The following is a 51,032-nucleotide window of genomic DNA, read 5'->3' as shown; positions in this document are numbered from 1 at the left end:
GGGCTCCGTGATCGATTCCCACGCCCGCCGGATCGGAGTCGAGATCCGGGTCACGTCCACGGGTCAGGCCTCGTCAGGGATCGGCTCGGCGGGCTCGTCGATCTCCTCGTACACCGGATCCGGGTCCACCGCCATAGACGCCGTGAACTTGAGGCCCTGACGGTCCCCGAGATCCCGGAGCATCTTCGTGATCGAGTCGCCCTTGTACGAGCCCTTGATGCGCAACTTGAGCCACTTCCCGAGACCGATCGCCTCGTTCAGCAGCGCCGTGAGACTCTTCCCATTCACCGACCCCTTGATGCGGGCCTTGATCCACTTCGTCGTCGATGCCGACTGCCGAGACGCCTCGTAAGCCGCCTTCGCATACCGCAGAGCGTCATCGAGCTTCTTCTCCTGCGACGCGTTCATAATGTCCTCCTCAGGCGTGGTCGTGGCCCCGCCGCCGCCAGCGGACTGGCCGAGGTGCTTGTCGCGGGCCTTGTCGTACTCGTAATGCCACGGCTCCACGAGAACCCCGTCCCGGTAGACGGTGTGGAACCAGCCGTGCTCGTTGAGCAGCGCCGTCTCGCGCTGATCCGTGTCGATGGCGCTGCCGCGCTGATGGATGCTCGGCGCGTCGGGGTGCAGAGCGATAGCCGCCCACGGGCCACGGCCCGACAGATACGCCTGATAGGCGTCCCAATGCTGCTTCTGGCGATCCCAGGTGCGGCCGGCCTCGGTGATCTGCCACGGCGCGCCCTTCACCGCGTCCAGGCGACGAATGGACGCCGCCGCTTCCGGGGTGAGCCAGCCGCGACCGTGACCAATGTCGGTTTGAGTGACCATCCGGCCATCTCCTCTCGTGCAGAACGCCCCGCACCTGGTGAGGCGCGGGGCGTTCGTAGCGTCGGGTCAGACGGTCTTCCAGTCGCCCTCGTACTCGGTGAACCGCTCACCGTAGTGACGCATCACCGTGATCCCGGCACGCCCATACGAGTCACGCGGCGGGTAGGGGCGGATCAGACGACCCGCACTCGTGGGCTGATCCGCGAGGAGCTCGGGCCGATACGTGCCATTCGCGTCGGGATACCAGCGGCGCACCGTCTCCCGCCCCGTCGTGACTGTGCCCGAGTGGGCCGTGTAGACGGCACGCGACGACGACGGATTCTCGAACCCCATGCCCGCGATGTAGTTCGCCATGTCCGTATAGCCGACCCGCGGGCCGGACGTTCCCAGCTCCGAGGACGTCCACTCCGTCTCCCGCTGCCCACCAGACCCGTCAGAGAAGATCTCGATGCCGTGGCCGCCAGAGGATCCGTAGCGTTCACCCCGCGAGTAGTCCACGCCGATGATCGTGGACGTGCCCTGACGCGGTTTCAGCGCCCACCGGTAGACGCGCAGTGCCCCGAAAGTCGACGGGCCGACGCCCGCGGGCACGTAAAGGTTGTTCCCGCGCGTCGAATCGAACGACGACGGCGACGAGAAGTCCGTCGGCCCTCCAAGTGGCTGCCACGACGCACCCGCGTCCGTAGACACGTACCGGCGCAGCCGCCCGTTGTACAGGTCCAGCGCGACCTTCACGCCCAGAACCGCACCGGGGGTGAGATACCCCGCGAGGGGTTTCGTCGTCGAGTGGAACGGATGCCCGGTCCCGGACGCGTCATAGACGGCGAGTTCCAGATCCCCTGCCGACGTGAACCGGAGGAAGAACCCGGTGCCGCCGCCCGTCGTCGCGTTCGGGGTCGTCGCCATGAGACCCCACGACCCCCGCGAAGACACGTCCGCCGGAACCTGGAAAATCACCTCGGCCTGGAAGCCGTCGTTGAATCGCGGAAGCGATGCGTTCGGGATCCGGTCATACACTCCCGTGTCGAGGTATCCGCCGGTGACCTCATGCACCCGGTAGACAGCCGCATCCGGGTTCGAGCGCGGCCACTCCGCGACCGCGACAGCGAAGGTATCGGGCCCGGGGCGTACGTAGAAAAGCCTCCGCCCGTTGCCCGACGCGACAGCGGGAAGGATCGGCGGCACCGGCGGATCGTTCAGATCTGCCTGCTGGCCCGTCCACGAGTTATGCGCGGGCGAGGAGAGGGAGCCATTGAAGGGCTCGAGGTGGAACCCGTAGATCTCGCTCCGGTTCTGATTCGCCGGGTTGTAGCCCACCGCGAGGCGGTACTTCTGCCGCCCGTCACGCGTGTGTGCGTCCGCGATCGACACGTAGAACTGATCCGGCGCGTACAGCTTCCCGGTGTACGCGTCGGCGGTCACCGCTCCGGTGCGCTGGTCCACACGGATCACGTGGTAGCCCCAGGTGCGGGTAGACCGGCGCCCCCACAGGTGATACGTCTGCGTCACCTCGTCCGACTGGTGATCGATCTTGATGAGCTGCGTGTAGGCGATCGCGCCGCCCGCGTCGAGTTCGATCAGAGGAGCCGACACCAGAGACCTGAGGTCGAGGTTCGGGCCGCCGACCTTGATCTTCGTCAGCCGGTCAGCTCCGTGATCCGTCCACGCGATGATCGGACGATAACCGGGCTCCACATACAGAGCCGGGGCGTTGTGGTCATCGACGACGGCCTGCCCGACCACGTACCGGCGCGTCTCCCGCGTCGCGTGATCGATCTCGCACGCCAGAACCTCACCCGTCGACGAGATGCCCCCGAAGACAGTGCGGGGCGTCGGCGTCGAGATCTCCGTCGCCACGGGCTCGCACCACCACTCCGACACCGAATCGACAGCGACACGCGGCCCGAACGCCGCGGCCGCAGTCAGCGTCCCGTCGTCATCCAGGAGGCGAGACACGGCCTCGTCCTGCAGCTCCTCCACCTGCCCCGAGAACGCTTCGGCGGCGTCGCGTGCGTCCTCCGCCCCGGTCCGGGCCGCCTCCGCCCCCTCGCGCTCCACCTTGGCCGCGTCACGCTCGGCGCGAGCGTCGACGAGGATCTGCCTCGCGGCGGGCGTCACGTCACCCATCGGGCCCCGCAGATTCGCGATATCCACGATCCGGCGATCAGTCATGCGTACACCATCCTCAGCATTCCCGACCCGCTCCGGGTCGGCTCAGTCTCATCACCCGGGGCCGCGTCCAGCCACAGGCCCGTGTAATCCAGCGGCGGGTCGTCGAGCTGCACGAGCACCATCAGCGGGTGCGTCGCGTTCTGCGCGACGAGATCATCGAGAGACCCGCCGATCGGGTAGGGGTCGATCTCGATCGGCCACTCCGTGTACTGGAATCCCCACCGTTCCGGGGAGCGCTCCTCCGGGTTCGTGAGCCAGCGGGCGACCATCCGATACGTCACGCCCGGATGCGCCTCGAGGCGCACCGTGAACGCACCCGTGGCGGCATTCAGGGTCGCTTGCGCTTCGACGCCCGCGAGCGCCGACGCGTCGACGACATTCGACTGCCGAGGCCGGAAGAACAGCTCCGGCCGCGACCCGGCCGGGATCGCCTTCCCGGTGTGGTCGTAGAGATTCCCGGTCACCGTGGTCAGCATGTCGTCTCCTATCCGGGCCCGTAGAGGGCCATGAAGTCGCGCGGGTTCATGTGGGAGCCGTACTCTCGCTCGGACCACGTCTCGAAGTGCAGGTGCGCGCCGAAACTATTGCCCGTGTTGCCGACGCGGCCGATGATCTGGCCCTTCTGGACCGACTGGCCGGACGAGACCGCGGGGGCCTCGATCATGTGGGCGTACAGCGTGGCACAGAGCTTCCCGCTCGGGGTGATGTGGTTCAGGCGCACGTAGTTGCCCCAGCCCGGGTGCCCGGTCACGGACTCGGCGACCGTGCCGTCCGCGGCCGCCGGGATCGACCCGCCAGCCGATGCCGCACCGCCCGCGAAATCGATGCCCTCATGGAACCCGACATACGGATAGGTGCGCGGCCCGTACTCGCTCGTGACGAGGGAGAGGGAGAAGGGCCACTGGAAGAACCCGAGATCCTCACCCGGCTCTCCCGGCCCGCCCGGGTTCTCCCCGCCGCCCGCGTTATCCGACATCGTGATACCGGAGTCGCTGATGCGGATGTAGTGCTGCCCCGCCTGGAGCAGGAGCATCGGGTTTCCGCCGGCGCTGTTCGCCGCGATGCGAACGTTCCCGGACTCGCCGAACTGGATCATCGCCTGATCGACGCCGCCGATCGTGCCGCGATGCAGACGGATCGGGATGGGGCCGTTGATCTGGATCATGCCGTTCTGACCGACCCGGATCTCTCCGTCGTCGTAGACGAGCATGTCGCCCCCACGGACGCGCACCTCGCCGCCGGATTGCACGTCAATGTCTCCGCCATCGAGGACGTTCACGCCACCGCCGGAGCGCACATTCAGCGCACCGCCGGAGAGGATGTCGAGGACGCCCTGCAGCGTGAGACGACCGCCCGAGAGGATCCGGAACAGCCCGTCGAGCGACATCGTCCCGCCGCTGCCGATGTTGAACTCCGCGCCCGAGTACATGTTGTAGACGCCGGCCTGGTTGAACGTGCCCACCAGAGAGAACAGGCCGTCCTCGTCCACGCGAAGCTCACCGTCACCGACACGGAACCGGCCACGATCGAGCGAGGTTGCTTCCTGATTCACGCCCGACTCGAGAGCCTGCACCCGCGCCTGCAGCTGCCGCAGCTCACGCAGAAGATCAGACTGGTCTACCGCCACGGCTGCACCTCCGGCGTGAGAAGCGGGGACGTATCGCCCCGGAGAGAAATGACACGCTGCTCGTGCACCCCGTCAGGGATCACCGGATCGCCGCGCACGTCGATACGGAGGCGACGCCCCGGCTGCACATGCTCAGGCGTCACCACGTCGTCACACATCACCGCGAGAGACCACTGCTCGATCGGCCGCCCGGTCTCGTCAAGCCACGCCTGAGCGATCTCCCCGAGCGCGTCATCGTCGTCCGTCGGCTTCGCGGTCGTCGTCTCCTGCCGGATCGGATAATCCACCTGCTCAGCCGCAGACCGGCCCGCGGTCTTCATGTCCTCCCCGGAGCCCTTACCGACCGCGAGAACACCAACATTGAGCCGGCCGCCGTCCTCGTCAATCGAGAGGGACCGGATCGGGGAGCCCGCGGCGGTGAGGGGCAGATCTGTCGTGCCGCGCGTGATACGGCGATTCACCTGCACCTGCCACCGCAGCGCCCCGTCAGCCCAGTAGGGCCGGAAATCGATCTCCGCACCCGTCGCCTCCCACTCGTCGAGGAGATCCCTGACGGCGCGCATTTCGTTGTAGCGCAGGTCACGAGAATGCGGCCCCGACGCGTCCTCGGGGAGGTCCAAGGGCAGCGCCCACCGATCCGTGATCGTCGTGACCCGCGCGAACACCGCCCGCACGGCACCCGCGATCGACCGCCGCGTCCACTTCATGTCCCACGACCGGCCGTAGTTCACGACCTGCCCCGTGAAGCGGGCACCGATCAGCTCACGGATCGACTGCGTCTGCACCGCCCGCGTCTGCGTCGCCGGATCATACGAGCGCCGCATGATCGGCCCCGCATACGCGACATGATCACCCGCCGACACGACGAACGTCCTGCCCCACGTCGGGGCCGTCAGCCCGTCCTCGAGTTCGAGGGGGATCGTCTCGGGGTCCGAGAGGCGGAGCGTGAACTCGCCCGGCTCCCGACCCGTGATCGAACGCGTCCACGACACCGACGCGGGATTCACGTCGACGAGATGCCGGCCGTTCTTCGTGTCGACAATCGAATACCGCCACATGCGCGACCCCCTCAGATATAGGTGTCGCGCAACGCGACCTCCATCGACGGGCCACCCGTGATCGTCACCGGCCCCGCCACAGCACCCCGCGGCACCGTGAAAACATCCGCCGCCGACACGACCCCCGTCAGGACGCGCCCATCACGCCGCACCCAGCCCGTACGCATATCGATCACGTCCACCGACGACGCCGACTTCGACCCCGACACCCGGAACGCATGCCCCCGGTACGAGATCGTGTAGCCGTTCGACGCAGCGCCCATGACCGTGCAGACCGGATGCGCATCCGTATTGCCCCGATGCCACGGCTCGACCGACCTGCCCGACCAGACCCGCCGCTCCCCGTATCGACGAGGATCCGGCGCCCACAGCTCCAGCGAGTAGTTCGCGACCCGCCCGTACGTGACGACTCGGATCTCCGGCGCGGCATTCAGCTGCACGAGTGCTGACGATGTCCCCTCCGTTGTCGTGACGGCCAGATCGCCGAGCTGACCGTCCGCAAGGATCCCCGTCATCCGGGCCATCGCAGACTCTTGCTCGCCTGGGCTTCTCGTGTTGATCTGACCTTCGACCGTGATGAGTCGGCCGCCGCGATATGCCCGCGAGGCAAACGCTCCATGGGAGAGCGGCCGGTCGGCGTCCTGACGGCGTACGCCGACCGACTCGAACCATCCCCGGATCTGGTCCTGCCAGATCGTGAACAGCGCCCACGGGTCGCCCCCGTCGAACGTCACCCCGTCGAGGGACGCGTACATGAGGCCCACGCGTGTCATGCGTCCCCCTCTCGCGCTCAGAGCCTGAGCGCCTTCTGGATTCCGCGGGCGGCGACCCGCTCGACGTCGGACGCGGTCATGCCCGGCTGCAGGTAGAACGTCTGTTCCACATGAATCGGGCGCGGGTCGGCACTCGAGGTGCCCGCCTCGGCCATGCCCTGCCGAGCGATCTGCCCACCATTGTCGGTCGCTCGTGGGCCGACGTTCGGCGTGCGCACTGAGGTTGGGACGGAGAGCGCCTGCGTGGTGTCGCGCAGGCCCCCTCTGGCGTGCTCGAACACCGCGACCCCGCCGAGCCGCTTGACCGCTTCCTTCGCGATCTCACGGTTGCGCGCTTCCTGGCCGACCTTCCCGGACAGGAACGCCTCCCAACGCGTCTCGGCCTCGGCGAACTTGTAGATCGCCTGCGGCCGTCCCGAGTAGACCCCGGAGGGGAGCGACCCGTGCACGACCTGGCCGCCGTTCGCGAACGGCTGCGCCTTCCCGCCGTCGAACAGGTTCCCGTCCGCGCTCGCGGGCGTCACCACCCGGTTGCCGCCGAGCTTCCCGCTCGTGCCGTCCTCGTTCCACCGAATGGTGACGGTGGACGACCGCGCGCGGGCTACCTCGTTGAGGGCCTTCTCGACCTCCTCGAACGACTTCCCGTCCTTCTTGACCGAGACGCTGCCATCGGGCAGCTCACGGATCTCGAAGCCGAGCGAGCTCAGGGCCTTCATCAGCCCCGGGATGTCGTCCTCGCGGATCTCGAAGTCCCCGTCAGGGGTGTCTCGGATCTGCATCGCGAGCTGGAACAGCCGCATCTCGGCCTCGTCGATCGTGCCGGCGTCCGAGATGAGGAACTTGATCTCCTCAGGGACGTCGAACATTCGGTCGATGAGGCCCTGGATCTGCTCACCTGAGAGGCCCGCTTCTTCCGCGACCTTCCGCAGGCGCCCCGTGTAGTCGTCGTAGATCGACTGGAGCTCTTCGATGCGGGCGCCCTCCTCGCCGCGTGCCTTCGCCGCCTCATCGGCTGCGACGACCGCGTCAAGCATGCGGTTGTTCATGTCCTCGACCTGCTTCGACAGGTTGGAGCCTGCCTCGGTGGTCGAGTCGATTTCGCCCTTCGCGTTCACGAGCGACTTCGCGACGTTCTTGCCGTTCTCGTCGAGCACCTCGAAGGCGTTCGCGACGGCGCGGGTCTGATCGTTCAGCTCGCGCTGCACCTGCTCCGCGGTCTTCGTTCCGCCGTTGAGGAGATCGAGCGCCTGCTTCAGCGCGTTCGTCTTCTCCGCCGCGGTCGACGTCGTGGAGGCGAAGATCTCCATCGCCGTGTTGATATCGGCCGTGGTGCGCTGCGCCTCGGTCATCTCGGCACGACTCTCGCGGACGGCAGCAGCGAACTCGCGCTCCTCTTCGGCCGCCTGCTTCACCGCGCGCTGGGACTCGTCGAGGAAGTCCGTGAGCTCCGCCGCCGCAGTGCCCACGCCCCGTGTCTCTCGACCCAGCTCGCCGTACTCCCGAGCGAGCTCGATGCCCGCCTCGCCCATACGGCCGTAGGCCGACACGACGCGACGGTTCGCCTCCTCGGACCCGTTGAGCGCGTCCGTGACGACATCCTGCGAGATCCCGAGCTTCTCGGCCAGGAGAGCCGACCGCTCCGAGACGTTCGCGGCCTCGGCCTGAGCGTCGACGTACTCCTGCAGCTGACGGTTGACGACCTTGACGGCACCCTCATTGCCGATCATCGCGGCCACGAAGTGGTTGCTCTTGACGCCTACCTCGTCGAGCTTCTCGACCCATCCGTCGTCCACGATCTCCTGGGCGAAGAACTCGCGCGTCGCCGCGGTCATGCGGCCCGTCGCGCCCTCCAGGGTGTCGCGAAGCCCGACGACTCGCTCGTCGAACTTCTTCGACTGCTCCTCGGCCGCGGCCATGGCAGCCGTGACGGCCGTGACAGCGAGCGACATGCCGGTGAGCGCGAGCCCGACCGGGTTCGACACGAACGCTGCCTTGAGCGCGCCGCCGAGCCCGGAGGCGGCCTTGCCCGCGTAACCGAAGGCTCCCGCGAGCTCGCCGGTCTTGCCCTCCATCGCTCCGAGGGCCTGCTGGACGGCCATCTGCTCGCCGACCCGCTTGAAGCCGTCGAGGACCGTCTGCACGGGCCCCTCGAGTCCCTTCATCGCCGACCGGACCCCGATGAACGCGGTCACGGCAGCGAGCACAGGTGTGGGGATCTCACCGATCGCGGTGACGAGCGGAGTGACGACGGTCGTGACGCCCTCGATCACGTTCGCGACCGCCGGGAGACTGGAGGTGAGCATCCCGGCGAAGGACTTCACGACCTCCCCGGCGACGGGCCCGAGCGGGCGGAACGCGTCGAGGAGATCCGCGAGCGCCGCGCGCACCTCGGGAGAGGCGAGCGCGACAGCTGTGAGGGCGCCGGTCACGGGGTTCAGCGCGCCGACGAACTGCCCGATGACGGGGATGCCGCCGAGCATCGACCCGGTCCAGCCGACGAGCGCACCACCGAGTGCGGCGATCGCGGGCGCGTACCGCTCGGCGTGGTTCAGGAACGTCTCGAACTTCGCGGAGTCCCACGTGCGGATCGAGATCTTCGCCTCGTCGAGTCCCTTCGTGATGCCAGCGAACGCCGGGGAGAGCCGGTCGTTCATGACGGTCACGATGGGTTCGACGTGCTTCAGTACGGCGCGGAGCACGTCGGCGACCTGGTTGCCCCAGATGATCGCCATGCCGCCGCCGGCCTGCGAGATGAACGGCTCCGCGAGGGCGGCACCGATCTCGCGCTGGGCGGCACCGATGCGGTCGACCGCTCCGGACCAGGTCTCCTTCACGTTCGAGGCAGCGCCGTCGAACTTCTTCGTCATCTGCTCCGTGAGGACGTCGACGGCCTTGCCGGCGTCGATCGTGCCTTCGGTGATGGACTCGCGGATTTCCGCGGCGGACTGGTTGAATCCGGCTCCGAGGAGAGCGGCTGCGTCGAGGCCGCGCTCGCCCATCATGTTCAGGTCCTCGGCGGTGATCTTCCCGGACGAGGAGATCTTCGCGAGGATCGAGACGATCTCGCTGATCTGCTGGTTCGAGCCGCCGACGGCGGCCGTCGCGTCCTGTACAGCGGAGAGGATCGGGATGACCTTCTCCGCCTCGACGCCGAAGCCGATGAGCTGCTGCTGCGCCTGCAGGAACGTCGCCTTCGAGAACGGGCTGTTGCTCGCGAAGTCGTCCAGCTTCGCCATCTGAGCGTTCACGGCCTCGGTCGACCCGAGGAGCGTCTTCAGCGCCGCGCGCGACGTCTGCTGCATCGTGTTGTACGCCGCGCCGGTCTTGAACAGCGACGTCATCCACGCTCCGGTCGCGACCGAGACGCCAGTGACCGCCGTGGCGGCGGTGCGCATGCCCGCCTTGATGCCCTCGGCGACCTTGTCCCCAGCCTTGCCCGCGCCCTCCAGGGAGGTCCCCGCGGACCGCGCGTCGCGTCGGAACTGGTCGACTCCATCGAGTCGGATCGTCGCGACGAGCTCGCCAGCGTTGAACGCCATGGGGGCCTCCTACGGGTCGACGTACCCCCGAAGTCGGGAGTCAGGGGCGAGCAGGAGATGCATGACGCGCGCAGCGATCGAACGCCAGGGGCGTTCCCAGAAGGCGGGGTCGTCGGCGTCGAGCCCGAACCGCGCGTGCAGCTCGGGCTCGACGACGTCATGCCAGTGGGTGAAAGCGGCGGTCCAGATCGGCTTCAGCTGGAGGTGCTCGCCGTCGTCGGGCGCTGTCCCTCGTCCTTGGAGCTGGTCTCGCCACCACTTCGGGTACTCGTAGCGGGGGAAACGGCCGCGCTCGTCAGGTTCTCCGACGCCGAATCGAGCGATGTCCGCAGTAGTGAGTGCACGTCCGCGAGGCCCGTCGTCTTGAGGAGCCTCTCGTGTGCTTTTCCCATGCCGTCCGAGATGTAGGTCTGGACGAGCTCGATGCCGCCGCCCTGCACGTTCCACATGAACGCGACGTTCACGACGTCGGTCTGTTCCGCGGCGCGCAGGTCGCTGATCTGCTCGAACACCTCGTCGCCGAGCACACGCTGCGCGAGGGTCGTGGCCTTCGCGGGCGCGTCCTCGGGAGGGGTCGCCCCGAACTTGATGCCAACCCAGTCGGCGAGCAGCTCGGCACCCACCCTCGCGGGGACCGGGGGGACGAGGAACGTCAGCGCGTCCTCGCCGCCCCCGATGATCACCTCGAGGCGGCGGCCCTTCTCACGTGCAGTGATCACGTGGTTCTCCTTTCAGGGGCAGGGCGGGCTCAGTCGCCCGACCCGCCTCCAGTGCCGCCGTCGTTGCTGGTCTCGAGCGCAGGGTTCGGAATCTTCCGGCGGTCGCCCTGGCCAGTGAGGTCGAACTGGAAGAACTCGATGCCGTCGTTGCCCGTGTTCACGCGCGACCAGTTCACGGCCGCGGTACCGGCATAGGCGAGTGCCTTCGACGTCGCGTGGTAGTAGCGGTAGCCGATGATGTTGTCCGATGCGATGCCGTCAGCGGCCTCGATGAGCGCGACAAGCTCGGGCTGGAACTCGCCAGTCTCGTCCTTGACGCCCTTCACCTGCACCTGCATGGTGAAGTCCTCGCCGGTCTTCGACTGGCTGGTCTGCCCCTTGTTGGCGTAGGTCGTCGAGTCCTGCAGCTTCGGGGGAGCCGCCGGGGTGAGACCGGTGATGTCGGGGACGTTGAGGTACGTCGGGTCTTCGATGAACGGATCCGCGGTGATGTCCCAGATCCACTCGAAAGTGTTGCCGGTGTCGCCCTGCGTGGGCGCGATGTCGGCGAAGGTGGTCATGCTTTCCTCCTGTGAATGCGAAGAGCCCCCACCGGTCGGTGGAGGCTCGGGTGCCGCGCCTGGCGGACGGGGAAGGGGTCAGAGCGCTTCGAGCGCCGTGAGGGTCCAGTTCGACGTGAATGCGGTCCGGTGGTTCTTGTCCTGCCCGATGGGGGAGAAGGACCGATACCTGCCGCGCGCGATGATCGGCCCGAGGTTGAGGAGCTGCTCGTCGATGAGGTGCGAGAGGGCGTCGAACATGTCGATGCCGTTCAGCGGGTCACCCAGGGTGCGCCACCGGATCTGGATGTGCGAGACGGTGAGGCGTCGCGACGCGGTAGGGGAGAAGGGCGTGTACGCCGGCTGGTAGAGCGCGACGGAGATGACCTCCTCCGGCGTCTCCGGGAACGCGGAGATGACGATTCCGCGCTCGTCGGGCTGGTAGACGCCGTCGGGCCGGTAGATGCCGAGCTCGGCGTCTGCGATGTGCTGCGCGAGGCCGTGCAGCATCTGCGCGTGGTGGCTCACGTGGTCCTCCTCACCCGCCCAGCGCGCGCTTGATCTCCATGCGGACGACGCCGATCAGCTGACTCTCCAGCTCGATCGCGGGGCCTTCGAGGTACTTCGACTGTGCGTTGGGGTTGTACGTCTTCTGGAAGTTCATGTCGACGCCCTCGTGCACGGCCAGCGCGTAGTTGAAGCCCTTCTGCTGGGCGTTGAAGGTGACTGCTGCTTCGAGATCATCCGGCGTCGCGTCGTGCGTAGCGCCAGAGTTGCGGAGGTCGCCCGTGTCGACGGGGACGCGCGACTGCGCCTCGGCGAGGAGCGCTCGGGCGGCCTTGTTCAGCCCCGTGGTAGCGGCGCCCGCGACTGCGGAGGCCGCGTCGTCCCCGTTCCATCGGAAAGTCGACATCGCCTACTCCAATGCGAGTTCGGTGAACCGTGGGAGGCGCGGCCAGTCGCCCGTGCCGACGGCGATGACCGTAGCCTCGCGTTCATTCCCACGGCCCTTCCAGATCGTGACCGTGGATCCGAGCGGCACCTGGTGCTCGGGCAGATCGAGCGCGACTCGAGCAGACGAGGACGCCTCGGCGCTGGTCGCGGTGCGCACCAGCTTGTGGCTGTCGTCGATCGCCGCACGCTTCGGCACCACTTCATCGCCGTAGACCGGGCCGCGTGGGCCTTCGCCGATCTTCGGTCGGTACGAGACGAGGCCGCCGTGCGGCATCATCCGAGCGGGGAGGCGCATCAATAATGCACCTCCCACGTGATCCCCTCGCAGGAGCGGAGGATGTCGTCGACCGCGGGTGCCTCGCGGGCCTCCTGCTTCGAACGTGCGTCCGTCGCGCCGCCGCCACCGGGGAGGGTGACGGAGAGGATCGACCCGCCGCCCGCCTGCGCGGCAGCGCCGGTTTCGTCGCCCGTGTCCGCCCAGAACGCGAGCTGCGCGAGCGTGGCCTCCTTGATCGCATTCTCGACGTCGGGGTCGGTGGGCCTCCCGTCGGCGTCGGTCGCGAAGCGCGCGGTCTTCAGCGCGCCGCGCACGCGACGAGACGCCGCGGCGATCGCGTGATCCACGTCTGCCAGCGCCGCCGCGACCGCCTCGGGGACCTCCTCAGCGGTGATGAACGGATGCCACATCCGTCAGCCCTCCGACGCGCTCGAGATCGCCTCGATGAGGTCCGTCTTCTTCGCCGATTCGGGAAGATCCAGATCGAGATCGGCGGCGGCCGCGCGCAGCTCGGCCAGGGTGCGCTTCGCGAGCGGTCCCGCTTCGCCGTCGCTGGTGATCGTCGCACCGACGTGCTCGAGGTAGCGTCGCGTGCTCGTGCCGATCTTGCGGACCGTGGCGTGCCCGTCGGTGAAGACGATGCCCGCGACGATGCGGGTCTTCGCGAGGCGGGGCGGGAGTTCGATGTTCAGAGCCATGGGGCCTCCTCGGGTGGGGAGCGGGCGGCGGGCGTGCCGCCGCCCGCTCGATTCAGTCGCCCGTGGGGGCGGTGAGGGCCGCCACCTTCACGGCCTTGTTGGTGTTCGCGGGGAACTTCACGTCGCGCTCGGCCGCGTATGCGTCGAGCTGCTCGTGCGTCCACTCCTCGGACGGCTCGAGGTCACCCTCGGATCCGCCCGGGTGCGTGCCATCGCCGGCGGCCTCGGCGGACGACGGGTTCGATCCGGAGCCCGTCTCCCCGCCCGTGGGGTCGTTCTCAGGCGAGCCCACGGGGTCCGCAGGGTCGGCCGGGACGGGGACACCCTTCCAGCGAGCGAGCGCTTCGAGATCCGAGCGGGGCTCGTCGCTGACGACGACCTGCCCGGACGTGGCGTTCTGATATGCGTGTGCCATGGTGCGTCTCCTATTCCTCGATCACGCCGGCAGTTCGGAGAGCTGCCAGGAGCGCGTTGAACTGGGTGACGACGTCGGCCTCGTCGGTCGCGTCCGCGACGGGCGCGCCGCGCTTGACGAGACCGGTCGTGGTTCCCGTCGCCGGTCCGTAGGTGGTGTTCGCGTCTGGTTGCCAGGCGACGCCGTCTCCCGTGCGCTTGAGCACCTGCCCCGCCGCGCCGCCCGACGGGACGCCCTGGAGCGTGTCGGGCGCCGCGCCGAGCGTGGTGCGCGCCGCGGCCGGGGACTCCGCCGTGAGCAGGGCGGTCCCCACGTCGGTCGCGTCGGTGATGTCCGACGACGAGACCGGCGTGGGACCACCGCCCTGGACCACGACGGGCAGCGGCGAGGAGGGAGAGACGCGGAGCACCTCTCCCTCCTCGTTCACGAACCGCGTGACCATCAGGCCGCGTCCGCGCCCTTGATGAGCACCGCGCGGCGAGGGTCGAGCGTCTTGACGCCGTACAGCACGTCGAGGGACACGATGTCCTTCTTCTTCGCGATGTCGTAGTCGAAGACCACGCGGATGCCGAACCCGTTGTAGCCCTCGATGGCCGCGTCCTGCGCGCCCATCGGCAGCTCGAGCTGGCGGGTGACCAGCGCGGCGGCCGTGCGGTGGAACGCGACGGACACCTCGGTCGTCGGCTGGCCGGGCTCGGGGGCCGCGGGCGGCTGGCCGATGTTCTGCGACATGTAGGCCGAGAAGCCGAACACGTCGGAGCCGATCGACCCCTGGCGCAGGCCCGCGGTGGAGCCGGAGCGGTCCGCGCGCTTGATCAGGTCGTTCGACAGCCACTTACCGCGGGTGCGGGGGCCGACGATCGCGCGACGGTTGACCTCGGGCACGCTGTCGACGTCGAGCTCGACACCGGCCTGGACCAGAGCGTCGGGCTCGTCCCAGAGGCTCCCGGCCTCGGTCCCGACCTCCTTGGTGATGTCGTTGCGGAAGCCGAGCACGTCGCGGTCGATCTTCTGCGAGATCGCCTCCATGGCCGGGTTGAGGAGCTGCGCACGGAAGTCCGCGAGCTCGAGGGTGCGCTGACGCGAGGAGACCGCGAAGGACACGTCGGCGTGGTGGTTGAGGCGCACCGGGATGCCGTTCTCCGTGGCGTCCTGGATGTTGATGCCGGTGTCGGCGTCGAACTCCTCGGCCTCGAACACCGCGGGCTCGCGGATCGTGATGGTGTCGCCGACAGCGCCGACGAACTCGCTGTCGTAGTCGCGGTGCACGAGCTGCGCGGCGACGGTGTTCTCGTAGAGCGTCGCGAGCGCGGCGCGGGCGATGACGCTCGGGGTGAGCAGGGTGTTAGCCATGGTGGCCCTTTCTGTCTGGGTTAGTCCGCCACGCCGCGGGTCTTGCGGTATTCGGCGCGGAGGGACTCGATGTCGTCCGCCGGGGCGTTGTTGCCTCCGGCGGGAGGGGGAGCGCCGTTGCTGCTGGAGGGGGCCACCTGGACCTTCCGGTAACGGCTGTTGGAGTCGACCTCCGCCTTGACGAGCGCCTCCACCTGGGTGGCGTAGTCGCTGGCGGTCGAGTCGATGGCCGCGAGCTTCTCGTTGAAGCCGCGGGAGTCGAGGAGGGCGTCGGCGTCGCCCTTGTGCTTGGTCGCGTACCGGAGGACGGCGTTCTCGGCGCGCTGCGCCTGCAACGCAACCTGGGCGCTGGAGAGCGCGGTGTCGCGCTCCTGCAGGCGGGTCGTGAGGGAGTCGACCGTCGGGGTCTCCTCCTCGTCAGCGACGAGCCCGAGGGCCTTGCCGATGGACTGCGCGAGCGACTTCTTCTCGTTCTCCGCGTCCTCGCGGGCCTTCTTCGCTTCCAGGCGCGCAGCGGCGGCCTCACGGTTCGCCTTCTTCAGCGACTTCCGTGCCCAAGAGGGGAGCTCGTCGTCGTCCTCGCCGGGAGCCTCATCCTCGGAGTCGTCCGACACGTCCGTATCGGCGTTGGGCGTCGGATTCTCGTCGTCCGGCTCCTCGTCGGAGCCCTCGTCGCTTGGGGCGCCCGCGGCGTCGCCGTCGACGGGCGCGAAGTAGCGCAGGAACGGCCGGTGCCACGCGGGAGGGTGCAGCGGTCCGAGCGTGAGCGGCATGGTGGGCATGGGTGTCTCCTTCACTCCGGCCTCCTGGGCCGGATCAGTGGTCCCCGGTCGCGGGGGTTCGGGTCAGTTCGCGAATGCGGGCTGGGCGCGCTCGTAGCGGCGGGTCTGCCCGGTCTCGCGGACGTGCTCACGGGTCTCCGCCTGGATGTCGAGGACGCGGCGACGCATACGTCGCGCCTTCGCGTCGTCCCCAGCCGCCTCCGCGATGGCCTGCTTGCGCTTCGCGTCTCGTTCGCGGCGTTCGAGTTCGCGGAGCCGGTCGCGTGCGGCGTGCGCCGCGGGGTCGTACCCAGTCGCCATCGTCGGGACGCGGAATCCGGGTAGGTAGGGCGCCGGTCGGCAGAGGCAGTTCGGGTGGCCCGCGCCGGACGCGCGCCAGTCCGCGAGGGTCCCGGCGACGTTCACCGTGATCTCGCGGTCCTCGAACGCGTGCGGTACCGTGCGCGGGCCGGTGGATCCGCTTGCGGCGACGATCTGCCCGAACCAGGGCGCGCAGTGGCCGCACGCGTTGCGGCCACCGAGGACCGTGAACAGGTCGATGCCCGCGGATGCCGAGGTCGCGACGGTCGCGTCCGTGTACGCCCTGCCGACGGCAGAGCGGGTCGCCATCTCGGCGTAGGTTCCGATCCTCCATCGGCGGCCGGCGACGTCGGTGAACCCGGTGACGCCCCGCTCGAGAAACTCCTGCATCGCCGCGCGGCGTGCTTCCTCGGTCGAGGCACCGAGAGGGACCTGCCCGGCGTGGTTCGCGATGACCTGCTGGTAGACGTCGCCGCCACGCAGGAACTCGCCCATCGCGTCGCGCGGGTAGCGGAGGATCCGCACCCGCATGTCCTCGAACGCGTTGCCGAGGTCGTAGGCCACGAGGGTCGCGGCGAGGATGTGCTGGTCGGCGATCGAAGCGACCTGCGAGATGCGCGGGAGATTCACGACGGCCGCGGCACCCTCACGGGCGGCGCGCGCGACGACCTCCTCCGCCCACTCGCGCGTGATCCCTGACGTCGCCTGGACAGCGTGGGCTTCGAGCTCACGGACGATCGCGAGGATGTCCGAGAGATTCGCGTGCTCGGGCAGGTCGCGGATGAGGCGGCGAGCCGTTGCTTCGAGGAGTCGCGTCTCCGCGGTCTGGAAGGTGCCGGCGACCTGCATCCCGATCCGGTACAGCAGCGCCTCGACGTCGTCGTGCTCGGGGACGAAGCCAGCCATCGCTCCTCCATCCCCGAGCGTCGACTACTCGTCGGGCTCGTCTTCGGTCTCGTCGCCGCGTTCCATGCGCTCGCGCATCCGGTCGATGTCGTCCTGCGAGGGCGTCGTCGCGTCGTCGACAGTGCGGACCACGGTCGGGTCCGACGCCTTCCCGATGCCGAACTCGTCCTTGATGCGGTCGACCTCCTTGTTGACGGTCTCGCCGTCCCAGTCCGGGTGCTGCATGCGCACCCGCGTCTCGATCGACGCCGACTGCGCCGCATAGAGCATCTGGTTCGTGCGCGCCATCGACTCCTGATCGGCCTGCGCCTCAGCCGGGAACCGGAACTCAGGCGGCTCCTCCGGGAACGGCCCGCCGTACAGCACCGAATCGAGCTGCAGCCACGTGAGGAGGAACTCTTGCACGCCGGCCTTCCAGTAGTTCGCCTTCTTGTCGCGCGTGCGCTCGGAGAGCCGCTCGTCGGCCTTGATCTCGGTCGCAGTGCGCATCCCGGTGGCGTCGCCGCCCGCGGATCCGGGCGTCCACCCGGCCGACCGCATCGCCTGGTCGCGCAGCTCCTTGATGGTCGCCGCATGCTCCTCGACGCGGATGTTGAACTGGTGCGCGTGAAAGCCGAAGTCCTGCCCGCCAGGGCCGGTGATCGTGTTCATGCCCTCGTAGACCTCACGGTCGACGTCGAACGAGGCGCCCTGTCCGAAGCCGTTCGACTCGAGGTACTGCTTCGCGACGACGATGCGGGCCTTCGCGAGGCGGATGTCGCGCATCCACGACGACCAGACCTCGTCGATCGCGTCGAACAGTTGCGTGATGTCCGCGAAGTCCGACTGCCCGAGGCGCGTGAGCGCCGGGTCCTTCCGGAACCGCTTGTTCGGGCGCATGTTCGGGATGTATGCGGCGGTGAGCCCTTCCACGCCCGTATCGAGCCCGGAATCGTCATCGACGACCTCGGAGAGCCATTCGGTTTCGCGACGGTCGGTGAGCGGCACGCGTCGGCCGAGGTTGCTGGTGGTGCCCTCGAACAGGGCGTGCTCGACACGGCCCCGCGAGTGGTGCTCGAGGTGCCGCCAGACGACGCCGCGCTTCCCCTCGTACTCCGTGAAGAACGTCACCTCGTGGAGGTCGCCGTACCGGAACGTGGGGATCGCGGCGTCCGCATGCACGGCCTCGGCGCGCACCTCGCGCAGGTCGTCTTGGTTCCACACGAGACGCAGGTACGTGCCGCCCAGAGCCGAAGACACCTCGCCGGACTCGAGCAGCAGGGAATGGAACCGGGGCGTGTTGATGATCTTCTCGACGCGGGCCTGCATCCTGTCGCGGTCGTTCTCGCCTTCCGTACCGCGCTCGCCGGGGAGGACGACGCGGGGCGCCTCTCCGAACAGGTAGTCGGCGCTCAGCGTGGCGATATCGGCCGGGAGGGGGATGTGGAGGCGGACGCGGTTCTCGCCGCCCTTCTGGGGCTTGCCGAGCCATGCGCGGGCGCCGAACCCGACGATGCCGCCGTTGTGCTGCGCGGGGTGCGTGATTGGCTTGTTCGCGTAGGCAGACGTGAGTCGGTCGACGTCGCCGACGTACCAGTCGTCGAACGTGTCGATCGCGTCGAAGTAGGGCTCGAACGCGGGCGGCAGCCACGAGGTGTTCTCATCGGGCAGCGGCACGGTGCACCTCCTCGGGTTCGTTCGGGGCGTAGCCGGGGTCGCAGCAGAGGGCCGCCGTGAGCGGGTGCCGGTACTCGGATCCGCAGGTCGGGCAGGCATGCATGGCGGATCCCCTTCGGCGGAGGTGGGGGTCGGAGGGGCGCAGGTCTGCCTGGGCGAGTAGACCAGCCGTGATGGGCAGCCTTCGCGCTGTCGTTGGACGCGTTGACGCCCCTCCGAGGTCGTGGGCGGAGGACGGGCGCGGCTCGTGGCCAGGCGCCCGCCCTCCGGTTGTGCAGCTTCTCGTCTTCTCGGGCCTGCACGACCCTCACCTGGGCAGGAGAAGCCCCGGACGTGTGGAAGCGCCTATTCGTCGCCCTCGGCCTCGTCGATCGCGTCCTGGACGTACGACGCCAGTTCGCCATCCGCGACGGCGTTCGCCATCGTAAGGAGGCCCTGCGAGGTGATGAACGTCTGATCGGGCGCGGTGAAGACCCCGATGCGCTGTTCGCCGCTGTCGGTCATCCACTGCACGATCGCGTACATGCCGGTGACCATCCCGCCGAGCTGATCGCCCAGGAGCGCGGTGACCTTCTCGCTCTCGTCAGGGAGGTAGAGGGCCATCAGGACAGTGCCTCGTGGACCGCGTCGCGGACGACCTGCGGGTCACCGCCTTCGACTACGAGGTTCACGGTCCCGATGATCGGTCCCTCCGGCTCGACGCCTTCGGGGATGACCTTCACCGCGACGTTCACGACGCGACGGGGCTGCTCTTCGACGACTTCTTCGATGTCGGGGCCGGCGAGCGACATGTGCGTGACGGCCTTGACGGGCTCGTACGTCTGCTCGAAGATGTCCGGCTTGCACGGGTAGAACTCGCCCTGCACGCCCCGGATGATCCAGTCGCCCTGGAGCGCGGTCATCGTCCCTTCGAGCGTGCGGATCGCGAGCACGTGCGAGTCGCGTTCGCAGGAGCCGTCGTCGTCGCAGTGGTAGGTGATGGTCTCGCCGAGCGAGAGCGCCCAGTCGATGATCTCGGTGGCGCGGCCGACGGTGCCGTCGTACTGCATCGCCTCGATCTCGACGGGCTTCTTCCGGAACCGCTGCGGGCCGTTCACGAGCGGCCTCCGTAGTCGATTCCGGTCACCCGCAGTGGCGCGTCGCGAAGCGGTGCTTGCAGTGCCCGCACCCACGCCTCCGGTGTCGTCTGCGCCCACTCCACGGCGGACGGCTGGTCCTTCACGTATGCGAGGGTCACGTGCGCCCGGTACTCGGGGAACGTGTTCACGTGCGGCAGGTAGGAGAGCCGCGCGTGCGCCTTGAGCAGCTCCGGGGTGAGCTTCAGGTGCGCGACGATGCACTTGTACGGATCGTCCGGGTAGGGCGAGTCGAACATGCCGACATGATCGACCGTCACCGTGGACAGGTCAACGTCGGCGAGCAGCCGATCGACGTGCCCGCGCCAGACCGGGCCAGGCTGCAGGAGACCGTAGAGCAGCGTGACGTGCGCGCCCTTCTCGCCGACCGCGCCGTCGATCCACCAGCGGGAGGAGTCCACCCCGCGGAGGGAGTAGAGATCGCGATCAGGGTCGAGGCCCGCGTCGGCGGCGTAGTCGGTGACCTCGATGGGCTCGACGTCGGCCATGATGCAGCCGAGCTCGTTCAGGTCGATGCCCAGCGCGGCGTGCATGTCGGAGAACAGGTGCGCGGACTCGGGCATCATGCGTCCTTCCCGTAGGCGACGTCGCGCGCCCGGCGCAGTGTCTGGATGGTCTTGTTGACGTCACGACGCTCAAGAACCTCGGACACGATGCGGATCTGCTGCTCGCCGCCTTCTGCCGTGTCGAGCATCTGGCGCAGGTCGCCCACCGTCATGTCGATAGCGACCTGAACCCAACCCGACGGGTGATTCGCTGCGAGGGCGCCCTCGCCGCCGGCACGGTTCCACGAGACGTGCACGTTCCGGCGCGGTAGCTCATCGACCACCGCGGGGTTATCTGTCGGCCTCACCGTGTTGTGGGTGATCTGAACGCGAGGCATGCTCGCTCCTCTCATCGAGATATCCCCGTCGCGGGGTGACCCGGCGGGCGCCGGGAAGACCAGTGCCGATACGCTCGGCGGCATGAGTGCAGAAGCATGGGTGGCCGTTGTGGCCGTCATCGTGGCTGTGGCCGCACTAGGCGTCAGCTGGTGGCAAGGTCATGCGGCGAACGCGACTGCGCGCGAGGCGAGAGAAGAAGCCGCCAGGGCGAACGAGTATGCAGCGAAGGCGAACACGATCGCCGAGCGTGCTGACGCGCGAGAAGCTGATTCTCTGAGACTGCAGAAGCGGATCGACGCTCGTGCGGCTGAATTCCGCGACGTGCGATGGAAAGGGATCCACGAGCGGAAAGAAGACGGATGGTACTTCCGGCTCGAGAACGTCGGTCTCTCATCGGCAGAGAACGTGACGCTCGTCGTGGACACGGAGCCGAAGGGAATCGTCATGCAGCTCTTCGGCGAGTTGCATCCGGGGGACAAATGGGAGCCGAAGACGCGAGAAGCGGAAGACGCGGATGACCACCCTGAATACCTCGACGGGTGGCGCGTCTATTGGTCGAGCCCACTCGGGCACGCGGACAAGCATGTCGAGCCGCGCTTCGAGTACTACGACGAGATCTTCGGCAATCAGGAGTAGGCCGATATCCTGGGCGGATGCGTCGTCTCGTTGCTCCCGCCGCCCTGCTCGCTGTCCTCGCGCTCTCCGGGTGCAGCTCCTCGCCGGCAGAGTCGGCGGAGGCGGCCCCCGCTGACCTCGGCGGCGTGTGCGCGAGCTACGCGGACGCCTACGAGTCGTTCACCGACGTGGCGCATCGCGACGGACGCAGCGACGAGGAGATGGTCGCGGCGCGCGACGAGATGATCGCCACGTGGAATGACGCGGAAGACGAAGCCCGCGCGATCGACGAGGACGTTGCCGACATCATCGGCCACAACATCGACAACTTCACGGAGAGCGTTTCCGGGAGCGCGCAGTCAGACGAGTATCGGGCGCTGTTCCTTGAGGGGCACGAGGGGCTCCTCGCGATCTGCGGCTGATCAGGCGGCGAGACTCCAGACGCCGTTCAGCATCGGCCGCCACATCGTCTCGGTCGTGGCGACCACGTAGCGGCCGCCGTCGAGAGAGTGGTCGTTGACCTTCACGGGCATGTCCTGGCCCTGCAGCGCGGCCTTCGAGTCCCACGAGTAGCCGGGCGCCTCCGTGATGAACCCTGGACAGTGGTCCGTCACGACGAGCTGTTCCTCAGAGAGGAGTGACGCGACCGTCGAGATCCCGTACGAGACGTTGTTCAGGCCGCCCGCCGTCGGGATGTCGAGGAGGTTCAGTTCCTTCTGGAAGTGCGACGCGGCAGGGTCCACGATGATGAACTCCGGGCGGAGCGCCGACTCGTACGGCAGGTGGTCGCGGTAGAGCCAGTCGCGGAAGAGTCCCGCCTGCTGCGACGGGGACAGCATCGCCGCTTTCTTCCCGCGGGCGTCGTGCCGCCATTCGTCGATCAGCCACAGGCGGGAGCCGTACTTCCCGGTCGGCTGCTTCTCCTTCGAGATGCCGAGCAGGAGGCCCGTGGACGGGTTGTTCGTGCCGAAGTCGATGCCGACGCCGAGGAGCCGATGCATCGACGGCGTCGCGCCCCACGGCTTCACGTGCCGTGACGGGTCCCACATGCCGTAGATCGCGCCGTCAGCAGAAACCCATTCGCCGAGGATCTGCCGGCGATACCAGAGGCCCACGTACTGCGACCGGAGACGAGCCTTCACGGACTCCGAGAGGGACGGGTTGTCGTCCATCAGGAAGTGGAAGCGCCGCCAGTCGGGCAGGCGCCGCATCTGATCGATGAAGTCGACCTTGAGCCAGTGGGCAGGGGAGTCGGGGTTCGTCGTGGCGAACATCTTCGACGACTCGAGGGACATGCGGTTCAGGACCTGCTTGAATGCGGTCTCCTCGATAACCGTCGCTTCATCCACATATACGGCGAGGATCGTCATTCCTCGGATCTTCGATTCCGCACGAGCGTCGTTGATGCCGATGACCTGCACCTCGCGGCCAAAGATGTGCGCCGTCGGAGCATTCTGGCGGTACTTCACCGCACCCCGGAACGCACGCAGTCCGGCCGATGAACTGATCGTCTGAAAGAAGTTGCGGTAGATGGACCCGAGGTTCTTCCCCACGATCACGAGCTGGCCATCGAGCTCACCCTCGAGCTGCGAGACGTGAAGCAGGAACGCGAGCACCGACACGTATGTCTTGCCCGCACGGATCGACCCCTCCCAGAGATTGAACGTCGCGCCCGGCAGCCGGCACGCGTAAAGCGACCGAGCCTGGTTACGTCCCAGCCCCGCCGTTCCCATCTCCGTCGCCGTCGCCAGCATCTGCCACCTGCCCGTACGTGTCGCCCTCGAACAGGTGATCCAGTCCGGCAGTGAAGCCCGCGATGGCCGCCTTCACCTCAGCCGTCACGTCCTCTTCCGGAGCCTTCTCGACAATCCGAGTCGCCTTGTCGAACGCGATACCCGCCGTCGTCAGAACGTTCCGCTTCACCTCGACCGGAGGCGTATCGAACGTGTGAGAGTTGAACGTGTTGTCCTTGCCGCCGAAGTTGAAGACCTCATACGGCTGCGACAGTGCGTCCAGCATCGCGTGCGCTTCACGCATCATCTTCTCCGCGAGAAGCTGTCGCGACTCCGCCAGATCGACCCGGTGGGCCTTCACCGCCGCTTCCGTCGACGACCGGTCGAACGACAAGCCCAGAGCCTTCGCGACGTTCGTGACCGTCGCACCCGAGTACCCGATCTCCTTCGCGATCGCGTTCCTCGACATGCCCCGTGCGTGGAGCTCGCGCACACGCTGACGCGTTTCGTCTGTGACTGGTCGGCGGCGGGCCATGGTGCTACCTCGTTCTGCGCCTCCTGGGCGCGGGCACGGGATGGGAATCGCAGCCTTATGCTCGTTGGACCTGAACGGAGAGGAGCACAGTGTGGTTGCGTTGGGAAGCTTCGAAGGTCGGACCTTCATCGAGGAGTTTGGACGGACCTTCGGCACTAAGCAGGTTCGTGTGACACCGGGGGATCAGCGTCCTGGCAGGACCGTGGAGACGTTCGAGGGGCAGGTGCAGGACAAGGGGGTTGGGTTCAATGTGGATACGCCCGTATACGAGGGCGACCAGATGGAGTGGGACGACCCCCGAGGTGGCACTCGCGTTGTTTGGGTAACAGCGGCGCATGTGCGTGACCCTGGCGGATCCTTCCCCTCGCACATGAAGCACGTGATGGCGGAGTATTCGGACCGCCGTCCGACGTCGGAGAGGGATGCACCTGGTGCGACGGGGCACGTGATCGTGGTCAACGGGAGCCATGTCAACATCGCGGTTGACGGGAGCACTGTGACGCAGCAGGTTCCTGTCGCTCCTGGCTTCGAGGAGCTGGCCGATCGTGTTGGTCAGGCTATTGCGACCATCGAAGAGGCTGCAGCTCTCGACCCGGATGAAGTTGAGGTAGCGAGGGAAGTCGGTGCCCAGATCTTGGAAGAGGCTAGCAAGCCGACGCCGGACACGAAGCTGATCAAGAGAGCGCTGCCCACGCTTCGTGGCGTCTTGCAGTCTGTCGTGAACGCCGGAGCTGGAGCTGCGGCATCGGGGCTCGTAGCGCAGCTTTTCGTTTAGCGTCCCCGGTTCGACGAAGCCCCGGTTCCCTCATCTGAGGGCCGGGGCTTCCGTCTGGGCGGACTGCTCCACCATCTAGGTTCACTGTGCCACGAGTGTCACATTTGCGTATTTCCTAGCGGGGGCCGCGTGTCGAGCCGCGCGGTCGGCCTCGCTTCACCCTCGCCTCGGCCTTCATGACGTCCGGCAGCGTGACCTCGAGGGCGGTGCCGGAGTCGTGTGCGCGGAGGATGCCGTCGCGGATCCAGCGGTAGATCGTGCGGCGTGAGCGTCCAGTGGCGAGGGCGGCGGCGTCGATGCTGAGGCGGTTGGCGGTGTGCATGGTGTGCTCCTCGGTCGGCTCCTTTCATCGTGCCGTGAATGTCACATTTGCGTATTTTTCGTGCGGGGCGGCCGGCCTCGCTTCACGGTAGGTGCGATGCGCTCGACGGCCTTCCGGAGGACGAGGACGCGGCCGTTCTCGACCCTCGAAGCGAGGCGTTCGTGCTGAGCCCACTCGTAGATCGTGCGGGGGCTCCGTCGTGCGATCTCGGCCGCCTCGGCAATGGTGATCCACTCTCTCGGCTGCCGGGTCATGGGAGGGTCCTCTCGATCGCGCGGGCCAGGGCCGGCCAGTCGCGACGGGTGAAGCCCTTGACCCGCTCGTGCCACTCGGGGTGCGGGCCGGGGACCGTCCAGGCGTCCTGGATGTTGGCGAGGTCGTCGAGGGCGTCAGCCCCGGCCTCGAGGGTCTGCTCCCAGGCGACTCGATCGGCGTCGTTGAGTCCCACTGCCCCGAGCGCTCCGTAGTAGCTCACCGCCCTACCGAGCTTCCGCAGCGCCTCGGCACGCTTCCGCATCTCGGCGGGCGTCATCTCATCAGCCACGGTGCACCTCCTTGAACGTCCTATCCATCTCGTCCCGCTCCTCACGACGCATCTGACGACGCTCGATCCGCTCCGCGCGCCGCTTCCCGGAGAGGAACGGGGCATCTCTCTCCTCGCCGCGCCATCCCCATTGCGGCGAATCCGGGTCGCCCCAGACGTAAATACGCCACAGCCTGCGGCCATCCGGCAGAGTCGGCTGCCAGACCGACTTGCCGCGCCTGTTCCGCCACTCAGTTGCCATCGGACTGCTCCTCTCCGGCCGCGGTCATGATCGGTCCAATCGCTTGAGGATCTGGGATGCTGCCTTATGCCAGACAGCTGCGGAAGAATCTCCGAGGGGCCGGGAGTTCCCGTTGGCCTGGAAGTCCTCAGCGAGCGCGCGGATGTCTCGGACCAGATCCGTGGCCGTGGAGGACCACATCTCGACATCGCTGCGTAGCTGGTTCAGCGCGTCCATCGCGGAGTAGTCGCACACGAGGCACGGCGCGAGGATGAGCCTTCCGGACGGTTCCTGCTCCTCCGCGAACACGCACTCGTGCTCAAGACGCTCGCTCATCGAGTGTCCTCCTGCCCCTCGACCGGCTCCCACGGGCCGACTCGGCGACGCACAGCCTGCGCGAAGCCCTCCTGGTCTTCCGCAAGCGCTTCGCAGTCCTCACGGTCAGCTCCGATATCGGTAATCGGGCGCCCCTCGGTTGCAAACCAGCGCACCGCGTACTCCCACTCCGGCTCGTGCTCCTCGTGCGGCATCGCCGTCGCGCTCTCGCAGTCCGGGATGCTCTCGATGGCCGAGCGGATCTCGTCGTAGGCGAAGTCGTCCATTCGGTCTGCAACGAAGTCGAGCGCTTCGATCGCGCCGTCGATCGCGGGGTGCTGCGAGAGCGGCTCCTCGACCGGCCCGAGAGCGGCTTCCAGGGCGGCTTCCAGGGCGGCGCGCCATCCAGCCCGGAACGCGGCACGCTCACGGTTGAGGTGCTGCGGGTTCGGCCCCACGTCGCTCCGGTACGCCACCCACGCCATCACCTCGCTGCCGCTATCGACCATCTCCTCGGTGACCGTCACGGGGCCACGACGGAACCCCGCAGCGAGGACCTCGCGAGCGGCCCTCCGAGTCAGAAACGCAGGCTGTTCACCCGTCAGGTCCCACAGCTTGTCCTGCCCCAAGACGCTCGTCAGGACGTTCAGCGCCTCGCGGTCGCTCTCGATGCTCATGCCTGCTCCTCTCCCTGCGCCCGGATCCGGGCGGCGATCTCGTCTGCGGCGAACTGGCGGTAGGTCGAGGCCCAGTTCCGCGCCGCCTCGTCCGCGATCTGCGCGGCCCTCTCGCGCTCCTCCTGGCGCGCCTTCTCTGCGATCTCGTCTCCCCTCGCTTCGGCGTTCACCATCGCGGTCAGCGAGTTGACGACTTCGAGCGCCGACGCGTATCCCAGCGGGGTGACGAGCGCCATATAGCGTGCGAGCCGCTCGTCCTTCTCCGGGGAGTACTTCTCGCGCTCCTCCGCGCGGACGGCCTCGATCATGCGGTCGAACTCGGCGCGCAGTTCGTCTCGGTAGCGACGACGCTCTTCATTCGAGGCGGAAACGCTCAGCCCCCGCAGCCCATCCGCCATGTAGACCAGTCGGCCCTCGTCCACGCTCGGCGTGAACGGCTGCTGGTCGCTCATCGCTTGTCCTCGCTTTCGAGTGCGGCCCGCATGCGCGCGACGCGCTCCGGGTTCTCAGCGCGCCACTCGGCCCACGACTCGTCCGTGAGCATGTGGCGCTCCCACTCGGGCACGTCCGGCTTCGGGAGGAACGGCTGCTCCTCGTCGCAACAGCGTCGGCACCTCTGCGGGCCGTCACCGCCGATGTACATGTGGAGATCGCAGAAGGAGAGCCCGCATCCGTTCTCGCCGGCATCCCCGCACCGATACGCGAGCCCTCGGTCGATCTCCGTGGTGCACTCGGGCTGGTCGCAGATCGCTGGCACGCCGTAGCCTCCCCAGCGGTCGACCCCGAGGTCGCGCGCGGCCCGGTCTTCGTAGACGGCGTACCCCATCAGCCATCCTCCCTCTCGTGGATCGGCTCGGCGCCCGCGAGAAGGCGCAAGAGAACACCGACGGGGTAGCCCTGCCGTCGAAGCTCCTCGACCTCTTCCAGCCCCTTCGCGAGCTTGTCGAGAGCGGCGTCTCGCGTGTTCCGGGCAAGGACGGTCCCCTCGAACCCCGCGTGTGCGGCGGCCTCCCACTCGGACGCCTGCCGCTCGGCGGCTTCGAGGGCGTCCGCCAGGCGCAGCTCCAGATCGCGGGATCCTTCCGGGTTCCGCGCCGCGTGAGTCGTCGTGCGGTTGCGCGCCTCCGCGATCAGGTCGTCGTAGTCGGTCACCGGTCTCCTCCTTCGAGTTGCTTCACACGGTCTTCGAGAGAGGCGATCCGGGTCAGGACCGCCCAGATGAAGGCGGCGACGACGATCAACCCGGGGAGGGCCGTGTCTGCGCCGATGATGAGTGCGACGACCAGCCAGATCGCTGCGGTGATCCAGACGACGGACGCGACGAACGTGTGCCATGCGTCTCGAGTGCTCACAGCGTGTCCTCGCTCTCGTGGATCGGGGTCAGCGGCCCGTAGGTCGCTTCCACGAGCCGGCGGGATTCGACGGTCGAATCGCCGACCATGCGGAGGCCGCCGTCAGCGTCGACCCACGCGTCGCCCTCGCGGTCGCGCCACGCGACCGGCTCGATCTTCGAGGGCCTGGCGACATCTACCCGGATGCCGTGACGTTCCATCGCCAGCAGGTCCTCTCCCGCGATCCGGACGGTCGCAGCGATCTTGGCCGCGATCTGCACGAGGTCATGGGAGGCCCCTGCTGCCTCGAGAATCGCGGCGTCTCCGAAGCGGTCCGCCGCATCGTCTACGCCGAGTTTCCGCATCTTCATGAGGGCCTGAGTCTCGCCCTCAGCGAGCGTCATTGCGGTCTCACTGTGACTCACTGAGTCACAGTGATGATCACTCTGGTCGCAGTGATGCCCAGTGTGCGGGCTCTGGGACCCGCCCGGGAGAAGATCGAGGATCTCCGCGCCGATCTGCACTGCGGGGAATCGCTCGCCCATCGCCGCCGTGGACAGGGTGTCCGCGTACTCCCGGACCCGCTCCACGGCCGCGGCCAGCTCGCCACGCTCCTGATCGGCGACCGCCAGGTCGACCTGAATCCTGTGCGCGTAATGCTGACCGTTCAGGTCCACGGTTTCGATGGCGTCGGCGAGCCGCATCATGCGGTCCGCGTCGGATCGCACGGCGGCGCTCGGGTGCGAGGATCGGGCCCGAGCGCGTGCGCGGACCCCTTCGATCAGCTGTTCCGTCTCCAGGTTCATGCTGCGTTCTCCTTCGTGATGGTCTCGTCGGGGTGCGCGATCCACGCATCCCGTGGGGTGAAGCCGAGGGCGGCGAGGTCGGCGTCGAATAGCGCCTCGATCCCGCCCTGCCGCGACGCTGGCCCGAGCCTGTGGCACTCGCACGAGCACTGCGCGCGATCGCAGGACACGTGCAGGCCCGTACTGCACAGGTCGGATCCCGTCCACCGGGCGGAGAGGAGTCTGATGCGGGTGAGTTCGACGCCGCAGTGCTGGCACTCGACCCGCGTTGTTCCGCCGACCGTCGTGGTGGGGTTCTCGTGGATCGACAGTTGCCCGCAGGAGGGGCAGCGGACGCGTTCGAACTTCGTGGGGCGTTCCTCTACCTCGATCTGCGCGTAAGCGCGGCGCGCGGCCTGCGCGAACGCGAGAGCATCCCGCGCGCCCTCCTCGGTGGACACCCACAGGTCGGCCCGTCCGCCGTCCCACGACGCGAGGTGCCTGCGGCACTCGTCGAGCGCGAGATGCGCGGCCGTGAGGGGTACGTAGCCGAGGGGCTGGGAGCCGCCCTCCGTGGCCTTCATTCGGCCGTCGGCTGCGATGACCAGCTCTTCCCAGCGTGGCCACGCGTCGAGCGCGGTCTCGACCTGCTCGAAGTGTTCCTCGCAGAGGAACCCGCGGTCGGCGGACTTCGGGAGACACCCGAGACAGACGCCGGGGCGTGACGTCGACCGCGGATGATCGGGGCAGATCACGCGGTGCTCGTCCCACTCGGCGCATGGACGGACGCCTGGGATCTCTCCGAGCGCGGCAGCGCAGAGGACGGTCATGCGCCCATCTCCGAGATCCAGGCCTTCGCTTCCGCGTTCGGGCAGAGCTCGCCCGGCTGCAGAGAGAAGTACCCATGGGCCTGGCATCCGCCGTTGTGATCGAACCAGCACTCGTCGGGGTCGATGAGGTCTCGCACGAGCTGGACGATGTCGCGGCCGGGGGCGTTGGGAGGGGTCTCGAGTGCCTCGGCGGCGTCGGCGACGAGAGACCGGATCATCGCGGTGACGCCGGAGCCGCCGACGCGCGTGTACCCGGTGTCGATCTTCGAGATGACGGCGCGGAGGTAGTCCGCGTCCGCACGGTCCTCGTGGACGCCCAGCGGCCCGGTCGGGACATGTGGGCGCGGGATGGTGATGGTCGTCAGCATGCGCAGGCTCCGTTCAGCGCGGTCTCGGTGAAGCAGATCGGGCAGACAGGGCGCGGTGCCGGCTCGTCGTCGACCGGTTCGCAGCCGACGTGCACGAGCTGGCCGTCGAGGTACGTGACCTCGTCGCCCGGGTCGATGCGCTGGTCGCAGTCGGCGGCGCACGTGCCGTCGTAGCGGGCGCGGAAGGTCGCGCTCATTAGAACGGAGCCTCCCCGTCGTTCGGCACGCCCCACGAGTCGGGCGCCGTGCTCGACCACGAGTCCTGGACAGGCGTCTGAGGCGCTTCGGCCGGGGGAGTGGCCTGGAACCCCTGCGAGGGTGCGTGAGCCCCGCCGGAGGCATCCCGCGGCGCGTTCCGGGCGACCTGCGCCGTCGCCCGCCGGAGTGACACAGCGAAGTCCGTGACCTCGAGCTCCGTCGACGTGCGACGCACGCCCTCGCGGTCCTCGTACTCGCGGGTGTGGAGCTTCCCGGTGATCGCGACCTGCGCGCCCTTGTCGAGGCCCGATGCGGCGATGTTTTCTGCGATCTGGTCCCACGCGGTCCACCGCAGGTAGAGCTTCTTCCCGTCCTTCCACTCGCCCGTCTGGCGGTCGCGGTAGCGGTCCGTCGAGGCGACGCTTCCGCTGCAGACCGGCTTCCCGGCCTGCGTGTATCGAAGCTCGGGCGCGGCCGTCAGGCCGCCGTGGATCGTGATCGTGGCAGTCATCAGTTGCTCTCTTCCTCAGCGGTGATGGTGACTTCGGCCGGCTGGATCTCGTCGCCGGGCTTGAACGCGATGTCGACGAACGGGAGCGCCTCGTCGAAGAACGTGCCGGGCACCGTGATGCGCGCCTTGACGATGACGGTCCCGGGCCCGACGAGGGCGTCGCGCGACTTTGCGACCTTCACGACGGTGAGGTCGGTGGGGTACTGGCCGGGGCGGAGGTGCAGGAAAACGACCTGCGACCTGTTCGGCTTGGTGAAGCTCTCGCCGGCCATCAGATCGCCACCTCCTCGACGATCGTCCCTGCGGGCACGTCGATCACGATGGCCGGATCGTCGTCGCGGTCAGGGCGCTCGCTGAAGTAGATCGGCCACGACGGCCACGTGCCAGCGTTCTCGACGCCGAGCGTCCACTCGGCCTCGCCGCGGGGCTTCCCGTACTCGGCGGTGATGATTAGCGCGTCGCCGTCCGGGGCGGTGACGCGGCCACGCCAGCCGTTGTATGCCGAGAACTCCTCTCGGAACTCGCCCTCGATCTCCACGAGGTCGTCGGATGCTCCGTAGATGGTGAGCTTGCTCATGGGTGTTCCTTTCGTTGGCCCGGTCAGCGCCGGGCGTTGTCTGTCCATGCCGCCGTTTCGGCGGCGAGTTCGGATTGCGCTCGCGCGGCACGCAGCACCGTCGTCAGGTGGGCGCGGGCCTGCGCGATCGTCGTGAACCGGAAGCCCTTGCGGGACAGCCGGTCGAGTGCGCGAGCCTCGGCTCGCTCGACGGCGGCGTCGAAGTCACGCAGCGTGCTGTCGAGGACCGCGTTCCGGTGGTAGTCGTCGCGGTTCATGCCGTCACCCCGATCGGGCGGGGCACTGTGGTCACGAATCGACGCGAGAAATCCGAGTTATCCACAGGGGTTCGCGCATCAGGAACGTAAGGATTTTCACCTTGGTCTTGGATGCTCTCCCGTTTCGTATCGTTACGTTCCGTACCGTGGCATCGCCAAGCATTCGGGCATGGCAGGTACCTCGCATGCCCGGCGCTATGCACGCGGCATGCTCGGCGCATCAGTTCCGCATTCACTTTCCCCACCTCGCTTCTGCTGCCTTCCTTGCTCGCTCCGAGCGCTCCGCCGCGGCGGCCTCAGCGACGGCGCGCGTCGGCTGGTGCTCGGCGTAGTTCGCGACCTGCCAGCCCTTCTCCGCCTGCTCGAACAGGCCCGCATCGACCAGGAGCCGTGCGTCGTTCGGCGTGCCGTGGCAGATGAGTAGGCCGCCCCGAGGGATGTGCCCGTCCGTCTGATGAGCGGCTGCGTAGCCGATCGCGGCGACGTACACGAACGCGGCCGCCTTCCCCTTCGCGCCGTGCTCCGCGATGAGATCCGCGATCTTCGGGTTCGACGCGATGTCGCTGTCGATCCGAATCCACGGCAGCCCCGTCGCCATCAGGCCACGCCCCGCAGGAACATCACGCGCGCCCGCTCGGTGCCATCCGCGACGGCCTTCCACAGCAGGTAGTCGGATCCGTAGACCGCGAGCATCATGTCGAGAGCGGTCCCGGTTGAGATCGGGCGCCGGCCGTCGCCCTCGAGCACGAACCACGTGTGTTCGTGACGGAACCAGACCGGGACTCGCTCGGGGTCGGCGTGGAGGGAGATCTTCACGCCCCACGCCTTCGCGGTCGCCTGCCACTCGGGATCGCTCTCGATGTGGCCGTTCATGATGCTGTCGATCCAGAGCAGACGCGGCAGCTCGTGCTTGTTGCGGCGCCCGCCCATCCCGCCGGCGCGATGCTGGGGGACGAGGCGCTCGCCGCTCGTGCCGGTCATGACGCACACGCGGCCGTCACGTGCTTCGAGGGCGCGCAGAGCGCGGGCGGGTGTTCGGTCAGCCACGGCTTACTCCTTCCGGGTGGCAGCGACACGCCTTCGGGTGGCGCGGCGGGTAGAGATCGACGACGGCCGAATGGCCGTGCGGTGTCCAGCAGCAGCCGCGACGGCAGGGCGAGCGGCGCTCGTGCGGTTGCGGTTCGGGCGCCGAGCGCCGATAGAACATCGGCGTCATGACGAGGCCTCGCTCGTGTAGTCGAGGCCCGCAGTGTCGAGAGTGATGCCGCCGAGCGCGGGGACGTCCGCCCGTTCGAGGTTCACAGGACACCTGCCTTCCTGACCGCGTTCGCGAACTCGGTCACTTCGTCGTTGGGCCATGCGGGGAGGTCCGGGAACCATCTGCGGATCGTGGTCGGCGAGATGCCGAGCGTGCGGGCAGCCTCGTTGAATGAGGCGCCGTCCTCGACGAGTTCCCGGGCCCGAGCGCGCGCATCGTCAGGGCGGCGCACTACCGCGGGCCGCGCTACCTTCACGCGCGCCCGCCACCGTTGGACGGACCGCACGGAGACACCCAACTCCTCCGCAATCTGTGACGCCGACCTGCCCGCCCTGGTCGCCGCACGCACCTTGTCGAGCACTTCGTCCGAGATCACCACGCCCGTGTTCATGCGACGCCTTCGATCTCGAGGAGGTCGAACAGGGTGGGTGTGGCCTGTTCCTGGTCGAGCTCGCGCTGGTACATGACGGCGTCGCGGAACGACGTCGGGTTGAGTTCGGCGGCCCGCCCGCGCCGGCCGAGCTTCCGGGCACGCAGCGGCACCGTGCCGAGCCCGCCGAACGGGTCGTAGACGACGTCGCCCTTGTTCGAGTAGCGCTCGATGAGACGGTCGACGATGTCGAACTGCAGCGGGCAGATGTGGAACTCGAGCGCGCGCCTGGACTGCTCGCCGTTGAGGGTGAGCATCCGGTTCACGTCGTCCCACACGTCCGGCCGCCACGACCCCGGGTCGAGGGACTTGAACGTCGACGGGAGCGCGTTCTTCTCCGCGAGCGCCTCGCCGGTGGCGACGTGGGCGTCGAAGTCGTAGACGTTCGCGCGCGACTGGTCCTTGAACAGGCGCGACCGAACCTCGGGCGCGAGGGCGACGAGCTCGGCGGGCGTGAGGATCCGGTCGCCGCTGGACCGCCAGTCGGCTGCCGCGTCGATCTGCCACCGCGCGAGCGAGTAGTCGGCGGTGTCCTTCACGATCCGCTCGTCGGCGTACCCCTTCGCGCGGTCGGTCTGGGGCTTGTGGAACAGGAGGATGTACTCCGGCGAGCCGACGCCCATCTTCGAGCCGTCCTTGCGCATCTCGGTGTAGCCGAGGCGGTAGGTCTGGTTGTTCTCGCGGACGACGTCGGTGGTGACGGTGATCATGCCCATGTAGTCGAAGCCGTGCTTCAAGCCGTGAGCGATCGCTTCCGCGTGGAACGGGGAGACGGTCGGGATGCCGGCGCCCGTGACCGCGCCGAACTGGATCCGGTCCTTCACGTGACACGCGTAGATCCGGCCCGGCTTGAGGACGCGCAGCAGCTCGGGCGTGAGGTAGTCCATCTGTCGCCAGAAGTGGTCGTTGCCGTCGGTGTGCCCGAAGTCGTTGTAGCTGGGCGTGTACTCGTAGTGGTTCGAGAACGGGATCGACGTGACGACCAGATCGACGCTGTTCTCGTCCATGTGATCGCGGGTTTCGAGGACGCAGTCGTTGTGCGCGATGGCCCACTCCGGGCCGGACTCCTCGCGACGTTCGACGCCCATCGTGCGGGTGAGGGCCGCGGAGATTGCGGCCGGGTTCAGCCCGAACTCGCGGATCACGTCGCTCATCGTCTCGGTGAGGCGGTCGTGCTCCTCCCACTTCTCGAGCAGCGAATCACGCACCTCGGACTCGGTCTCGGCGTAGATGAAGTGTGCCGTGCACGGGCGCGTCTGCCCGTACCGCTGGATGCGGTGCACCGCCTGGATCGTGTCGTTGAACTTGTAGGTCACGCCGACGAAGATCGCGGTGTTCGAGCGCTGCAGGTTCAGGCCCTGCCCGAGCTGGATGGGCTTGCCGATCAGCTCCGCGGTCTTCCCGTCGCGCCACGCGTCGAGCCTCTGCTCGGCTTCCTCGTCGGAGAGGGAACCGTGGACGCTGGAGAACGGCAATCCCTCGGCGCGCAGTGCCCGCTCGAGGGCATCCTGCTCGTCGTTCAGGTCGCACCAGATGACGACCGGATCCGCCTCGCCGTGCTCGGCGACGTGCGCGCGCACGAGGTCGATCGCCTTCGCGATGCGCGCGGGGAGCGTGTCGCGCTTCTCGCGCGCGGCGGCCTGCAGCGACTTCGCACTGCCGCGAACGAGCACGCCCTGCCCGTCGCGCTCGATCTCGTCGGACTGGATGCCCGCCTCCACCTGGTGCCAGGCGATCGACAGGTCCGGGAGGTCGTATCCCTCGTCGGAGTGCCCGAGGTCGGAGGGTCGCTGCACGAAGCAGGCCCACGTGTTCAGCCACAGCCAGAACTCGCGCTCCTTGTGGGGGTAGAGGCGAAGGTTCCCGGCCTTCGAGCTGTCGCGCTGGAAGAACCGGGTGAGCGCCTGACCGGTGTCCATGATCCCCAGGAATCCGGCGTAGTGGATCAGCTCCTTGTGTCGGTTCGGGGACGGCGTCGCGGTCGCGACGAACCGGTAGGGGACGTCGTCGAACAGGCCCAGGAACTCCTGGTAGGTCTTCGACCCGAACGACCGCAGAACGGACGCCTCGTCGAGGCTGACCGCGTCGAAGATCGTCACGTCGAGCTTCCCGTCGCGCACGGACTCGTAGTTCGTGACGTAGATGCCCCACCAGGTCGGATCGACTTCCTCGGTGCGGCGCACGAAGCGCACCTCGATGCCGAGCAGGTCGCGGCCGTCGCGGATGAACTCGCCGCGCACACCGAGGGGCGCGACGATCAGGGCCCGACCGTAGCCCGCGCCGGAGCGCGGGTCGTCGAGGATCAGCCGCAGCGTCTCGAGCTGCATGATCGACTTGCCGAGACCGAACTTCGCGAAGATCGCGCGCCGGCCGCCGCGCACGGCCCACTTCACGATGTCCCGCTGATGCGGGAGGAGCGCGGGCGAGAGCGCCGCGTCGTCGACCTCGAAGCCGAACGACTTGTCGAACGCGACCTTCTCGCGCAGGAACCCCTCGTAGCTGCAGGGTGCGGCGTCGAGGAACGTGGGGGACAGGAGAGCGCTCATCGTCCGACGCCCTTCATCGCGGCGAGGTGTGCCTCCGGCAGAGACGCCTCGATCGGGTGCCCGGTGTAGCGCGCGGCCATCGCGGCGAGCACGTAGGCGTCGGCCTCGTCGTTCCCCGTGATGTCGACGTCCGGGTAGCGGCGGATCGTCGCCGCGAGTACCTCGTCCTTGCCCGCGTTCCCGCGCCCGGTGGCGTACTTCTTCACGTTCGACGGCGGGATGACGAGCACGTCGAGCGCATCGTCTTCGAGCATCGACCGGACCATCCACCAGAGTCCGCCGCGCATGTGCGCGCCGCGGTCGTTCGACGCGAACGCCGGCCCCTCGACGGCGACGACCGTGTCATCCGTGCGAGGGATCTCGGCACGGATGAGGCCGATGATGCGGTCGAGGCGGTTCGCCTTATCGCGGCTGGACGATCCAGCGGGCTTCGTCTTCACCCGCGCGACGGTCGTGAACGCCGAGGTGATGGTGGCGATGCCGGTCGAGGAGAGGGAGAGATCGAGGCCGACGTAGATCGGGGTTGGCGCACCGTTCTCGGGTGCGCGAGAGTAGGGACTGCTCACAATGTGCTCCTGGTAGGGCCTTGGTGGGTAAGGGGACCGCCGTGCCGCTAACACGGCGGTCCCCGCTTTCATCCGGGCGAGGGGAAGAACCGCCCGGAGATCTCTTACGGCTTGCCGTAGAACAGCGGCACGTCGCCGATGCCCTGATGCACGACCGTCTCGGTGACCTCGCCGGTCTCCGCGTTCTTGCGCTTGTCGACCTTCCCGTCGCGGATCTCCGTGACGATGTCCGCGAACGCCGCCTCGAGGACGTTCTCGGGCCGCTCGAGCTTGAAGCCCATCAGCACCTGCCCGCCGCGGAGGCGGTAGCGGAAGTTCGCCCAGATGCTGTAGATCGGCCCGCCGACGTACGGACGCAGCGCGAGCTGGATCTTCTTCGGGATCTCGATGTCCCCCTTCTGGCCGGCCTTCGCCTTCGTGGTCTCCTCGAACGTGAGACGCACGTCGCCCGAGTCGAGACGAACGCCGCTGTCGAACGTCACGCCCGTCTTCGCCTGGAACGTCGTGGCGATGTCGATCATCTGCGCCGGAGCGGGCTCGATGACGTCGAGGTAGCGGTCGTCGAGGAAGTCCGCGAACGCGTCCTGCTCGAACAGCTTCCCGTCGGCTGCGGCCCACGCGAGCCACGCCTTCGAGTGCTCGAGGTCGAGGCTGAGGCGGTGCTTCTGCCAGCCCGGGGCACCGTCGGAGCCCTCGTGGGAGTCGATGACGGCGACGACCTGCGAGGAGTTCGTGTGCGCGTACACCTCGGTCCCGGTGAGTGCGTGCCGATTCACATAGGCGACGAACGATGCGGCGTCGGTGACGCTGCGCGAGGCGATCGTGTGCCGCGGCTTCTTCGCGTACGCGTCCGTGTCGACCGCGCGGAGGGAACCGCCCCCACCCGGGACGAGGTAGACCTTGCCGTCGTCGATCGGGACGTGCGCCTCGCCGTCTGCCTGCTGCTGCAGCCCGGCCACGACGGCGGCCTCCGTCTTGGTGTCCTCGATGGTGGTCATGCTTCCGGTGCCTCCTTGATCTCGCCGGTGTTGACGTCGAATCGGACTCCGCCGGCGTCGCGGATGTCCTCGTCCTCGAACAGCGGCATGGCGCTGGGATCGGAGCGGGAGAGGTCGCCGTCCTTCGTGACGAACGCCATCGACCCCTCGCGGGTCTTCTCCGGCACCTTCTGCGTGATCTTGTCCACCACGACGACCGCCTCGCTCATGCCGTCGGCGGGCTTCACGTCGAGACGGAGCGTGATGGAACCGACCTTCCCGGTCGCCTTGACCGCCTCGATGACCTTGCGGAGCGTCTCCGCGGCCTCGACATCGGTGCGGGGGCGCACCTGCGCGAGCATCGCCGCGAAGCTCGGCGGCCGCTCCTTCTTCTTCTCGTTGGCCATGAGGCCCTTCCTTTCTCTGGTGGTCACGCCGCGAGCTGCAGCGCGAGTTCAATGGCCGCGCGCCACGACGGCACGCGGAGCAGATGGTTCTCGATCAGCACGCACCAATGGGTGTCGCTCTCAGACCGGAAGACGATCGGCTTCATCGGTGGGCCCCGTACTGCGTCGAGATGGACCGGTTGATGTTGAGCATCGACATGACCTTCGTGCGCAGTGCCCGCTCGGTGTCCTCGGCGTAGTGGTATTCGGCCTTCGCCGCGTGCCACTTCTCGAGCTCGGACTGCGCGTCGACCTCGGCCTGCGCGCGAGCGAACGTCGCGGCCACGCCCTGCCGCCCGTAGAACGCGAGCTGCGCGTTCTTCCTGCGCGAGTACGCGCGCTCCGCGTCGTAACGGCGCTCGTTGATCTCGAGGAGAACGTCGGGCATCTTCTCCAAGAGGCCGTTCGCCTCGCGGATGAAGAACTCGATCTCGACCGGGTTCGTCGGCTGGAAGCCCCGCAGCTCGTCGGCACGCTGGACGGAGAACCCGCCCTCCCCGCCGACCTCACCCGTCGAGGGATCCACGAAGCCGCTCACGGCTGCACCTCGCCCCGCTCCACGGCCGCCTCGTACTCGGCGGCGGTCTGGGCTTCGTAGTCGGCTTCGGACAGCTCTCCCGACTCATCGGCCTGCGCCTCGGGCTCGTCTTCCACGACCTCCGCGTCGACGGTCTCCGCTTCCCGAGCGAGGACGCCGGCGCGCGCCTGCCACGCGGCACGGGTCTTCGCGCGGACCGCGTCAGGCTCGCCCTTGAGGCGCTCGGCGATGTCGTCCAGCTCGGCACGCGACGCCGCCGCGGCGATCAGCGCGGGCCAGTCCTCGGACGCCTCAGGCTCGGGATCCGCAACGGGCAGCGAGGGCCCCATGTCGCGGACCTCCTCGGTCGTGTAGAGACCGAACGTCACGTCGGAGAAGCCCTCACGCCCGACCTCGGCGATCGCACGCCACTTCAGCATCGTCTCGGTGTACGCCTCCCACGGCAGCGGGTTGCCCTGCTTCGAGCGAGCGCGAACCTCCCAGATGCCCTGGGCGTTCTTCTTGAACGAGTCGACGAGCCCCGCGCGGAGCGCCCGGTGCACGTCCCAGGTCGCCGTGATCTCCTCCCCGTCGTCAGCGCGCACCGCGGTCACGGTGACCGCGTAGTCACCAGCCGCGATGGTTCCCGACTTCGCGATCGAGAGCCGGTGCCCGGCCTTTCGGATCAGAGCGGCCGTCAGCTGCGCCGACAGGGACGCGCGACCCTCGACGACGTCGATCGACTGCAGTGCGGCGGCCGGGTGCAGGCCGAGCATGGCGCCCGTCTCGATGACGAGAAGCACCTTCCCCGGCGACGGCGCGGCGGGCCCCATCGATCCATCGGGGCGCTGCACCGGAGACCAGAGCCCCCGCGGGATCAGGTCGCCAGCGGCGGCGAGGGTCTGCGCGTACTGCTGACGCTCGGTGAGCGACGCAGATTCGTATGCGACAACGGCGGACATCAGAACGAAACCTCCTGGCTGGTGGCCGCATCGAGCGCGGCGAGAACGTCGTGAGCGATCGGGACGATCAGCTCGGTTGCGGCGACGATCTTCGGGTCGTCGCGGTGGAAGATGAGGGTCTGCGGGTCGCGGCGAAGCCGCCAGCCCTCTGGCTCGGTCGGATCCTCGACGAGTTCGCCCCATACCCAGGCGGCGAACTCGGCTTCGGGGAGGCAGTAGAGCTGCCACGCGAGTTGGCGCACCTCATAGGGGGTCGGGCTGGTCACGACCCGCTTGTGCTTCGTCTTCGTCTCGCAGATCGCGAAGCCTGTCGAGGTGGGGATCGTGCCGTCGATCGTCGCGCCGAACCGCTTCTCGTCCGGATGGTGGATGAGGAGGCTGTTCGGCTCGGCGCCCGCCCAGGCGAGCAGGATCGGCTCCCACCGGTTGCCCGACTCGGTCGCCGCGGACCCGGTGAAGGTCTTCGGCGCGAGGATCTGGCGGACGTACGTCTCCACGCTCGATGGGCGAGCGAACTTCCCCGCCGTCGACGAGCCGATCACCCGGTCATGCTGAGCGAGCCACGAGTCGCGGTCTGCGGAGTCCGCGAGAGCGCGGCCGAGCAGTTCGAGCGTGCTCACAGCCCCAACTCCCGCTTGATCGCCTCGACGGCGAGCGACTGCAGCAGCAACTGCTCCCAGAGGTCTTCCGGCATCGTGGACCAGAGGAGAGACACGCGGCCGTCCGGGTCGATGCCGACCTTCCAGAGCGAATGACCAGTGGACATGGCGCCCTGCACGAGAAGATCCACGTGGTACTGGATGTTCTTCGCGAGTTCGTCGCCCGTCCCGCAGCCCCGACAGTGCTTCGTCGCGAATTCCGCGACGGTCATGTCCGCGGCCATCACGCGCGCGCCTCTCCGAGCCACGTCTCTGCGTGCTCCTTGAAGACCAGGACGCTCGACTCATCGGTCGTCGACGCGATACCCACGGACTGAGCGCCCCACGCGGTAGGGCCTTCGAACAGCACGATCAGCTGTCGGCCCTTGAGATCTTCCCAGGCGGAGACGCCGACGGTCTCGATGATGCGGATGATGTGGTCGAGGCCGAACGCAGTGCCTCGGCGCGAGTAGTCGCGGTTGTCGGGGTCCGTCGGGGTGTCGAGGATGAACCCGCCGACACTCACGCCGCCGCCAGCCCACTCCACGATCAGCGAGACGGTGAGGATGCCATGGCTCTCGTAGCCGAGTCGGGTGGAGGCAACCGTGCCGATCTGCCCGCCGTACTCGGTGCCGTTGTGGTCGATGGTGATCAGCCGAGACATCACGCCACCTCCTCGGCGAGGGCGCCGTCGCGGACCGTGAAGCCGATCGAGCGGGACTCGTCGCGGTCACGCTCGACGAGGACGGTGTATCCGCGCTCCTCAGCCATGTCGGCGAGAGCCGCCAGGGACCCGGAATCGAGGAGATCGCCGTTGCGAACGATGACGAGGCGGAGCTCCGGGTCACCGGCGGTCGCGATGCCGAATGCGACACGCGTCCGGTGCGCGGTGTTCACCTGCCCGAACGGCACGCCCTCGAACGTCACGCCGGTCTCGTCGACGGAGAGCCCCGGGACGGGGAAAGTCGCGGCGGCAAGGCCCTCGCGCTTCTGCTCTTCGATGTGGTTCAGCCGCGCCTGGGCGGCGGCGTACTCCGCTTCGTGGGCTTCGAGTTCGTCCGCGACCTTGGCGCGCTCGTGGTTCGCGCGCACCTGCTGGTTGATCTCGTCCACGCGCGACAGTTCGGCGCGAAGAGACTCGACGTCGTCGGTCTGCTGGGGGATCGCGCGTGCGGCGGAGACTGCCCCACGAAGCGCGTCCTGAGCGCGGCGAAGCGCGGCCTCCGCGCTCTCGACCTGCTGCTCGGCGGCCACGACGGCACGGTCAGCGTCGAGGCGTCGGCGGTCGAGCTCCTGCGCGGCCTGGATACGCTCGAGGAGGGCCTGAGCCGACACCTCCGCCTCCGGCGCGTCGGCCGCGGCGGGCATCGATGCCAGCGCACCCTGCAGGCGCTTCACCTCGCGGCCGATGTCGCGGCGGCGCTCCTCCGCGCCCGCCTTCTGCCGCGCCAGCTCGTCGAGATCGAACGGCAGGTCGACCTTCGCGAGCAGTTCGTCGCGCTGCGCCTTCTCGGGCAGGTTCAGCCAGGTGACGGGATCGAAGATCGCTCCGCCCGTGAGCTGCGCGACGACGTCGGCGGGCTTCGAGTAGCGGGCGCCGTCGAGCGCCTCGACGGTGAGCGTGCCCGCGGTGCCGTTCTTCTTCCAGACGCGGCGGATGCGCAGGCCGAGCTCGTCGTCGACGTACTCCGCGCGAGCTTCGTCCGCGCCCTCGCGGATCGGCTTCGGGGTGAGCTTCGTGCCGCGCGGGTCGAACAGCTCGGTGATCGCGTCGATCAGAGAGGACTTGCCCGCGCCGTTGCCGCCGGCGATGACGATGAGGCTCCCTGCGGGGTGGAGTTCGATCTCTCGGACTCCCTTGAAGTTCACGACTCGGATGGTCTTGGACATGATGGTGCTCCTGGTAGGGGTTCAGTTCGTGCGCGGCCAGAGGACCGCGAGGAGAGCCGGTGCCAGCGCGACGGCCAGCAGATCGGCGGAGTTGAAAGCGGGGTCAGCCGCGGCCGACCCGATGACGGGCGCGGCGAGCAGCAGCGCGACGGCGAGCGCGATCCGCGCGCCATGCGGCCTCCGCCGCCTCGATGCTGATCGAGAGGCCGACGCCGCAGGACGGGCACTGGACGACCAGCTCGTCAGCGTCCGTGCCCAGGACGGGCGCGGTGACGTCGAGGTCGCAGTCGTCGCAGTAGACGTCGACTGCATCTGCGGGAGCGGGGTCGGCCGCCGGTACATGCGCCGCCACATCACGCCTCCTTCCCGGTCAGTCCCCAGAGCTGCCGACGGCGGCCCCGCGGGGGAGAGGTGAAGCCGACCCGCTCGACGAAGCCGAGCGCTTCCAGCTCCGAGAGGGTCGACCGCATCCGCGACGGCGAGTGCGGAAGCTCGCGCACCGCCGCGATCTGCTCGACCTGCAGCGCGGTCGCGGGCTTCCCGTGCGCGCGGAGGATCTCGAGGGTCGCCTGCTGCGACTCCCACACGTGCCCAGAGGTGGCATCCGCGGCTTCGTGCGACGTGACCGGGTCGGTGCGGCGCGCGCGGGGCGCGTCGTCGGGGAAGATCATCGGGATGGTCATGCCGCCACCTCCCGCATCGCGGCATTCTCCGCGGCAGTCGGGCAAGCGTCGCGGACGAGGGCCGTGATGATCGCGTGAGACCGTGCCTGCGCGAGCGAGCCGCCCGCCATGACGACATGCGCGATGACGCCACGCACCGCGTCCTCCGCCTCCCAGGGGTGATACCCCAGGTCGCGCTGAGTGGCGATCATGCTCTCGGCAGTATCGATCGCCACGGCGGTGTCGAACCTGTCGGGGATCATGGTGCTCATACGCCCACCGCCAGGAGGATCCGCGAGGCGAGGAATCCGACCGCGAGCGCGCCGGTGAGGATCTCGGCCACGAAGACCGCGAGGGGGAAGCGCTGCGGCCACCACACGCGGATGCTCATCGCGACGATCGCGAGGAAGCCCGCCGTGAGCATGACCGGGTGCGTGAGCGTCACGATCATCCCGGCCGTCCCGATCAGGGCGACGATGAGCAAGACCCCCGCTGTCATCTGCGCACGCTCGGCCCGACGCGCATCCTCCTCGCGCTCCAGGGCGCGGACGATGCGGTCGAACTCGACGTCGACGACACTCTGACTGGTCATGATCACTTCTTCCCTCCGCGCTTCGCCTTCCGACGGCGAACAACCGCCTTCTGGTGCAGCTCCTCACGACGCGCCTCATCCGCGAGCCGCTCAGCGCGACGCCGCGCGTGCCCGATCTGGGTTTCGGCGGTCCACAAGTCCGGATTCATGCGTCGTCCTCCTCCGGGTAGGCGTCGGGCCGGCACGTCGTCGAGTTCGCGACCGTGGCGTAGTGCGCCGACTGCTCGGCGTTCACGTCGAGGACCGTCGGAAGCGCGACGTGCATCGTCGCGGCACGAGGAGCGGGACGCTGCACTCGGACGGTAGAGTTGGGGTTGGACACGGGTTCTCCTAGTTCTTGGGTCCGGACCCTGCGGCTGCTACCCGCGGGGTCTTCTTCGTCTCGGGGCTCATGCGGCGGCCCCTTGGCGCGGTGCTCGGATCGCGCGGATGCGCCGTTCGAGTTCCTCGGTCGAGGGGCCTCCGGCTCGGTACGCGAGGCGGGCGTGCTCTGCGACGGGGAGTCGGTTCGCCTCGTGGAAGGCGGTCGACATCCGGGCGCGGAAGTCCGAGAGGATGTCGGTCTTGGTCGGGTTCATGCCGCCGCCCCCGGCGAGCGCTGCTCTGCGCGCGCGGTGAGCTCCGCGACCGAGGTCCCGAGCCACTTCGCGATGCGCGCCATCTCGATCGCGTTGAAGGGCGTCTGCCCGTTGAGTCGACGGCCCGCCGTGTGCTCAGCGACACCGATCACATCGCTGAGCTCACGCGCCGAGTGGCGCTTGCGGGCCATCTCAACGCGAACCTCTTCCGCGAGCTTCTCCGCGAAGGCATCTGTCCTGATTTCCATGCACCGAGCTTCGCATGGATATCCATGCTCTGTCTACTTTGCCAGGCAACTTGACGAATATCCATGCAGGCGCGATGATGGTGAAATGTCCTCCGATGACTTCCCGCAGCGGTTCGCGGATGCACTCGTTTCTGAGATCAAGGCCGAGATGGGCCGCCAGAGCTACTCCTCGCGCGCGCTCGGCCGACTGATCGGCAAGACGAGCCAGTACATGTCCGATCGGCTCGATGGAGGGAGCCCGAAGACTAGAAAGCGTGTCATCCTCAACGCGCGCGATATCTCCGCCATCGCACGCGCACTTGACCTCTCCGAGGTGGAGCTCGTCGCGCGGGCTGAACAGGCCGCCCTAAGGCCCGCCCGCCCGCGCCTCCGTGCAGTGAGCCCGAATGTCAGTGCCTTGAGTAATCGTGAGGCCCTGGAGACCGTGGAGCTCGACCCGCTCGCGCTCGCGGCCTCCGACGACGATTCGGCACCCACCCCGGACCAGGGCGAAGCGTGAGGAGACCACGTGCTCGATGAATGGACCTGCGGCCTCACCCTGCCGCCCGACGAAGACCTCATGTACGGCGTCACCGGATACGAGGATCACGCCTACGCGGCCGACTACGATCCGTGGGCGCACGCCGGTCTGCTCGACATCCCCGTCGTGCACCGCGACCTACCCACCTCAGAGATGGTCGCCGCGTACTCCCACGAGCACCGCGCGATCTTCATCCGCAACCACCTCCGCACCGCGACCGAGCGATGCGCGCTCGCGCACGAGATCGTCCACGCCGAGCACCGCGACATCGGCATGACCCGCGACCAGGAAGAACGCGCCGACAGGATCGCCGCGCGCCGCCTCATCCGGCCGCGCCACCTCGCGGCCGCTCATGAGACCACCAGCGACCCTGCGACCGTGGCGCTCGAGCTCGGCGTCACCTCGCGCATCATGGAGGCCTGGCACCGTGCGATGATGCACGGCTACTACGGCCGCCGCTGGGCCTAGACCACCAGCATCCCGATACGCACGGCCCGCTCGGGCCGCCGTCAGTCGCATCTGCACGAAGGACCCACGCATGGCCCGATCAGCGCTCCGCGCCGTTCCCGACACCCCGCCCCGCGCCATCCTCTACCTGCGGCAGAGCACCTACCGCGAAGAATCCATCTCGTTGATGCTGCAGGAGACCGCGTGCCGCGACTACTGCGAGCGCCAGGGCTACGTCGTGACGGCCGTGGAAGCCGACCCCGGGATCTCGGGGCGGACGTGGCAGCGGCCCGCGGTGCAGCGCGTGATGAGCGCCGTCGAGGAGGGTGAGGCAGACGTGATCGTGCTGTGGCGCTGGTCGCGCCTGTCGAGGAACCGGAGACATTGGGCGGTCGCGGCTGATCGCGTGGACGTCGCGGGCGGGCGCCTCGAGTCAGCTACCGAACCGAACGACACGACTGCCGCCGGGCGGTTCGGGCGCGGCGTCATGGTCGAGATGAACGCTTTCGAGTCGGAGCGCATCGGCGAGCAGTGGACCGAGGTTCAGAAGAGCCGGTTCCAACGTGGCCTCCCGCCCGGCACGGTCCCCTGGGGATGGCGATACCGGGATGACGGCACGATCGAGCCCCACCCCGACCAGGCGCCGGCGATCCGACAGCTCTACGACATGTACCTGCGGGGTGACGGCACGACGACCCTCGCGCGCTGGCTTGAAGGTCACGGCTACCGCACCGCCCGCGGCAACGCGCACTGGGAGCGGTGCACGGTCACGAGCATTCTTGACTCGCCCGTGCATGCTGGGCTCGTCACCTACCACGGCGAAACCGCCGAAGGTCAGCACGACGGCCTCATCGATCGCTCCACCTACGACCGCTACAAGGCGCAGCGGACGATGCGGCGCGGGAAGCGCCAGCCCCGCGCTGCCTACCTGCTGTCGGGTCTGCTGACATGCGGCGCGTGTGGCGCGACGATGTACGGACAGACCGTGAAGAACGACAAGCACCCCGGGCGCGGTGTATACGTCGCCTACCGGTGCGAAAACCAACCATACGGGCGCGATCACGGTCCCGGCTATGCATCGCAGCGCAGGCTCGACGACGCCGTCGAGACGTGGCTCCGCGAGTACGGTGCCCTCGACGCGGACCTCGACGAACCGAGCACGATGGGCGAACCACAACTCGAAGCCGAGCGTCTTGCCCGTGAGCTGCAGAAGGAAGAGAAAGCCCTCCTAGATCTCACGCTGCAGCTCAACCAGGGCATCATCCCGGCCGGCGCGTACCAGCTCACCGCTCGGCACTACGAGGAGCGCATCGCGACGGTCACGGCTGCGCTCGAACGCCTCGAAGCGACACTTGCTCTCGCACCGGAGGCACCCACGACCGACGCCCGCGCGCTCACCGAGACGTGGGAGCTCACGCCCGTCAAGGACCGTCGCGCTGGCCTGCGGGGTCTCCTCGCGAGCATTACGGTCGATCTTCGAGAGAAGAAGGTGCAAATCACGCCAAGAATGGGGACCCCTAGAGTTATGGATTACTAACGCACGGGATCCACTCCTGCGTCAACGTCGTGTGCGGTCCCGTCGGCGTCGGCGGGGGAGTGCTGCTGCGCGCGGGGGAGATCGTGCGGGGCGCGGACGTCGCCCGCCGCCGTCGCGAGGAGCGCGGCGTCGTCCGCGCGGAGCGCGACCTCGCTCGCGGCCCCGGGCGGCTCGGCGACGCCGTCGGCCTGCGCCACCCGGCGCACGACGGCATCGACGCCGTCTCGGGGGAGCCGCGCGAGGGCGCCGTCGCGCTCCTCGAGCTGCGCGATGCGCCGATCGCCGACGTCGCGAGCGGGCCGCGGGTCGGCGTCGCCGGCAGGGCGGGCACGGCGGCGTTCCCCTGGCGGTTCTGGATCCCGGGCGACCCCACGGTCTCCCCGTTCCGTCCCGGTCGCGGCGCGGCGTGAGATCCGGGCGACGCGCCCGGGTGTGCTAGGCTTTCTCGTTGGCTGTGCGCGCTCCTGCGCGCAGACCGCGCGGAACCCTCTCGACACACAGCCCGGAAGCGGGTGGGAGGGCCTCATGCGCAGACAAGAGATCTTGGGTGGTCCCGTCCGGGATCACGGTATTGAAGGAGAGTGAACCATGGCTGCTGTGTGCCAGGTGACCGGCGCCACGCCCGGCTTCGGTCACAACGTCTCGCACTCGCACCGTCGCACCAAGCGCCGGTTCGACCCGAACGTGCAGAAGAAGACGTACTACGTGCCGTCGCTGGGCCGCAAGGTCACGCTGAACGTGTCGGCTAAGGGGATCAAGGTCATCGACGCTCGCGGCATCGAGTCGGTCGTCAAGGACCTGGTCGCGAAGGGTGTGAAGCTCTGATGGCGAAGAAGGTCCAGGACGTTCGTCCGATCATCAAGATGCGCTCCACGGCGGGCACCGGGTACACCTACGTGACCCGCAAGAACCGTCGCAACAACCCCGACCGCCTCGTGCTGAAGAAGTACGACCCGGTGGTCCGCAAGCACGTCGAATTCCGCGAGGAGCGTTAAGCAATGGCCAAGAAGAGCAAGATCGCTCGCAACGAGCAGCGCAAGGAGATCGTCGCCCGCTACGCGGAGAAGCGCCTCCAGCTGAAGAAGACGCTCGTCGACGAGAACGCCACCGACGAGGAGCGCGAGGCCGCGCGCGTGGGGCTGCAGAAGCTGCCCCGCAACGCGTCGCCCGTCCGCGTCCGCTCGCGCGACGTCATCGACGGCCGTCCCCGCGGCGTCCTGACGAAGTACGGCCTCTCGCGTGTGCGCTTCCGCGACATGGCGCACCGCGGCGAGCTGCCCGGTATCACCAAGTCGAGCTGGTAAGCACCCAGAGCGTCCGGAACAGGGGCGGATCCTCCTTCGAGGATCCGCCCCTGTCGCGTTCCCACAGGCCACTTCCGTCACATCCGTCACGGCGAACCCGCGACACGCCGAGCAAGATGGCCCGAGATCCCCGGAAATACGCGGAATCCTGGCGGTGGACGTTAGATTCGTCACCGGTCGTACGACCACCCCGGGGGCAACCCGCCTTCGGTACACCTGAATCGTCGCGGTGCCTGCGCGCCGCTTGGAGGAAGACAATGGCCGAGAACACCATCACCAAGGGCACGCTCGTCGCGAGCATCGCGAGCGCGACCGGCCAGAGCCAGGCCACCGTTTCCAGCGTGCTCGACTCGCTGTTCACGACGGTCTCCGAGGCCGTGGCGAAGGACTCGAAGGTCTCGATCCCCGGCTGGATCGCCTTCGAGTCGGTCGAGACCGCCGCTCGCAAGGGCCGCAACCCCCAGACCAAGGAAGAGATCGAGATCCCCGCGGGCAAGCGCGTGAAGATCACCGCGGGCTCGAAGCTCAAGGCCGCCGTCAAGTAAGACGACGCAGCCGCTCGCGAGGGCGTCCTCCTTCTGGAGGGCGCCCTCGTCGCGTTCGCCGGCCTCCCGCGCCGGCCGGGCGGCCCGCCTCCCCGCTCGCGAGCGGCGCAGTTTCTCGCGAGTGGCGCAGATATCAGGGCCGAAGTCTGCGCCGCTCGCGAATGTCTGCGCCACTCGCGAGCCGGGGCTCCTCGCGGGGAGGGACGGGAGACCGTCAGGTGCGCGACCGTAGGCTGGGGGTGTGAATCCCCGCGCGCTGCGGGCCGTCGGCCCCGCCCTCCTCGTGGCCGCCGCCGTCCTCGTCCTCGTCGGCGGGCTCGGGCTCACGGGAGGCGCCGCGCCCCTCGCGCTGCAGGACCCGGGCGCGCTCGTGCGCTGGGCGCTCCCGTCCGCGAAGCTCGTCGTCAACGTCGCGGGCGCCGTCATGCTCGGATCCCTCGTGCTCGCGCTGTTCGCGCTGAAGCCGGACGAGCGGGCCTTCGGCACGGCGCTCGACCTCGGCGCGGCCGGCGCCGCGCTCTTCGCCGTCGCGAGCGGCGCGACGGCCTTCCTCAACTTCCTCGCCGGGTTCAACCCCGAGCTGTCGCTCGGGCCCGAGTTCGGCACGCAGCTCGGCGCGTTCCTCACCGAGCGCGAGCTCGGACGCGCCTGGCTGCTGCAGACCGTGCTGGGCGCGGTCGTCACGGTGCTCGTGTTCGCCCTGCGCGGGTGGCTCACGACGCTCCTCACGACGCTCCTCGCGGGCGTCTCGCTCATCCCGATGGCCACGCAGGGCCACTCGGGAGACCTCGCCGACCACTCGCTGGTCGTCATGTCGGTGACGATGCACATCGTCGGGGCGGCCGTGTGGCTCGGCGGGCTCGTGGCGCTCGTGTTCCTGCGCCCCGTCGTCGACCGGGGCCGCATGCGGGTCGTGCTCGAGCGGTACTCGTCGCTCGCCCTCGTCGCGTTCCTCGTCGTCGCGCTGTCGGGCGCGCTGCGCTCCGTCGCGTCGCTCGACACCCCCCTCGACCTCGTGCGGCACCCGTACGGGCTGCTGCTGTCCGCGAAGATCCTCGCCCTCGTCGCCATGGGGCTGCTCGGTGCGGCCTACCGTCGCCGCCTGATCGCGACGAGCGCCGACCGGCGCGGCCGGTTCTGGGCGGTGCTCGTCGCCGAGTTCGTCTTCATGGGCGTCGCCTCGGGCGCCGCGGCCGCGCTCGCGCGCTCGGCGCCGCCCGTCGGGGAGCAGCCGCCCCCGCGCCTGGAGCCCGCCGAGATCCTCGCCGAGCGCCCCCTGCCGCCGCCGATCTCCCCCTCGACGCTCGTCACGCAGTGGGAGCTCGATCCGCTGTGGCTGCTCGTCGGCGTCTTCGGGATCGCGTTCTATCTGCTCGGCGTGCGCCGCCTGCGCCGCCGCGGAGACTCCTGGCCCGTCTACCGCACGGTGCTCTGGGTGCTCGGCATGCTCACGCTCGTCTGGGTGACGAACGGCGCGCTCAACGCCTACGGGCACTTCCTCTTCAGCGCGCACATGCTGCTGCACATGCTGCTGACCATGGCGATCCCGCTCATGCTCGTGCCGGGCGCGCCCGTCACCCTCGCGGCGCGCGCCATCCGCAAGCGCGACGACGGCACGCGCGGCGGGCGCGAGTGGATCCTCTGGGCCGTGCACAACCCGCTCGCGAAGGTCCTCACCCACCCGTTCGTCGCGGCCGGGATCTTCATCGGCTCGCTCTGGCTGTTCTACTTCTCCGACCTGTTCCGGTGGGCGGTGTACGACCACCTCGGCCACGAGTGGATGACGGCGCACTTCCTCATCTCGGGGTATCTGTTCGTCCTGTCGCTGACGGGCGTCGACCCCGTGCCGTACCGCCTGCCGTACGCGGGGCGGCTCGTGACGCTGATCGTCGTCATGGCGATGCACGCCTTCTTCGGCATCGCGATCATGAGCCAGGAGGGGCTCATGGTCGCCGACTGGTACGGGTCGATGGGGCGCACCTGGGGGCCGACGCCGCTCGAGGACCAGTACATCGGCGGCGGCATCGCCTGGTCGATCGGCGAGATCCCGACGCTCATCACCGCGATCACCGTCGCGATCCAGTGGAGCCGCAGCGACGAGAAGCAGCAGCGCCGCCGCGACCGGCACGCGGATCGCACGGGAGATGCGGAGCTGGAGGCGTACAACGAGCGCCTGCGTCGGATGGCGGAGAGGGACGCGCGACAGGGGCGGTAGCCGCGCACTCAGAAAAGCATCACCCCATTATGTATAATGGGGTGATGCATATCGAACCGACGCTCCCCGAACGCCTGTCGAGCGCCGTCGAGCAGCTCGTCAGCGGCCTGCGCGAACAGGCCTCGGAAGAGCGCCTCACCCGCGCGTGGAACGCCGCGCTGAGCCGCCTCGACGTCCAGGGTCCGCTGGGCATCACCCGCCTCGCCCGCGCCGAAGGGGTCTCCCAGCCCGCCATGACGCAGCTCGTCGACCGCATGGTCGCCGAGGGACTGGCCGAGCGCACCGTGTCCGACGCGGACCGCCGCGTCGTGCTCGTGCGGATCACCGACGCCGGCCGGGTCGCGCTCGGCGAGCGCCGCGAGCGCCGCGCCGCGCGGCTGCAGGAGCACCTCGACGCCCTCGGCGATGCCGACCGCGACGCGCTCCTCGCCGCCATCCCGGCGCTGGAGAGGCTTGCCGTCGTGACGCGCACGCGCGCGGCGGACGAATCCGAGAAGAGAGAAGAAAGAAGCTGATGAGCCAGTCTCACGGTGAGAAGCAGAGTCTGCTGAAGCAGCCGAAGGCGGTCTGGGCGGTCGCCTTCGCCTGCGTCATCTCGTTCATGGGCATCGGTCTGGTCGACCCGATCCTCCCCGCCATCTCCGACAGCCTCGGGACGTCCCCCGCTCAGGTGTCGCTGCTGTTCACGAGCTACCTCGTCGTCACCGCCATCGCGATGCTCGGCGTCGGCTGGGTGTCGAGCCGCATCGGATCCAAGTGGGCGCTCGTCGTGGGCCTCGCGCTCATCGTCGTGTTCGCCGCCCTCGCGGGCGCCGCGGGCAGCGTCGACGGCATCATCGCCTTCCGCGGCGGATGGGGCCTCGGCAACGCGCTGTTCATCGCGACGAGCCTCGCCGTGATCGTCGCCTCGGCGCAGGGAGGCTTCTCCGGCGCCATCATCCTCTACGA

At 68.5% G+C, this 51,032-nt stretch carries 78 protein-coding genes and 1 pseudogene (1 of these 79 running past the window's edge); 14 read left to right on the top strand and 65 right to left on the bottom strand.

Features of this window, described 5'->3' with window-relative positions; genetic code table 11:
* The 25 genes from NHL53_RS08815 to NHL53_RS08695 all read right to left on the bottom strand — a co-directional run.
* Nucleotides 1-60 carry the 5' portion of a hypothetical protein gene (locus NHL53_RS08815; RefSeq protein WP_433776491.1) on the bottom strand. Its footprint begins 381 nt before the window's first position, so the window shows 60 of its 441 coding nt (coding positions 1-60); the start codon lies at nt 58-60; the stop codon falls past the left edge of the window.
* Between the two features lie 3 nt (nt 61-63).
* Nucleotides 64-825 carry a hypothetical protein gene (locus NHL53_RS08810; RefSeq protein ID WP_433776490.1) on the bottom strand — a complete coding sequence of 254 codons (762 nt, stop codon included), beginning with the start codon at nt 823-825 and terminating at the stop codon, nt 64-66.
* 66 nt (nt 826-891) lie between these two features.
* Complete coding sequence (locus NHL53_RS08805; protein ID WP_433776489.1) at nt 892-2,997, bottom strand: hypothetical protein; 2,106 nt, start codon at nt 2,995-2,997, stop codon at nt 892-894.
* Complete coding sequence (locus NHL53_RS08800) at nt 2,994-3,473, bottom strand: hypothetical protein (protein ID WP_433776488.1); 480 nt, start codon at nt 3,471-3,473, stop codon at nt 2,994-2,996. The genes NHL53_RS08805 and NHL53_RS08800 overlap by 4 nt, the downstream gene beginning before the upstream one ends.
* 8 nt (nt 3,474-3,481) lie before the next feature.
* Nucleotides 3,482-4,486, bottom strand: a complete 1,005-nt coding sequence (locus tag NHL53_RS08795; protein ID WP_433776487.1) for a M23 family metallopeptidase — start codon at nt 4,484-4,486, stop codon at nt 3,482-3,484.
* Nucleotides 4,487-4,614: 128 nt separating this feature from the next.
* Nucleotides 4,615-5,487 carry a hypothetical protein gene (locus NHL53_RS08790; RefSeq protein ID WP_433776486.1) on the bottom strand — a complete coding sequence of 291 codons (873 nt, stop codon included), beginning with the start codon at nt 5,485-5,487 and terminating at the stop codon, nt 4,615-4,617.
* Between the two features lie 206 nt (nt 5,488-5,693).
* The gene (locus NHL53_RS08785; protein ID WP_433776485.1) at nt 5,694-6,455 is read right to left on the bottom strand and encodes a hypothetical protein; all 762 of its coding nucleotides are present in this window, start codon (nt 6,453-6,455) and stop codon (nt 5,694-5,696) included.
* Nucleotides 6,456-6,472: 17 nt separating this feature from the next.
* Nucleotides 6,473-9,994, bottom strand: a complete 3,522-nt coding sequence (locus NHL53_RS08780; protein ID WP_433776484.1) for a tape measure protein — start codon at nt 9,992-9,994, stop codon at nt 6,473-6,475.
* Nucleotides 9,995-10,188: 194 nt separating this feature from the next.
* Nucleotides 10,189-10,713, bottom strand: a complete 525-nt coding sequence (locus NHL53_RS08775) for a hypothetical protein (protein WP_433776483.1) — start codon at nt 10,711-10,713, stop codon at nt 10,189-10,191.
* 29 nt (nt 10,714-10,742) lie between these two features.
* Nucleotides 10,743-11,273 (bottom strand): phage tail tube protein, encoded by a 531-nt coding sequence (locus NHL53_RS08770; protein ID WP_433776482.1) that lies wholly within the window; start codon nt 11,271-11,273, stop codon nt 10,743-10,745.
* 78 nt (nt 11,274-11,351) lie between these two features.
* Entirely contained in the window at nt 11,352-11,780 is a 429-nt protein-coding gene (locus NHL53_RS08765; protein ID WP_433776481.1) for a hypothetical protein, read from the bottom strand.
* A 10-nt stretch (nt 11,781-11,790) separates the two neighbouring features.
* Nucleotides 11,791-12,165 (bottom strand): HK97 gp10 family phage protein, encoded by a 375-nt coding sequence (locus NHL53_RS08760; RefSeq protein ID WP_433776480.1) that lies wholly within the window; start codon nt 12,163-12,165, stop codon nt 11,791-11,793.
* Nucleotides 12,166-12,168: 3 nt separating this feature from the next.
* Nucleotides 12,169-12,483 carry a hypothetical protein gene (locus tag NHL53_RS08755; RefSeq protein ID WP_433776479.1) on the bottom strand — a complete coding sequence of 105 codons (315 nt, stop codon included), beginning with the start codon at nt 12,481-12,483 and terminating at the stop codon, nt 12,169-12,171.
* A 17-nt stretch (nt 12,484-12,500) separates the two neighbouring features.
* Complete coding sequence (locus NHL53_RS08750) at nt 12,501-12,893, bottom strand: hypothetical protein (protein WP_433776478.1); 393 nt, start codon at nt 12,891-12,893, stop codon at nt 12,501-12,503.
* Between the two features lie 3 nt (nt 12,894-12,896).
* Nucleotides 12,897-13,181 carry a hypothetical protein gene (locus NHL53_RS08745; protein WP_433776477.1) on the bottom strand — a complete coding sequence of 95 codons (285 nt, stop codon included), beginning with the start codon at nt 13,179-13,181 and terminating at the stop codon, nt 12,897-12,899.
* A 52-nt stretch (nt 13,182-13,233) separates the two neighbouring features.
* Complete coding sequence (locus tag NHL53_RS08740; protein ID WP_433776476.1) at nt 13,234-13,596, bottom strand: hypothetical protein; 363 nt, start codon at nt 13,594-13,596, stop codon at nt 13,234-13,236.
* 10 nt (nt 13,597-13,606) lie between these two features.
* The gene (locus NHL53_RS08735; RefSeq protein WP_433776475.1) at nt 13,607-14,038 is read right to left on the bottom strand and encodes a head fiber protein; all 432 of its coding nucleotides are present in this window, start codon (nt 14,036-14,038) and stop codon (nt 13,607-13,609) included.
* Complete coding sequence (locus NHL53_RS08730) at nt 14,038-14,949, bottom strand: P22 phage major capsid protein family protein (protein ID WP_433776474.1); 912 nt, start codon at nt 14,947-14,949, stop codon at nt 14,038-14,040. Before NHL53_RS08730 ends, NHL53_RS08735 begins: the two co-directional genes overlap by 1 nt.
* A gap of 20 nt (nt 14,950-14,969) precedes the next feature.
* Nucleotides 14,970-15,731: a hypothetical protein gene (locus NHL53_RS08725; RefSeq protein ID WP_433776473.1), complete on the bottom strand. Its 762-nt coding sequence runs from the start codon at nt 15,729-15,731 to the stop codon at nt 14,970-14,972.
* Between the two features lie 63 nt (nt 15,732-15,794).
* Complete coding sequence (locus NHL53_RS08720; RefSeq protein WP_433776472.1) at nt 15,795-16,937, bottom strand: phage minor capsid protein; 1,143 nt, start codon at nt 16,935-16,937, stop codon at nt 15,795-15,797.
* Between the two features lie 24 nt (nt 16,938-16,961).
* A complete protein-coding gene (locus tag NHL53_RS08715) occupies nt 16,962-18,593 on the bottom strand; it encodes a phage portal protein (RefSeq protein ID WP_433776471.1) in 1,632 nt (543 codons plus the stop codon).
* Nucleotides 18,594-18,938: 345 nt separating this feature from the next.
* Nucleotides 18,939-19,196, bottom strand: a complete 258-nt coding sequence (locus tag NHL53_RS08710) for a hypothetical protein (RefSeq protein WP_433776470.1) — start codon at nt 19,194-19,196, stop codon at nt 18,939-18,941.
* Nucleotides 19,196-19,690 (bottom strand): hypothetical protein, encoded by a 495-nt coding sequence (locus tag NHL53_RS08705; RefSeq protein WP_433776469.1) that lies wholly within the window; start codon nt 19,688-19,690, stop codon nt 19,196-19,198. The genes NHL53_RS08710 and NHL53_RS08705 overlap by 1 nt, the downstream gene beginning before the upstream one ends.
* Nucleotides 19,687-20,295, bottom strand: a complete 609-nt coding sequence (locus tag NHL53_RS08700) for a 2'-5' RNA ligase family protein (RefSeq protein WP_433776468.1) — start codon at nt 20,293-20,295, stop codon at nt 19,687-19,689. The genes NHL53_RS08705 and NHL53_RS08700 overlap by 4 nt, the downstream gene beginning before the upstream one ends.
* Nucleotides 20,292-20,612 (bottom strand): hypothetical protein, encoded by a 321-nt coding sequence (locus NHL53_RS08695; protein ID WP_433776467.1) that lies wholly within the window; start codon nt 20,610-20,612, stop codon nt 20,292-20,294. The genes NHL53_RS08700 and NHL53_RS08695 overlap by 4 nt, the downstream gene beginning before the upstream one ends.
* On the opposite strand from NHL53_RS08695, the gene NHL53_RS08690 reads away from it, so the two are divergent.
* Nucleotides 20,611-21,249, top strand: coding sequence for a hypothetical protein (locus NHL53_RS08690; RefSeq protein WP_433776466.1), 639 nt, complete (start codon nt 20,611-20,613; stop codon nt 21,247-21,249). The two genes, NHL53_RS08695 and NHL53_RS08690, sit on opposite strands and share 2 nt — an antisense overlap.
* 17 nt (nt 21,250-21,266) lie before the next feature.
* On the top strand, nt 21,267-21,650 hold the full coding sequence (locus tag NHL53_RS08685; protein ID WP_433776465.1) for a hypothetical protein: 384 nt from the start codon (nt 21,267-21,269) through the stop codon (nt 21,648-21,650).
* Here NHL53_RS08685 and NHL53_RS08680 read toward each other — a convergent pair whose 3' ends face one another.
* The gene (locus NHL53_RS08680) at nt 21,651-22,982 is read right to left on the bottom strand and encodes a PBSX family phage terminase large subunit (protein WP_433776464.1); all 1,332 of its coding nucleotides are present in this window, start codon (nt 22,980-22,982) and stop codon (nt 21,651-21,653) included. It lies immediately after the preceding gene.
* Nucleotides 22,936-23,430 carry a hypothetical protein gene (locus tag NHL53_RS08675; RefSeq protein ID WP_433776463.1) on the bottom strand — a complete coding sequence of 165 codons (495 nt, stop codon included), beginning with the start codon at nt 23,428-23,430 and terminating at the stop codon, nt 22,936-22,938. The genes NHL53_RS08680 and NHL53_RS08675 overlap by 47 nt, the downstream gene beginning before the upstream one ends.
* A 157-nt stretch (nt 23,431-23,587) precedes the next feature.
* Here NHL53_RS08675 and NHL53_RS08670 point away from each other — a divergent pair, with 157 nt between their 5' ends.
* Nucleotides 23,588-24,271, top strand: a complete 684-nt coding sequence (locus tag NHL53_RS08670) for a hypothetical protein (protein ID WP_433776462.1) — start codon at nt 23,588-23,590, stop codon at nt 24,269-24,271.
* A 115-nt stretch (nt 24,272-24,386) separates the two neighbouring features.
* On the opposite strand, the gene NHL53_RS08665 is transcribed toward NHL53_RS08670, so the two are convergent.
* From NHL53_RS08665 to NHL53_RS08480, 38 genes are all read right to left on the bottom strand, one after another.
* A complete protein-coding gene (locus NHL53_RS08665; protein ID WP_433776461.1) occupies nt 24,387-24,593 on the bottom strand; it encodes a helix-turn-helix domain-containing protein in 207 nt (68 codons plus the stop codon).
* A 41-nt stretch (nt 24,594-24,634) separates the two neighbouring features.
* Nucleotides 24,635-24,847 (bottom strand): helix-turn-helix domain-containing protein, encoded by a 213-nt coding sequence (locus NHL53_RS08660; protein ID WP_433776460.1) that lies wholly within the window; start codon nt 24,845-24,847, stop codon nt 24,635-24,637.
* Nucleotides 24,844-25,137, bottom strand: a complete 294-nt coding sequence (locus NHL53_RS08655) for a hypothetical protein (RefSeq protein WP_433776459.1) — start codon at nt 25,135-25,137, stop codon at nt 24,844-24,846. Before NHL53_RS08655 ends, NHL53_RS08660 begins: the two co-directional genes overlap by 4 nt.
* Nucleotides 25,130-25,378: a hypothetical protein gene (locus NHL53_RS08650; RefSeq protein ID WP_433776458.1), complete on the bottom strand. Its 249-nt coding sequence runs from the start codon at nt 25,376-25,378 to the stop codon at nt 25,130-25,132. The genes NHL53_RS08655 and NHL53_RS08650 overlap by 8 nt, the downstream gene beginning before the upstream one ends.
* 24 nt (nt 25,379-25,402) lie before the next feature.
* Nucleotides 25,403-25,693 carry a hypothetical protein gene (locus tag NHL53_RS08645; RefSeq protein WP_433776457.1) on the bottom strand — a complete coding sequence of 97 codons (291 nt, stop codon included), beginning with the start codon at nt 25,691-25,693 and terminating at the stop codon, nt 25,403-25,405.
* Entirely contained in the window at nt 25,690-26,349 is a 660-nt protein-coding gene (locus NHL53_RS08640; RefSeq protein WP_433776456.1) for a hypothetical protein, read from the bottom strand. Before NHL53_RS08640 ends, NHL53_RS08645 begins: the two co-directional genes overlap by 4 nt.
* On the bottom strand, nt 26,346-26,801 hold the full coding sequence (locus NHL53_RS08635; protein WP_433776455.1) for a hypothetical protein: 456 nt from the start codon (nt 26,799-26,801) through the stop codon (nt 26,346-26,348). The genes NHL53_RS08640 and NHL53_RS08635 overlap by 4 nt, the downstream gene beginning before the upstream one ends.
* Nucleotides 26,798-27,175, bottom strand: coding sequence for a hypothetical protein (locus tag NHL53_RS08630; RefSeq protein WP_433776454.1), 378 nt, complete (start codon nt 27,173-27,175; stop codon nt 26,798-26,800). The genes NHL53_RS08635 and NHL53_RS08630 overlap by 4 nt, the downstream gene beginning before the upstream one ends.
* Nucleotides 27,175-27,501: a hypothetical protein gene (locus NHL53_RS08625; RefSeq protein ID WP_433776453.1), complete on the bottom strand. Its 327-nt coding sequence runs from the start codon at nt 27,499-27,501 to the stop codon at nt 27,175-27,177. Before NHL53_RS08625 ends, NHL53_RS08630 begins: the two co-directional genes overlap by 1 nt.
* On the bottom strand, nt 27,498-27,701 hold the full coding sequence (locus NHL53_RS08620; RefSeq protein WP_433776452.1) for a hypothetical protein: 204 nt from the start codon (nt 27,699-27,701) through the stop codon (nt 27,498-27,500). The genes NHL53_RS08625 and NHL53_RS08620 overlap by 4 nt, the downstream gene beginning before the upstream one ends.
* Nucleotides 27,698-28,486, bottom strand: a complete 789-nt coding sequence (locus tag NHL53_RS08615; protein WP_433776451.1) for a hypothetical protein — start codon at nt 28,484-28,486, stop codon at nt 27,698-27,700. The genes NHL53_RS08620 and NHL53_RS08615 overlap by 4 nt, the downstream gene beginning before the upstream one ends.
* Nucleotides 28,483-29,049, bottom strand: coding sequence for a hypothetical protein (locus NHL53_RS08610; RefSeq protein ID WP_433776450.1), 567 nt, complete (start codon nt 29,047-29,049; stop codon nt 28,483-28,485). The genes NHL53_RS08615 and NHL53_RS08610 overlap by 4 nt, the downstream gene beginning before the upstream one ends.
* A 242-nt stretch (nt 29,050-29,291) precedes the next feature.
* The gene (locus NHL53_RS08605; protein ID WP_433776449.1) at nt 29,292-29,663 is read right to left on the bottom strand and encodes a hypothetical protein; all 372 of its coding nucleotides are present in this window, start codon (nt 29,661-29,663) and stop codon (nt 29,292-29,294) included.
* Nucleotides 29,657-29,860 (bottom strand): hypothetical protein, encoded by a 204-nt coding sequence (locus NHL53_RS08600; protein WP_433776448.1) that lies wholly within the window; start codon nt 29,858-29,860, stop codon nt 29,657-29,659. Before NHL53_RS08600 ends, NHL53_RS08605 begins: the two co-directional genes overlap by 7 nt.
* Nucleotides 29,860-30,372 (bottom strand): single-stranded DNA-binding protein, encoded by a 513-nt coding sequence (gene ssb / locus NHL53_RS08595; RefSeq protein ID WP_433776447.1) that lies wholly within the window; start codon nt 30,370-30,372, stop codon nt 29,860-29,862. The genes NHL53_RS08600 and ssb overlap by 1 nt, the downstream gene beginning before the upstream one ends.
* Entirely contained in the window at nt 30,372-30,644 is a 273-nt protein-coding gene (locus tag NHL53_RS08590) for a hypothetical protein (RefSeq protein WP_433776446.1), read from the bottom strand. Before NHL53_RS08590 ends, ssb begins: the two co-directional genes overlap by 1 nt.
* Complete coding sequence (locus tag NHL53_RS08585; protein ID WP_433776445.1) at nt 30,644-30,949, bottom strand: hypothetical protein; 306 nt, start codon at nt 30,947-30,949, stop codon at nt 30,644-30,646. Before NHL53_RS08585 ends, NHL53_RS08590 begins: the two co-directional genes overlap by 1 nt.
* Nucleotides 30,950-30,972: 23 nt before the next feature.
* On the bottom strand, nt 30,973-31,206 hold the full coding sequence (locus NHL53_RS08580) for a hypothetical protein (protein ID WP_433776444.1): 234 nt from the start codon (nt 31,204-31,206) through the stop codon (nt 30,973-30,975).
* A 232-nt stretch (nt 31,207-31,438) separates the two neighbouring features.
* Entirely contained in the window at nt 31,439-31,804 is a 366-nt protein-coding gene (locus NHL53_RS08575; RefSeq protein ID WP_433776443.1) for a hypothetical protein, read from the bottom strand.
* A complete protein-coding gene (locus NHL53_RS08570) occupies nt 31,804-32,253 on the bottom strand; it encodes a hypothetical protein (protein WP_433776442.1) in 450 nt (149 codons plus the stop codon). Before NHL53_RS08570 ends, NHL53_RS08575 begins: the two co-directional genes overlap by 1 nt.
* Nucleotides 32,254-32,504: 251 nt before the next feature.
* Nucleotides 32,505-32,855: a helix-turn-helix domain-containing protein gene (locus NHL53_RS08565; protein WP_433776441.1), complete on the bottom strand. Its 351-nt coding sequence runs from the start codon at nt 32,853-32,855 to the stop codon at nt 32,505-32,507.
* Entirely contained in the window at nt 32,852-35,440 is a 2,589-nt protein-coding gene (locus tag NHL53_RS08560; protein WP_433776440.1) for a DNA methyltransferase, read from the bottom strand. The genes NHL53_RS08565 and NHL53_RS08560 overlap by 4 nt, the downstream gene beginning before the upstream one ends.
* On the bottom strand, nt 35,437-36,006 hold the full coding sequence (locus NHL53_RS08555; RefSeq protein ID WP_433776439.1) for a crossover junction endodeoxyribonuclease RuvC: 570 nt from the start codon (nt 36,004-36,006) through the stop codon (nt 35,437-35,439). Before NHL53_RS08555 ends, NHL53_RS08560 begins: the two co-directional genes overlap by 4 nt.
* A 104-nt stretch (nt 36,007-36,110) precedes the next feature.
* The gene (locus tag NHL53_RS08550) at nt 36,111-37,004 is read right to left on the bottom strand and encodes a DUF2303 family protein (RefSeq protein ID WP_433776438.1); all 894 of its coding nucleotides are present in this window, start codon (nt 37,002-37,004) and stop codon (nt 36,111-36,113) included.
* Nucleotides 37,001-37,390, bottom strand: coding sequence for a hypothetical protein (locus NHL53_RS08545; RefSeq protein ID WP_433776437.1), 390 nt, complete (start codon nt 37,388-37,390; stop codon nt 37,001-37,003). Before NHL53_RS08545 ends, NHL53_RS08550 begins: the two co-directional genes overlap by 4 nt.
* 23 nt (nt 37,391-37,413) lie before the next feature.
* A complete protein-coding gene (locus tag NHL53_RS08540) occupies nt 37,414-37,536 on the bottom strand; it encodes a hypothetical protein (protein ID WP_433776436.1) in 123 nt (40 codons plus the stop codon).
* Nucleotides 37,533-37,967, bottom strand: coding sequence for a hypothetical protein (locus NHL53_RS08535; RefSeq protein ID WP_433776435.1), 435 nt, complete (start codon nt 37,965-37,967; stop codon nt 37,533-37,535). The genes NHL53_RS08540 and NHL53_RS08535 overlap by 4 nt, the downstream gene beginning before the upstream one ends.
* The gene (locus NHL53_RS08530; protein WP_433776434.1) at nt 37,964-38,908 is read right to left on the bottom strand and encodes a hypothetical protein; all 945 of its coding nucleotides are present in this window, start codon (nt 38,906-38,908) and stop codon (nt 37,964-37,966) included. The genes NHL53_RS08535 and NHL53_RS08530 overlap by 4 nt, the downstream gene beginning before the upstream one ends.
* On the bottom strand, nt 38,908-39,528 hold the full coding sequence (locus NHL53_RS08525; RefSeq protein WP_433776433.1) for a hypothetical protein: 621 nt from the start codon (nt 39,526-39,528) through the stop codon (nt 38,908-38,910). The genes NHL53_RS08530 and NHL53_RS08525 overlap by 1 nt, the downstream gene beginning before the upstream one ends.
* Nucleotides 39,525-39,791, bottom strand: coding sequence for a hypothetical protein (locus NHL53_RS08520; protein ID WP_433776432.1), 267 nt, complete (start codon nt 39,789-39,791; stop codon nt 39,525-39,527). The genes NHL53_RS08525 and NHL53_RS08520 overlap by 4 nt, the downstream gene beginning before the upstream one ends.
* A complete protein-coding gene (locus tag NHL53_RS08515) occupies nt 39,791-40,210 on the bottom strand; it encodes a hypothetical protein (protein WP_433776431.1) in 420 nt (139 codons plus the stop codon). Before NHL53_RS08515 ends, NHL53_RS08520 begins: the two co-directional genes overlap by 1 nt.
* Nucleotides 40,210-41,436 carry an ATP-binding protein gene (locus NHL53_RS08510; RefSeq protein WP_433776430.1) on the bottom strand — a complete coding sequence of 409 codons (1,227 nt, stop codon included), beginning with the start codon at nt 41,434-41,436 and terminating at the stop codon, nt 40,210-40,212. The genes NHL53_RS08515 and NHL53_RS08510 overlap by 1 nt, the downstream gene beginning before the upstream one ends.
* 103 nt (nt 41,437-41,539) lie before the next feature.
* Nucleotides 41,540-41,788, bottom strand: a complete 249-nt coding sequence (locus tag NHL53_RS08505) for a hypothetical protein (protein WP_433776429.1) — start codon at nt 41,786-41,788, stop codon at nt 41,540-41,542.
* 1 nt (nt 41,789) lies between these two features.
* A complete protein-coding gene (locus tag NHL53_RS08500; RefSeq protein ID WP_433776428.1) occupies nt 41,790-42,119 on the bottom strand; it encodes a hypothetical protein in 330 nt (109 codons plus the stop codon).
* Nucleotides 42,116-42,370, bottom strand: a complete 255-nt coding sequence (locus NHL53_RS08495) for a hypothetical protein (RefSeq protein WP_433776427.1) — start codon at nt 42,368-42,370, stop codon at nt 42,116-42,118. Before NHL53_RS08495 ends, NHL53_RS08500 begins: the two co-directional genes overlap by 4 nt.
* Nucleotides 42,367-42,690, bottom strand: coding sequence for a hypothetical protein (locus tag NHL53_RS08490; RefSeq protein WP_433776426.1), 324 nt, complete (start codon nt 42,688-42,690; stop codon nt 42,367-42,369). The genes NHL53_RS08495 and NHL53_RS08490 overlap by 4 nt, the downstream gene beginning before the upstream one ends.
* 145 nt (nt 42,691-42,835) lie before the next feature.
* Nucleotides 42,836-43,012 carry a hypothetical protein gene (locus tag NHL53_RS08485; RefSeq protein ID WP_433776425.1) on the bottom strand — a complete coding sequence of 59 codons (177 nt, stop codon included), beginning with the start codon at nt 43,010-43,012 and terminating at the stop codon, nt 42,836-42,838.
* Between the two features lie 252 nt (nt 43,013-43,264).
* Nucleotides 43,265-43,516 (bottom strand): helix-turn-helix domain-containing protein, encoded by a 252-nt coding sequence (locus NHL53_RS08480; protein ID WP_433776424.1) that lies wholly within the window; start codon nt 43,514-43,516, stop codon nt 43,265-43,267.
* 85 nt (nt 43,517-43,601) lie between these two features.
* On the opposite strand from NHL53_RS08480, the gene NHL53_RS08475 reads away from it, so the two are divergent.
* The 11 genes and pseudogenes from NHL53_RS08475 to NHL53_RS08425 form a co-directional block, all read left to right on the top strand.
* Nucleotides 43,602-44,015, top strand: a complete 414-nt coding sequence (locus NHL53_RS08475; RefSeq protein ID WP_433776423.1) for a hypothetical protein — start codon at nt 43,602-43,604, stop codon at nt 44,013-44,015.
* Nucleotides 44,016-44,024: 9 nt separating this feature from the next.
* Entirely contained in the window at nt 44,025-44,504 is a 480-nt protein-coding gene (locus NHL53_RS08470; protein ID WP_433776422.1) for an ImmA/IrrE family metallo-endopeptidase, read from the top strand.
* A 70-nt stretch (nt 44,505-44,574) separates the two neighbouring features.
* Nucleotides 44,575-46,020 (top strand): recombinase family protein, encoded by a 1,446-nt coding sequence (locus tag NHL53_RS08465; RefSeq protein WP_433776421.1) that lies wholly within the window; start codon nt 44,575-44,577, stop codon nt 46,018-46,020.
* Nucleotides 46,008-46,430: pseudogene (locus NHL53_RS08460) on the top strand (DNA-3-methyladenine glycosylase); the annotation flags it as partial. The gene NHL53_RS08465 and the pseudogene NHL53_RS08460, both read left to right, overlap by 13 nt.
* 178 nt (nt 46,431-46,608) lie before the next feature.
* Nucleotides 46,609-46,845, top strand: a complete 237-nt coding sequence (rpmB, locus tag NHL53_RS08455) for a 50S ribosomal protein L28 (protein WP_433776420.1) — start codon at nt 46,609-46,611, stop codon at nt 46,843-46,845.
* On the top strand, nt 46,845-47,015 hold the full coding sequence (gene rpmG / locus NHL53_RS08450; protein WP_433776419.1) for a 50S ribosomal protein L33: 171 nt from the start codon (nt 46,845-46,847) through the stop codon (nt 47,013-47,015). The genes rpmB and rpmG overlap by 1 nt, the downstream gene beginning before the upstream one ends.
* Before the next feature lie 3 nt (nt 47,016-47,018).
* Nucleotides 47,019-47,324 (top strand): 30S ribosomal protein S14, encoded by a 306-nt coding sequence (rpsN, locus tag NHL53_RS08445; protein ID WP_433776418.1) that lies wholly within the window; start codon nt 47,019-47,021, stop codon nt 47,322-47,324.
* A 257-nt stretch (nt 47,325-47,581) separates the two neighbouring features.
* Nucleotides 47,582-47,869: an HU family DNA-binding protein gene (locus tag NHL53_RS08440; RefSeq protein WP_433776417.1), complete on the top strand. Its 288-nt coding sequence runs from the start codon at nt 47,582-47,584 to the stop codon at nt 47,867-47,869.
* A gap of 241 nt (nt 47,870-48,110) precedes the next feature.
* The gene (locus tag NHL53_RS08435) at nt 48,111-50,084 is read left to right on the top strand and encodes a cytochrome c oxidase assembly protein (RefSeq protein WP_433776416.1); all 1,974 of its coding nucleotides are present in this window, start codon (nt 48,111-48,113) and stop codon (nt 50,082-50,084) included.
* A 44-nt stretch (nt 50,085-50,128) separates the two neighbouring features.
* Nucleotides 50,129-50,599 (top strand): MarR family winged helix-turn-helix transcriptional regulator, encoded by a 471-nt coding sequence (locus NHL53_RS08430; RefSeq protein ID WP_433776415.1) that lies wholly within the window; start codon nt 50,129-50,131, stop codon nt 50,597-50,599.
* Nucleotides 50,599-51,032: MFS transporter (locus NHL53_RS08425; protein ID WP_433776414.1), on the top strand; the 434-nt coding region annotated here is incomplete at its 3' end. The genes NHL53_RS08430 and NHL53_RS08425, both read left to right, overlap by 1 nt.

The organism is Microbacterium sp. gxy059 (genome assembly GCF_050958665.1).
Taxonomy (GTDB): domain Bacteria; phylum Actinomycetota; class Actinomycetes; order Actinomycetales; family Microbacteriaceae; genus Microbacterium.
This window is presented reverse-complemented; position numbering and strand designations above follow the sequence as displayed.

Bases quoted from the DNA above. Each gene is read 5' to 3' on its own strand.
- NHL53_RS08810 (WP_433776490.1), bottom strand. From the start codon at position 825: ATGGTCACTCAAACCGACATTGGTCACGGTCGCGGCTGGCTCACCCCG.
- NHL53_RS08805 (WP_433776489.1), bottom strand. From the start codon at position 2,997: ATGACTGATCGCCGGATCGTGGATATCGCGAATCTGCGGGGCCCGATG.
- NHL53_RS08800 (WP_433776488.1), bottom strand. From the start codon at position 3,473: ATGCTGACCACGGTGACCGGGAATCTCTACGACCACACCGGGAAGGCG.
- NHL53_RS08785 (WP_433776485.1), bottom strand. From the start codon at position 6,455: ATGACACGCGTGGGCCTCATGTACGCGTCCCTCGACGGGGTGACGTTC.
- NHL53_RS08780 (WP_433776484.1), bottom strand. From the start codon at position 9,994: ATGGCGTTCAACGCTGGCGAGCTCGTCGCGACGATCCGACTCGATGGA.
- NHL53_RS08770 (WP_433776482.1), bottom strand. From the start codon at position 11,273: ATGACCACCTTCGCCGACATCGCGCCCACGCAGGGCGACACCGGCAAC.
- NHL53_RS08760 (WP_433776480.1), bottom strand. From the start codon at position 12,165: ATGTCGACTTTCCGATGGAACGGGGACGACGCGGCCTCCGCAGTCGCG.
- NHL53_RS08755 (WP_433776479.1), bottom strand. From the start codon at position 12,483: ATGATGCCGCACGGCGGCCTCGTCTCGTACCGACCGAAGATCGGCGAA.
- NHL53_RS08750 (WP_433776478.1), bottom strand. From the start codon at position 12,893: ATGTGGCATCCGTTCATCACCGCTGAGGAGGTCCCCGAGGCGGTCGCG.
- NHL53_RS08745 (WP_433776477.1), bottom strand. From the start codon at position 13,181: ATGGCTCTGAACATCGAACTCCCGCCCCGCCTCGCGAAGACCCGCATC.
- NHL53_RS08740 (WP_433776476.1), bottom strand. From the start codon at position 13,596: ATGGCACACGCATATCAGAACGCCACGTCCGGGCAGGTCGTCGTCAGC.
- NHL53_RS08735 (WP_433776475.1), bottom strand. From the start codon at position 14,038: ATGGTCACGCGGTTCGTGAACGAGGAGGGAGAGGTGCTCCGCGTCTCT.
- NHL53_RS08730 (WP_433776474.1), bottom strand. From the start codon at position 14,949: ATGGCTAACACCCTGCTCACCCCGAGCGTCATCGCCCGCGCCGCGCTC.
- NHL53_RS08725 (WP_433776473.1), bottom strand. From the start codon at position 15,731: ATGCCCACCATGCCGCTCACGCTCGGACCGCTGCACCCTCCCGCGTGG.
- NHL53_RS08720 (WP_433776472.1), bottom strand. From the start codon at position 16,937: ATGGCTGGCTTCGTCCCCGAGCACGACGACGTCGAGGCGCTGCTGTAC.
- NHL53_RS08710 (WP_433776470.1), bottom strand. From the start codon at position 19,196: ATGGCCCTCTACCTCCCTGACGAGAGCGAGAAGGTCACCGCGCTCCTG.
- NHL53_RS08700 (WP_433776468.1), bottom strand. From the start codon at position 20,295: ATGATGCCCGAGTCCGCGCACCTGTTCTCCGACATGCACGCCGCGCTG.
- NHL53_RS08690 (WP_433776466.1), top strand. From the start codon at position 20,611: ATGCTCGCTCCTCTCATCGAGATATCCCCGTCGCGGGGTGACCCGGCG.
- NHL53_RS08695 (WP_433776467.1), bottom strand. From the start codon at position 20,612: ATGCCTCGCGTTCAGATCACCCACAACACGGTGAGGCCGACAGATAAC.
- NHL53_RS08685 (WP_433776465.1), top strand. From the start codon at position 21,267: ATGCGTCGTCTCGTTGCTCCCGCCGCCCTGCTCGCTGTCCTCGCGCTC.
- NHL53_RS08680 (WP_433776464.1), bottom strand. From the start codon at position 22,982: ATGCTGGCGACGGCGACGGAGATGGGAACGGCGGGGCTGGGACGTAAC.
- NHL53_RS08675 (WP_433776463.1), bottom strand. From the start codon at position 23,430: ATGTCGAGGAACGCGATCGCGAAGGAGATCGGGTACTCGGGTGCGACG.
- NHL53_RS08665 (WP_433776461.1), bottom strand. From the start codon at position 24,593: ATGCACACCGCCAACCGCCTCAGCATCGACGCCGCCGCCCTCGCCACT.
- NHL53_RS08660 (WP_433776460.1), bottom strand. From the start codon at position 24,847: ATGACCCGGCAGCCGAGAGAGTGGATCACCATTGCCGAGGCGGCCGAG.
- NHL53_RS08650 (WP_433776458.1), bottom strand. From the start codon at position 25,378: ATGGCAACTGAGTGGCGGAACAGGCGCGGCAAGTCGGTCTGGCAGCCG.
- NHL53_RS08645 (WP_433776457.1), bottom strand. From the start codon at position 25,693: ATGAGCGAGCGTCTTGAGCACGAGTGCGTGTTCGCGGAGGAGCAGGAA.
- NHL53_RS08640 (WP_433776456.1), bottom strand. From the start codon at position 26,349: ATGAGCATCGAGAGCGACCGCGAGGCGCTGAACGTCCTGACGAGCGTC.
- NHL53_RS08635 (WP_433776455.1), bottom strand. From the start codon at position 26,801: ATGAGCGACCAGCAGCCGTTCACGCCGAGCGTGGACGAGGGCCGACTG.
- NHL53_RS08630 (WP_433776454.1), bottom strand. From the start codon at position 27,175: ATGGGGTACGCCGTCTACGAAGACCGGGCCGCGCGCGACCTCGGGGTC.
- NHL53_RS08615 (WP_433776451.1), bottom strand. From the start codon at position 28,486: ATGAACCTGGAGACGGAACAGCTGATCGAAGGGGTCCGCGCACGCGCT.
- NHL53_RS08610 (WP_433776450.1), bottom strand. From the start codon at position 29,049: ATGAAGGCCACGGAGGGCGGCTCCCAGCCCCTCGGCTACGTACCCCTC.
- NHL53_RS08605 (WP_433776449.1), bottom strand. From the start codon at position 29,663: ATGCTGACGACCATCACCATCCCGCGCCCACATGTCCCGACCGGGCCG.
- NHL53_RS08600 (WP_433776448.1), bottom strand. From the start codon at position 29,860: ATGAGCGCGACCTTCCGCGCCCGCTACGACGGCACGTGCGCCGCCGAC.
- ssb (WP_433776447.1), bottom strand. From the start codon at position 30,372: ATGACTGCCACGATCACGATCCACGGCGGCCTGACGGCCGCGCCCGAG.
- NHL53_RS08590 (WP_433776446.1), bottom strand. From the start codon at position 30,644: ATGGCCGGCGAGAGCTTCACCAAGCCGAACAGGTCGCAGGTCGTTTTC.
- NHL53_RS08585 (WP_433776445.1), bottom strand. From the start codon at position 30,949: ATGAGCAAGCTCACCATCTACGGAGCATCCGACGACCTCGTGGAGATC.
- NHL53_RS08580 (WP_433776444.1), bottom strand. From the start codon at position 31,206: ATGAACCGCGACGACTACCACCGGAACGCGGTCCTCGACAGCACGCTG.
- NHL53_RS08575 (WP_433776443.1), bottom strand. From the start codon at position 31,804: ATGGCGACGGGGCTGCCGTGGATTCGGATCGACAGCGACATCGCGTCG.
- NHL53_RS08565 (WP_433776441.1), bottom strand. From the start codon at position 32,855: ATGAACACGGGCGTGGTGATCTCGGACGAAGTGCTCGACAAGGTGCGT.
- NHL53_RS08560 (WP_433776440.1), bottom strand. From the start codon at position 35,440: ATGAGCGCTCTCCTGTCCCCCACGTTCCTCGACGCCGCACCCTGCAGC.
- NHL53_RS08550 (WP_433776438.1), bottom strand. From the start codon at position 37,004: ATGACCACCATCGAGGACACCAAGACGGAGGCCGCCGTCGTGGCCGGG.
- NHL53_RS08545 (WP_433776437.1), bottom strand. From the start codon at position 37,390: ATGGCCAACGAGAAGAAGAAGGAGCGGCCGCCGAGCTTCGCGGCGATG.
- NHL53_RS08540 (WP_433776436.1), bottom strand. From the start codon at position 37,536: ATGAAGCCGATCGTCTTCCGGTCTGAGAGCGACACCCATTGGTGCGTG.
- NHL53_RS08530 (WP_433776434.1), bottom strand. From the start codon at position 38,908: ATGTCCGCCGTTGTCGCATACGAATCTGCGTCGCTCACCGAGCGTCAG.
- NHL53_RS08520 (WP_433776432.1), bottom strand. From the start codon at position 39,791: ATGGCCGCGGACATGACCGTCGCGGAATTCGCGACGAAGCACTGTCGG.
- NHL53_RS08515 (WP_433776431.1), bottom strand. From the start codon at position 40,210: ATGTCTCGGCTGATCACCATCGACCACAACGGCACCGAGTACGGCGGG.
- NHL53_RS08510 (WP_433776430.1), bottom strand. From the start codon at position 41,436: ATGTCCAAGACCATCCGAGTCGTGAACTTCAAGGGAGTCCGAGAGATC.
- NHL53_RS08500 (WP_433776428.1), bottom strand. From the start codon at position 42,119: ATGACCATCCCGATGATCTTCCCCGACGACGCGCCCCGCGCGCGCCGC.
- NHL53_RS08495 (WP_433776427.1), bottom strand. From the start codon at position 42,370: ATGAGCACCATGATCCCCGACAGGTTCGACACCGCCGTGGCGATCGAT.
- NHL53_RS08490 (WP_433776426.1), bottom strand. From the start codon at position 42,690: ATGACCAGTCAGAGTGTCGTCGACGTCGAGTTCGACCGCATCGTCCGC.
- NHL53_RS08480 (WP_433776424.1), bottom strand. From the start codon at position 43,516: ATGGAAATCAGGACAGATGCCTTCGCGGAGAAGCTCGCGGAAGAGGTT.
- NHL53_RS08475 (WP_433776423.1), top strand. From the start codon at position 43,602: ATGTCCTCCGATGACTTCCCGCAGCGGTTCGCGGATGCACTCGTTTCT.
- NHL53_RS08465 (WP_433776421.1), top strand. From the start codon at position 44,575: ATGGCCCGATCAGCGCTCCGCGCCGTTCCCGACACCCCGCCCCGCGCC.
- rpmB (WP_433776420.1), top strand. From the start codon at position 46,609: ATGGCTGCTGTGTGCCAGGTGACCGGCGCCACGCCCGGCTTCGGTCAC.
- rpmG (WP_433776419.1), top strand. From the start codon at position 46,845: ATGGCGAAGAAGGTCCAGGACGTTCGTCCGATCATCAAGATGCGCTCC.
- rpsN (WP_433776418.1), top strand. From the start codon at position 47,019: ATGGCCAAGAAGAGCAAGATCGCTCGCAACGAGCAGCGCAAGGAGATC.
- NHL53_RS08440 (WP_433776417.1), top strand. From the start codon at position 47,582: ATGGCCGAGAACACCATCACCAAGGGCACGCTCGTCGCGAGCATCGCG.
- NHL53_RS08430 (WP_433776415.1), top strand. From the start codon at position 50,129: ATGCATATCGAACCGACGCTCCCCGAACGCCTGTCGAGCGCCGTCGAG.